This window comes from Geodermatophilus sp. SYSU D00698 (genome assembly GCF_054050335.1).
Genome location: NZ_JBJGZD010000012.1, coordinates 56144 through 111176 on the forward strand (window position 1 = coordinate 56144; position 55033 = coordinate 111176).

Annotated in this window: 57 protein-coding genes and 3 tRNA genes (2 of these 60 cut by a window edge); 19 read left to right on the forward strand and 41 right to left on the reverse strand. The window is 76.3% G+C overall.

Features of this window, described 5'->3' with window-relative positions; translation table 11 throughout:
- Both ffh and ACI8AB_RS12755 read right to left on the reverse strand, forming a co-directional pair.
- Positions 1-279: the 5' end (the start) of a signal recognition particle protein gene (ffh, locus tag ACI8AB_RS12750; protein WP_456950417.1), read on the reverse strand. The gene continues 1293 nt to the left of window position 1, outside the view; 279 of the gene's 1572 nt are visible here — the first part of the coding sequence; the start codon lies at positions 277-279; the stop codon falls past the left edge of the window.
- Positions 280-427: 148 nt separating this feature from the next.
- Complete coding sequence (locus tag ACI8AB_RS12755; RefSeq protein ID WP_456950418.1) at positions 428-733, reverse strand: helix-turn-helix transcriptional regulator; 306 nt, start codon at positions 731-733, stop codon at positions 428-430.
- A gap of 184 nt (positions 734-917) precedes the next feature.
- On the opposite strand from ACI8AB_RS12755, the gene ACI8AB_RS12760 reads away from it, so the two are divergent.
- A complete protein-coding gene (locus ACI8AB_RS12760) occupies positions 918-1376 on the forward strand; it encodes a hypothetical protein (RefSeq protein WP_456950419.1) in 459 nt (152 codons plus the stop codon).
- Positions 1373-2416: a baeRF3 domain-containing protein gene (locus tag ACI8AB_RS12765; RefSeq protein WP_456950420.1), complete on the forward strand. Its 1044-nt coding sequence runs from the start codon at positions 1373-1375 to the stop codon at positions 2414-2416. Before ACI8AB_RS12760 ends, ACI8AB_RS12765 begins: the two co-directional genes overlap by 4 nt.
- Positions 2417-2488: 72 nt before the next feature.
- On the opposite strand, the gene ACI8AB_RS12770 is transcribed toward ACI8AB_RS12765, so the two are convergent.
- The 4 genes from ACI8AB_RS12770 to ACI8AB_RS12785 form a co-directional block, all read right to left on the reverse strand.
- Complete coding sequence (locus ACI8AB_RS12770; RefSeq protein ID WP_456950421.1) at positions 2489-2695, reverse strand: hypothetical protein; 207 nt, start codon at positions 2693-2695, stop codon at positions 2489-2491.
- An 87-nt stretch (positions 2696-2782) separates the two neighbouring features.
- Entirely contained in the window at positions 2783-5149 is a 2367-nt protein-coding gene (locus ACI8AB_RS12775) for a [protein-PII] uridylyltransferase (RefSeq protein WP_456950422.1), read from the reverse strand.
- Between the two features lie 102 nt (positions 5150-5251).
- Complete coding sequence (locus ACI8AB_RS12780; RefSeq protein ID WP_073421809.1) at positions 5252-5590, reverse strand: P-II family nitrogen regulator; 339 nt, start codon at positions 5588-5590, stop codon at positions 5252-5254.
- Positions 5587-6927, reverse strand: coding sequence for an ammonium transporter (locus ACI8AB_RS12785; protein WP_456950423.1), 1341 nt, complete (start codon positions 6925-6927; stop codon positions 5587-5589). The genes ACI8AB_RS12780 and ACI8AB_RS12785 overlap by 4 nt, the downstream gene beginning before the upstream one ends.
- 338 nt (positions 6928-7265) lie before the next feature.
- Between ACI8AB_RS12785 and ACI8AB_RS12790 the strand changes: the two genes are divergently transcribed.
- From ACI8AB_RS12790 to ACI8AB_RS12805, 4 genes are read left to right on the forward strand one after another with little or no spacing between them, the layout of a single operon-like run.
- Entirely contained in the window at positions 7266-7970 is a 705-nt protein-coding gene (locus tag ACI8AB_RS12790; protein WP_456950424.1) for an energy-coupling factor ABC transporter permease, read from the forward strand.
- On the forward strand, positions 7967-8299 hold the full coding sequence (locus ACI8AB_RS12795; protein ID WP_387993483.1) for a PDGLE domain-containing protein: 333 nt from the start codon (positions 7967-7969) through the stop codon (positions 8297-8299). The genes ACI8AB_RS12790 and ACI8AB_RS12795 overlap by 4 nt, the downstream gene beginning before the upstream one ends.
- A gap of 1 nt (position 8300) precedes the next feature.
- Complete coding sequence (gene cbiQ / locus ACI8AB_RS12800) at positions 8301-9083, forward strand: cobalt ECF transporter T component CbiQ (RefSeq protein WP_456950425.1); 783 nt, start codon at positions 8301-8303, stop codon at positions 9081-9083.
- The gene (locus ACI8AB_RS12805; protein ID WP_456902622.1) at positions 9080-9826 is read left to right on the forward strand and encodes an energy-coupling factor ABC transporter ATP-binding protein; all 747 of its coding nucleotides are present in this window, start codon (positions 9080-9082) and stop codon (positions 9824-9826) included. The genes cbiQ and ACI8AB_RS12805 overlap by 4 nt, the downstream gene beginning before the upstream one ends.
- Positions 9827-9903: 77 nt before the next feature.
- Here ACI8AB_RS12805 and ftsY read toward each other — a convergent pair whose 3' ends face one another.
- On the reverse strand, positions 9904-11142 hold the full coding sequence (gene ftsY, locus ACI8AB_RS12810; protein WP_456950426.1) for a signal recognition particle-docking protein FtsY: 1239 nt from the start codon (positions 11140-11142) through the stop codon (positions 9904-9906).
- 72 nt (positions 11143-11214) lie between these two features.
- On the opposite strand from ftsY, the gene ACI8AB_RS12815 reads away from it, so the two are divergent.
- Together ACI8AB_RS12815 and ACI8AB_RS12820 are read left to right on the forward strand one after the other, a co-directional pair.
- Positions 11215-12930, forward strand: a complete 1716-nt coding sequence (locus ACI8AB_RS12815; protein ID WP_456950427.1) for an alkaline phosphatase D family protein — start codon at positions 11215-11217, stop codon at positions 12928-12930.
- 4 nt (positions 12931-12934) lie between these two features.
- Positions 12935-13750 (forward strand): endonuclease/exonuclease/phosphatase family protein, encoded by an 816-nt coding sequence (locus ACI8AB_RS12820; RefSeq protein WP_387993498.1) that lies wholly within the window; start codon positions 12935-12937, stop codon positions 13748-13750.
- A gap of 7 nt (positions 13751-13757) precedes the next feature.
- On the opposite strand, the gene smc is transcribed toward ACI8AB_RS12820, so the two are convergent.
- The 12 genes from smc to ACI8AB_RS12880 form a co-directional block, all read right to left on the reverse strand.
- The gene (smc, locus tag ACI8AB_RS12825) at positions 13758-17330 is read right to left on the reverse strand and encodes a chromosome segregation protein SMC (protein ID WP_456950428.1); all 3573 of its coding nucleotides are present in this window, start codon (positions 17328-17330) and stop codon (positions 13758-13760) included.
- A gap of 76 nt (positions 17331-17406) precedes the next feature.
- Positions 17407-17598 (reverse strand): hypothetical protein, encoded by a 192-nt coding sequence (locus ACI8AB_RS12830; RefSeq protein ID WP_456929224.1) that lies wholly within the window; start codon positions 17596-17598, stop codon positions 17407-17409.
- A 151-nt stretch (positions 17599-17749) separates the two neighbouring features.
- Positions 17750-18025, reverse strand: a complete 276-nt coding sequence (locus tag ACI8AB_RS12835; protein ID WP_456950429.1) for an acylphosphatase — start codon at positions 18023-18025, stop codon at positions 17750-17752.
- Positions 18022-18897 (reverse strand): bifunctional DNA-formamidopyrimidine glycosylase/DNA-(apurinic or apyrimidinic site) lyase, encoded by an 876-nt coding sequence (gene mutM, locus ACI8AB_RS12840; protein ID WP_456950430.1) that lies wholly within the window; start codon positions 18895-18897, stop codon positions 18022-18024. Before mutM ends, ACI8AB_RS12835 begins: the two co-directional genes overlap by 4 nt.
- Before the next feature lie 3 nt (positions 18898-18900).
- Complete coding sequence (gene rnc, locus ACI8AB_RS12845) at positions 18901-19677, reverse strand: ribonuclease III (protein WP_456950431.1); 777 nt, start codon at positions 19675-19677, stop codon at positions 18901-18903.
- 11 nt (positions 19678-19688) lie between these two features.
- Positions 19689-19868 (reverse strand): 50S ribosomal protein L32, encoded by a 180-nt coding sequence (rpmF, locus tag ACI8AB_RS12850; protein ID WP_089402499.1) that lies wholly within the window; start codon positions 19866-19868, stop codon positions 19689-19691.
- Positions 19869-19870: 2 nt separating this feature from the next.
- A complete protein-coding gene (locus tag ACI8AB_RS12855) occupies positions 19871-20419 on the reverse strand; it encodes a YceD family protein (protein WP_456950432.1) in 549 nt (182 codons plus the stop codon).
- A 259-nt stretch (positions 20420-20678) separates the two neighbouring features.
- The gene (locus tag ACI8AB_RS12860) at positions 20679-21368 is read right to left on the reverse strand and encodes a hypothetical protein (RefSeq protein WP_387993226.1); all 690 of its coding nucleotides are present in this window, start codon (positions 21366-21368) and stop codon (positions 20679-20681) included.
- Positions 21365-21853: a pantetheine-phosphate adenylyltransferase gene (gene coaD, locus ACI8AB_RS12865; RefSeq protein WP_387993229.1), complete on the reverse strand. Its 489-nt coding sequence runs from the start codon at positions 21851-21853 to the stop codon at positions 21365-21367. The genes ACI8AB_RS12860 and coaD overlap by 4 nt, the downstream gene beginning before the upstream one ends.
- The gene (gene rsmD / locus ACI8AB_RS12870) at positions 21850-22404 is read right to left on the reverse strand and encodes a 16S rRNA (guanine(966)-N(2))-methyltransferase RsmD (RefSeq protein ID WP_387993232.1); all 555 of its coding nucleotides are present in this window, start codon (positions 22402-22404) and stop codon (positions 21850-21852) included. The genes coaD and rsmD overlap by 4 nt, the downstream gene beginning before the upstream one ends.
- Positions 22401-24587 (reverse strand): ATP-dependent DNA helicase RecG, encoded by a 2187-nt coding sequence (recG, locus tag ACI8AB_RS12875; protein WP_456950433.1) that lies wholly within the window; start codon positions 24585-24587, stop codon positions 22401-22403. The genes rsmD and recG overlap by 4 nt, the downstream gene beginning before the upstream one ends.
- Before the next feature lie 4 nt (positions 24588-24591).
- Positions 24592-26187: a DAK2 domain-containing protein gene (locus ACI8AB_RS12880; protein ID WP_456902615.1), complete on the reverse strand. Its 1596-nt coding sequence runs from the start codon at positions 26185-26187 to the stop codon at positions 24592-24594.
- A 182-nt stretch (positions 26188-26369) separates the two neighbouring features.
- Here ACI8AB_RS12880 and rpmB point away from each other — a divergent pair, with 182 nt between their 5' ends.
- Entirely contained in the window at positions 26370-26552 is a 183-nt protein-coding gene (rpmB, locus tag ACI8AB_RS12885; RefSeq protein WP_436277817.1) for a 50S ribosomal protein L28, read from the forward strand.
- A gap of 84 nt (positions 26553-26636) precedes the next feature.
- Here the strand turns inward: rpmB and ACI8AB_RS12890 are convergent, their stop codons facing one another.
- From ACI8AB_RS12890 to ACI8AB_RS12900, 3 genes are read right to left on the reverse strand one after another with little or no spacing between them, the layout of a single operon-like run.
- Complete coding sequence (locus ACI8AB_RS12890) at positions 26637-27266, reverse strand: cytidylate kinase-like family protein (RefSeq protein ID WP_456950434.1); 630 nt, start codon at positions 27264-27266, stop codon at positions 26637-26639.
- On the reverse strand, positions 27254-27784 hold the full coding sequence (locus ACI8AB_RS12895) for a GNAT family N-acetyltransferase (RefSeq protein WP_456950435.1): 531 nt from the start codon (positions 27782-27784) through the stop codon (positions 27254-27256). Before ACI8AB_RS12895 ends, ACI8AB_RS12890 begins: the two co-directional genes overlap by 13 nt.
- Positions 27768-28802, reverse strand: coding sequence for a thiamine-phosphate kinase (locus tag ACI8AB_RS12900; protein WP_456950436.1), 1035 nt, complete (start codon positions 28800-28802; stop codon positions 27768-27770). Before ACI8AB_RS12900 ends, ACI8AB_RS12895 begins: the two co-directional genes overlap by 17 nt.
- 92 nt (positions 28803-28894) lie before the next feature.
- Between ACI8AB_RS12900 and ACI8AB_RS12905 the strand changes: the two genes are divergently transcribed.
- Positions 28895-29128: an Lrp/AsnC ligand binding domain-containing protein gene (locus ACI8AB_RS12905; RefSeq protein ID WP_091212468.1), complete on the forward strand. Its 234-nt coding sequence runs from the start codon at positions 28895-28897 to the stop codon at positions 29126-29128.
- Between the two features lie 88 nt (positions 29129-29216).
- A complete protein-coding gene (locus ACI8AB_RS12910; protein ID WP_456950437.1) occupies positions 29217-29720 on the forward strand; it encodes a DUF3515 domain-containing protein in 504 nt (167 codons plus the stop codon).
- 6 nt (positions 29721-29726) lie between these two features.
- On the opposite strand, the gene ACI8AB_RS12915 is transcribed toward ACI8AB_RS12910, so the two are convergent.
- A complete protein-coding gene (locus ACI8AB_RS12915) occupies positions 29727-30365 on the reverse strand; it encodes a hypothetical protein (RefSeq protein WP_387993254.1) in 639 nt (212 codons plus the stop codon).
- Positions 30362-31510, reverse strand: a complete 1149-nt coding sequence (locus ACI8AB_RS12920) for a D-alanine--D-alanine ligase family protein (RefSeq protein ID WP_456950438.1) — start codon at positions 31508-31510, stop codon at positions 30362-30364. Before ACI8AB_RS12920 ends, ACI8AB_RS12915 begins: the two co-directional genes overlap by 4 nt.
- A 109-nt stretch (positions 31511-31619) precedes the next feature.
- Between ACI8AB_RS12920 and ACI8AB_RS12925 the strand changes: the two genes are divergently transcribed.
- A complete protein-coding gene (locus tag ACI8AB_RS12925; RefSeq protein ID WP_456950439.1) occupies positions 31620-32405 on the forward strand; it encodes a CDP-alcohol phosphatidyltransferase family protein in 786 nt (261 codons plus the stop codon).
- A gap of 61 nt (positions 32406-32466) precedes the next feature.
- On the opposite strand, the gene ACI8AB_RS12930 is transcribed toward ACI8AB_RS12925, so the two are convergent.
- Genes ACI8AB_RS12930 through ACI8AB_RS12945 form a run of 4 tightly spaced genes read right to left on the reverse strand, consistent with a single transcriptional unit; the run spans position 32467 to position 37096 of the window.
- A complete protein-coding gene (locus tag ACI8AB_RS12930) occupies positions 32467-34107 on the reverse strand; it encodes a TIGR03767 family metallophosphoesterase (protein ID WP_456950440.1) in 1641 nt (546 codons plus the stop codon).
- Positions 34108-34111: 4 nt separating this feature from the next.
- Positions 34112-35251 carry a cystathionine gamma-lyase gene (locus tag ACI8AB_RS12935; protein WP_387993265.1) on the reverse strand — a complete coding sequence of 380 codons (1140 nt, stop codon included), beginning with the start codon at positions 35249-35251 and terminating at the stop codon, positions 34112-34114.
- Between the two features lie 25 nt (positions 35252-35276).
- Complete coding sequence (locus ACI8AB_RS12940) at positions 35277-36299, reverse strand: NAD(P)H-dependent glycerol-3-phosphate dehydrogenase (RefSeq protein WP_387993268.1); 1023 nt, start codon at positions 36297-36299, stop codon at positions 35277-35279.
- Positions 36296-37096 carry a lysophospholipid acyltransferase family protein gene (locus tag ACI8AB_RS12945; RefSeq protein WP_456950441.1) on the reverse strand — a complete coding sequence of 267 codons (801 nt, stop codon included), beginning with the start codon at positions 37094-37096 and terminating at the stop codon, positions 36296-36298. Before ACI8AB_RS12945 ends, ACI8AB_RS12940 begins: the two co-directional genes overlap by 4 nt.
- A 111-nt stretch (positions 37097-37207) precedes the next feature.
- On the opposite strand from ACI8AB_RS12945, the gene cofC reads away from it, so the two are divergent.
- The 3 genes from cofC to ACI8AB_RS12960 are packed head-to-tail and all read left to right on the forward strand — an operon-like array spanning position 37208 to position 40928.
- Positions 37208-37843 (forward strand): 2-phospho-L-lactate guanylyltransferase, encoded by a 636-nt coding sequence (gene cofC, locus ACI8AB_RS12950; RefSeq protein ID WP_456950442.1) that lies wholly within the window; start codon positions 37208-37210, stop codon positions 37841-37843.
- Positions 37844-37897: 54 nt separating this feature from the next.
- Positions 37898-40003, forward strand: a complete 2106-nt coding sequence (locus ACI8AB_RS12955) for an RNA degradosome polyphosphate kinase (RefSeq protein WP_456950443.1) — start codon at positions 37898-37900, stop codon at positions 40001-40003.
- Positions 39993-40928 carry an NUDIX hydrolase gene (locus ACI8AB_RS12960; RefSeq protein ID WP_456950444.1) on the forward strand — a complete coding sequence of 312 codons (936 nt, stop codon included), beginning with the start codon at positions 39993-39995 and terminating at the stop codon, positions 40926-40928. Before ACI8AB_RS12955 ends, ACI8AB_RS12960 begins: the two co-directional genes overlap by 11 nt.
- Before the next feature lie 86 nt (positions 40929-41014).
- Here the strand turns inward: ACI8AB_RS12960 and leuD are convergent, their stop codons facing one another.
- Both leuD and leuC read right to left on the reverse strand, forming a co-directional pair.
- Positions 41015-41614 (reverse strand): 3-isopropylmalate dehydratase small subunit, encoded by a 600-nt coding sequence (leuD, locus tag ACI8AB_RS12965; protein WP_456950445.1) that lies wholly within the window; start codon positions 41612-41614, stop codon positions 41015-41017.
- Between the two features lie 33 nt (positions 41615-41647).
- Entirely contained in the window at positions 41648-43066 is a 1419-nt protein-coding gene (gene leuC, locus ACI8AB_RS12970) for a 3-isopropylmalate dehydratase large subunit (RefSeq protein WP_456950446.1), read from the reverse strand.
- Positions 43067-43170: 104 nt separating this feature from the next.
- Here leuC and ACI8AB_RS12975 point away from each other — a divergent pair, with 104 nt between their 5' ends.
- The 3 genes from ACI8AB_RS12975 to ACI8AB_RS12985 all read left to right on the forward strand — a co-directional run bounded on the left by ACI8AB_RS12975 (position 43171) and on the right by ACI8AB_RS12985 (position 45357).
- Complete coding sequence (locus ACI8AB_RS12975; RefSeq protein WP_456902607.1) at positions 43171-43833, forward strand: IclR family transcriptional regulator; 663 nt, start codon at positions 43171-43173, stop codon at positions 43831-43833.
- Positions 43834-43873: 40 nt separating this feature from the next.
- Entirely contained in the window at positions 43874-44983 is a 1110-nt protein-coding gene (locus ACI8AB_RS12980) for a molybdopterin-dependent oxidoreductase (protein WP_456950447.1), read from the forward strand.
- A gap of 146 nt (positions 44984-45129) precedes the next feature.
- A complete protein-coding gene (locus ACI8AB_RS12985; RefSeq protein ID WP_456950448.1) occupies positions 45130-45357 on the forward strand; it encodes a hypothetical protein in 228 nt (75 codons plus the stop codon).
- Between the two features lie 30 nt (positions 45358-45387).
- Here ACI8AB_RS12985 and ACI8AB_RS12990 read toward each other — a convergent pair whose 3' ends face one another.
- Positions 45388-46164, reverse strand: a complete 777-nt coding sequence (locus ACI8AB_RS12990; RefSeq protein ID WP_456950449.1) for a helix-turn-helix domain-containing protein — start codon at positions 46162-46164, stop codon at positions 45388-45390.
- Between the two features lie 177 nt (positions 46165-46341).
- Between ACI8AB_RS12990 and ACI8AB_RS12995 the strand changes: the two genes are divergently transcribed.
- Positions 46342-46593: a hypothetical protein gene (locus ACI8AB_RS12995; protein ID WP_456950450.1), complete on the forward strand. Its 252-nt coding sequence runs from the start codon at positions 46342-46344 to the stop codon at positions 46591-46593.
- A gap of 44 nt (positions 46594-46637) precedes the next feature.
- On the opposite strand, the gene ACI8AB_RS13000 is transcribed toward ACI8AB_RS12995, so the two are convergent.
- The 10 genes from ACI8AB_RS13000 to ACI8AB_RS13045 all read right to left on the reverse strand — a co-directional run.
- The gene (locus tag ACI8AB_RS13000; protein WP_456950451.1) at positions 46638-46943 is read right to left on the reverse strand and encodes a hypothetical protein; all 306 of its coding nucleotides are present in this window, start codon (positions 46941-46943) and stop codon (positions 46638-46640) included.
- 16 nt (positions 46944-46959) lie between these two features.
- The gene (locus tag ACI8AB_RS13005) at positions 46960-48642 is read right to left on the reverse strand and encodes a sodium:solute symporter family protein (RefSeq protein WP_456950452.1); all 1683 of its coding nucleotides are present in this window, start codon (positions 48640-48642) and stop codon (positions 46960-46962) included.
- Between the two features lie 20 nt (positions 48643-48662).
- Entirely contained in the window at positions 48663-49826 is a 1164-nt protein-coding gene (gene galK / locus ACI8AB_RS13010; RefSeq protein WP_456950453.1) for a galactokinase, read from the reverse strand.
- Positions 49823-50911 (reverse strand): galactose-1-phosphate uridylyltransferase, encoded by a 1089-nt coding sequence (gene galT / locus ACI8AB_RS13015; RefSeq protein WP_456950454.1) that lies wholly within the window; start codon positions 50909-50911, stop codon positions 49823-49825. Before galT ends, galK begins: the two co-directional genes overlap by 4 nt.
- A 131-nt stretch (positions 50912-51042) precedes the next feature.
- Positions 51043-51115, reverse strand: a tRNA-Glu gene (locus ACI8AB_RS13020).
- 113 nt (positions 51116-51228) lie between these two features.
- A tRNA-Glu gene (locus ACI8AB_RS13025) sits at positions 51229-51301 on the reverse strand.
- A 44-nt stretch (positions 51302-51345) separates the two neighbouring features.
- Positions 51346-51417: transfer RNA gene (locus ACI8AB_RS13030), tRNA-Gln, on the reverse strand.
- A gap of 61 nt (positions 51418-51478) precedes the next feature.
- On the reverse strand, positions 51479-52579 hold the full coding sequence (locus ACI8AB_RS13035; RefSeq protein ID WP_456950455.1) for a CPBP family intramembrane glutamic endopeptidase: 1101 nt from the start codon (positions 52577-52579) through the stop codon (positions 51479-51481).
- Positions 52580-52752: 173 nt separating this feature from the next.
- Entirely contained in the window at positions 52753-54306 is a 1554-nt protein-coding gene (gene gltX / locus ACI8AB_RS13040) for a glutamate--tRNA ligase (RefSeq protein ID WP_456950456.1), read from the reverse strand.
- Positions 54303-55033: the 3' portion of a fumarylacetoacetate hydrolase family protein gene (locus tag ACI8AB_RS13045; RefSeq protein ID WP_456950457.1), read on the reverse strand. 82 nt of this gene lie beyond the right edge of the window; 731 of the gene's 813 nt are visible here — the last part of the coding sequence; its start codon lies beyond the right edge, outside the window; its stop codon occupies positions 54303-54305. Before ACI8AB_RS13045 ends, gltX begins: the two co-directional genes overlap by 4 nt.

The following is a 55033-nucleotide window of genomic DNA, read 5'->3' on the forward strand; positions in this document are numbered from 1 at the left end:
CAGCCGCCGGGTCTCGCCGCCGAGGATCTCGATGAGCTCCTCGTTGACGATCTTGATGACCTGCTGCGCCGGGTTGAGCGCCTGCGACACCGCGGCGCCGCGCGCCCGCTCCTTGACCGCGGCGATGAAGGCGCGCACGACCGGCAGCGCGACGTCGGCCTCGAGCAGCGCGATGCGGATCTCGCGCGCGGTGGCGTCGATGTCGGCGTCGGTCAGCCGGCCCTTGCCCCGCAGGCCGGTGAAGACCTTGTCGAGGCGGTCGGAGAGGGTCTCGAACACAGCACGTCCTCGTCGGGTGTCGCGGGCACGGCCCGCCGGTCAGAGCGACCGGCGACACGGCACGGACCCGGACGGGTCCTCGCGCCTCCTCCCTCCAGCGTATCGACAGCAGCGCACCGACCGGTCCCGCCGCGACCGGTGCCGCCCGTCAGCCCCGGGAGGAGGCGGTGTCCCCGAGCACCAGGGCGAGGAACTCACCCGTGCGGACGTGCTCCTCCAGGGGGTGACGGAAGCGCCCCTCGGTGGACACCGTGTAGCGGTTCCGCCGGCCCACCCGCTCGCGGACGACGTAACCGGCCTCCTCCAGGTCAGCCACGATCATCTGCACCGCGCGCTCCGTGATGCCGACGCGTTCGGCCACGTCGCGGACCCGGGCCTCCGGGTCGGCCGCCAGGCTCACCAGGACGTGACCGTGGTTGGACAGGAAGGTCCACCCGGGCGAGGAGACGGCCACGGCAGCACCGTACGCGCGCCGCACGGGCGGGTTTGTACCTGAAACGGATTACGCGTATTGTGTTTCATGCGAGGGGAGTACCCGACCGCATCCGCGAAGCCGCCGCCCGTCAGTCCCGGCTCCTGCCCGGGCGCGGCCGGTCCTCCGGGACCGGGGGAGACCTCGCCGGACCGTGGGAGTTCCCGTGGCCACCACCCTCGACCTCACCCCGCCGACCGTCACCACCCCGCCCGCCGATCCGACGCCCGCGGCGACCCGGCCGCGGCGGGCGGCCGGGGGCGGCCCGTCCCGGCTGCTGGCCGTCGTCACCGGTCGCGAGGGGGCGCTCGGCGTCCTCGACGAGGCGCACCGCACCGCGCGGGAGACCGGGCTGGAGGTGCACACCGCCCTGCTCCTCCCCCGGGTGCCCGTCACCCTCGACGCCGCGCTCACGGCGCGACTGGTCGAGGAGGCCGACCGGGAGGAGACCGAGCTGGTCACCCTGGTGGTCCGGCGCGCGGCCGCCGCCGGCGTCCCGGTGCGGATCGGCATCCACCGGCTGCCCGGCCTGCGCGGCCGCCGCCGGGAGCGGGTCCTCGACCGCGCCGTCGCCCGCCTGGCCCGGCGGCTGGACGCCGTGGCGCTGGGCTGGCCGTCGCCGTGACGGCCACCCGGGTCCGGATCGAGTGGCCCTCTCCCGAACAGGTGCTCCTCCTGCAGGCGGTCCGCGCCGACCGGTGCGTGTCCCTGCTGATGGCGACGACCCCGGCTCCCCGCATGACCGACGACGACGCCCGCCGCCTGCAGCGCCTGGCCACCGAGGCCGCGGACCGGCTGGCCCGCGACGGCGCGCACCCGTCCCTGGCCGACGCCGTGGCCGGGGCGGTGTCCGACGTGCGGCACGGTCCCACCGGGGCGGGGATCGCGGTCTACGTGAACAGCGTGGTGCGCGAGGTGGTGCGCCTGCCGGTGCCCGTCGCCGACCGCGTCGTCGTGGACCCCACCTTCGCCACCCGCGACCTGGTCCGCGCCCTGCACCGCACGCCGCGGCACGTCGTCCTGCTGCTGTCGAGCCGGGAGGCGCGGCTGCTCGAGGGCGTCGCCGGCGAGCTGCGGCCGCCGCCGCGGTCGGCGTTCCCGCTCACGGGGCGGGACGAGGACGCCGACGTCTTCCTGCGCCGGGTCGACCGGGCGCTGGGGACCCACCTGCGGCTGCACCCGGCGCCGCTGGTCCTGGTGGGCGGCGAGCGCACGGCGGCCCGCTTCCGCCGGCTGTCGCGCAACACCGCCCGGCTGGCCGGGGTGGTGCCCGCCGACCTGACCCGCGCGCCCTTGCCGGTGCTCGCGCCGCGGATCCGCGAGGTGCTCGAGGAGTACCTGCTGTCCCGTCAGGGCGAGGCGCTGGCCCACCTGGAGCGGCGGCGCTCCCGGCACGCGGTCGTCGAGGGCATCGACGCGGCCTGGCTGGCCGCCCGGCGGGAGCGGCCGGAGATGCTCGCCGTCGAGGAGGGGTTCGTCCATCCGGCCCGCCTGAGCCCGGACGGCGACTTCCTCCTGCCCGCGGACGACGTCGAGCACCCCGACGTGGTCGACGACGTGGTGGACGAGCTCATCGAGCTGGTCCTGCTCCGCGGCGGGTGGATCGCCCTCGTGACCGACGGCGCGCTGTCCGCCTCCGGCCGGGTGGCGCTCACCCTCAGGTGAGGCGGTGGAACGGCCACCCTTCAGGGGCCCTCCGCCTGCGCAGGCGAGGCGTGGGGGAAGGGTGGTCCTCTGTCAGGCCGCGCGCCGCACCGCCGCCGCGCCGACGACCCCGGCCCCGCCGACCAGGAGCGCACCACCGCAGCCGGTGCAGATCCACTCCGGGCACCCACCGGCGTCGTCGGTGTGCCCGTCGGCGCACGGCGGCTGCTCGAACACGCGGTCCTCGCCGCAGTCCCGGCACGGCCAGGTCGGCAGGGCTGCGGTCTGCTGGTCGGTCACGCGGATCCCCCTCGGCGTCGGATGCGGGACCGGTCCGTCCCGCCTCGTCCCGACGGTCGCACGGGCCACCGACAGTTCCGGGTCGCCTCAGCCCGGCGTGTCACCACCGGTGCGTGCCGGGTCGGGGACGGCGCCGCGCGCCGCGGCCACCAGCGCCGCCTCGACCCGGGCCCGCTGCCCGGCGTCGATCGGGCAGCCGGCGGGGTTGCAGACGTAGAAGTAGTCGGCGGCGTCGGCCCCGAGGGTCTCGATCCGCGCGGAGGTGACGTCGAGGCCCTCGGCGACGAGCGCGGCGGTGAGCCGGTACAGCAGGCCCGCCCGGTCGCCGGCGCGCACCTCGACGATGCTGGTCCCCTCCCCGCTGACCTCCGAGTCGTGCCAGGAGATCCGCGGCGGCACGGAGCGGGCGGCGTCCTGCCGGTAGTCGGCCTCGCGCTGGCGCAGCCGGTCGGCCAGCGGCAGCGTCCCCTCCAGGGCGGCGCGGACGGCGTCGGCCAGGATCGTCGGCTGCGGCGCGCGGCCGAACCGCGGGCGGACGGCGAACACCGCGGTCGCCCGGCCCTCGACGACGTTCACCTTCGCCGCCCGGACGTCGAGCTGGTTGAGCGCGAGCACCCCCGCGAGCCGGCTGAACAGGCCGTGCGAGTCGGGCGCCCCGATGGTCACCTGCTGCCCGTCGGCGACGTCCTCGACCCCCACGGTGACCGCGCCGTCGCCGCCGGCCTGGGTGACCGTCGGCTCGGTGGGGTGCAGCACGGGGTCGGCCCCGTCGACCACGGTGCCGCCGAGGTGCGCCTGCACGCGGGCCACCAGGTGCGCGACCAGGTGCGCCTTCCACGGCGACCACGCCGAGGTGCTGGTGGCCGCGCCGTCGGCCTGCGCCAGGGCGTGCAGCAGGTGCAGCACCTGCGCGTCCCGGCCGATCGTGTCGGCGACCCGCTCGATGGTGGCCGGGTCGTCGATGTCGCGGCGGGTGGCGGTGTCGGGCAGCAGCAGGTGGTGGCGGACCAGCGTGCCCACGGTGGCGACGTCGGCCGGCGTGAAGCCCATGCGCTCGGCGACGCCGGCGGCGACCGGCTCCCCGACGACGCTGTGGTCGCCGGGCCAGCCCTTGCCGACGTCGTGCAGCAGCGCCGCGACCAGCAGCAGGTCGGGCCGGTCGACGTCGTGGGTGAGCTCGGCGGCGGCGGCGGCGGCCTCGACCAGGTGCCGGTCGACGGTGAACCGGTGCCACGGGTGGCGCTGCGGCAGTGAGCGCACCCGGTCCCACTCCGGCAGCAGCCGCGCCAGCAGGCCCTCCTGGTCCAGCTGCTCGAGGACCGGCACCGCCGCGCGGCCGCTGGCCAGCAGCCTCAGGAAGGACCAGCGCACCTCGGCCGGCCACGGCTCGGGCACCGGCGGCGAGTGCACGGCGAGCACCTTGAGCGTGTAGGGCGACAGCAGCAGGTCGGCCCGGGCCGCGGCCGCGGCGCCGCGCAGCACCAGCCCGGGGTCGGCGGCCGGGCGCGCGTCGCGGGCGAGCACCACCTCGTCGCCCTGGCGCACCACGCCCTCGGCCAGCGGCTCGCGGCGCACCCGGCGGTAGCGGGCGCGCGGCCGCCGGACCAGCGCGGCCTCCACCCGCCGCCAGGTGTCGTCGGCGACGAAGGCCAGCCGGCGCCCGGCCAGGCTCACCTCGCGCAGCAGCACGTCCTCGTCGGCGAGACCGAGCGCCGCGGCGACCGGGCGCTGCTCCTGGCGCACGAGGACGTCGGTGGGCCGGCCCGAGCGGCGGCGCAGCTCGTCGCGGACGTCGAGCAGGAAGGAGTAGGCCGCCTCGGCCTCGGCGGAGGGCTCGTCGCCGAGCTGGGCGGCGGCGACCGCGCGCAGCACCTGGCCCTCGCGCAGGCCGCCGTAGGCCTCCTTGAGGTCGGGCTCGAGGAGGAAGGCCAGCTCGCCGACCTGGCGGGCGCGGCCGCGGCGCAGGTCGCGCAGCTGCGGCAGCAGTCTCGACGCCGACTGCCGCCAGCTGGCCAGCGTGGCGGTGCGCAGCGCCGCGGCGAGGGCCGCGTCGCCGGCGACCAGCCGCGCGTCGAGCAGGCCGAGGCCGGCCTTCACGTCGGTGGAGGCCACCGACACGGCCTCGGCCACCGAGCGCACCGAGTGGTCCAGCCGGACGCCGGCGTCCCAGATCGGGTACCAGACGGCGTCGGCGAGGGCGGCGACCTCCGGCCGGCCGTCGTGGACCAGCACGAGGTCCAGGTCGCCGTGCGGGGGCGGCTCGCGCCGGCCGAGGCTGCCCACGGCCACGAGCGCGACGCCGTCGGTGCCGGTGCGCGGGGGCGGGCCTCCCCGGCCCTGTCGCGGCGGCGGCGTGCCGGCCACGGCGTCGGCCAGCAGGCCGCCCAGCCAGGCGTCGAGCACCCGCACCCGCTCGGCGCGCGGCAGGTCGGGCAGCCCCTTCAGGTCCGGCACGGTCCCCCCTGGTCGGTTCGGTCGACGGGCTGCACCGGCGTCGGCCGGGGCGGTGGTCGCCCCACCACCCCGGCCGACGGACGGGCTCCGGTCGGGACCCGGCTAGAGCGCGTCCTCGCCGCGCTCGCCGGTCCGGACCCGCACGATCTCGTCGATCGTGGTGACCCAGACCTTGCCGTCGCCGATCTGGCCGGTGGAGGCCGACTCGACGACGGCGTCCACCACGCGGGCGGCCTCGATCTCGCCGACGACGACCTCGATGCGGACCTTCGGGACGAAGTCCACCTGGTACTCGGCGCCGCGGTAGACCTCGGTGTGGCCGCGCTGGCGGCCGAAGCCCTGGACCTCGCTGACGGTGAGCCCGGTGATCCCGATCAGCTCGAGGGCGTTCTTCACGTCGTCGAGCTTGAACGGCTTGATGATGGCGGTGACGAGCTTCATGCCCGGACCCCTTCCGTGGTCTTGGGGGTGGTGGCCTGGTGCAGCGCGGAGCCGCTGCCGCCACCGAGACTGGTGAAGTCGTACCCGGACTCCGCGTGGACGACCGTGTCGATGCCGGCGACCTCGTCCTCCTCGCTGACCCGGAAGCCCATGACGGCCTTGACGACCGCGGCGATCACCAGCGTCAGGACGAAGGAGAACACGAGCACCGCGCCGGCCCCGACGGCCTGCCGCCAGAGCTGGTCGACGCTGCCGCCGAAGAAGAGGCTCTCCACGCCGGCCGGGGCGTCGGGGTCGGCCAGGAAGCCGATGGCCAGGGTGCCCCAGAGGCCGCCGACGAGGTGCACGCCGACGACGTCGAGGGAGTCGTCGTAGCCGAGGCGGTACTTCAGGCCGACGGCGAGGGCGCACAGCGCGCCGGCGACGACGCCCACGATGATCGCGCCGACCGGCGAGACCGCGGAGCAGGCCGGGGTGATGGCGACCAGGCCCGCGACGGCGCCGGAGGCGGCGCCCAGGGAGGTGGCGTGGCCGTCGCGCAGCTTCTCGGTGACCAGCCAGCCGAGGACGGCGGCGCCGGTGGCGGCGAGGGTGTTGACCCAGACGACGGCGGCGGTGTTGTTGGCCGCGAGCGCGGAGCCGGCGTTGAAGCCGAACCAGCCGAACCACAGCAGGCCGGCGCCGAGCATGACCAGCGGCAGGTTGTGCGGGCGCATGGCCTCGCGGCCGAAGCCGCGCCGCTTGCCGAGCACCAGGGCCAGGGCGAGGCCCGCGGCACCGGCGTTGATGTGCACCGCGGTACCGCCGGCGAAGTCGATCGCCGCCAGGTCGTTGGCGATCCAGCCGCCGGTGTGGGTGACCACGCCGTCGTCGTCGGTGAGGGTGAAGTCGAAGACCCAGTGGGCGACCGGGAAGTAGACGACGGTGGCCCAGATGCCGGCGAAGACCATCCAGGAGCCGAACCTGGCGCGGTCGGCGATGGCGCCGGAGATCAGGGCGACGGTGATGATCGCGAAGACCGCCTGGAAGCCGACGAAGGCCATCGACGGCAGGCCGCCGGCCTCGCTCGTGGTGTCCTCCATCAGGCCCTTGAGGCCGAAGAACTCACCGGGGTCGCCGAGCAGGCCCAGGCCGACGTCGTCCCCGAAGGCGAACGAGTAGCCGTAGAGCACCCAGAGCACCGTGATCAGCGCGAGGGCTCCGAAGCTCATCATCATCATGTTGAGGACGCTCTTCGCGCGGACCATGCCGCCGTAGAAGAGCGCGAGGCCCGGCGTCATCAACAGCACGAGAGCCGCGCTGGTGAGGATCCAGGCGGTGTCGCCGGTGTTGACCACGGCAACCTCCTGAGGTGGGTCGTGGGCCGTCGGCCGCAACGAGGGAACGGGCCCCGGCGGGCCGGGGACGGTCGGGGTCGCGGTCGCCCCCTTCCCTGGCGGCGACGCGGCGTTCACGGTGCCGGGGCGTTGTTTCCGGGGGCGTCGTCGCCGCGTTTCCGGACCGTGAACTCCGCGCCGCGTGTCCCGGGGTCGTGTGACGGCCGTGTTGCCGGGGCCCGCGGGCGTGGCCGCGGCCACACGGGAGTCCGTCTGCGAGGGATGTGCAGTTGCAAACGGTGTGCAATAAGGTTCCCGCGGGTGGTACCCGGCCGCCCGCGAGTCCCGTGGAGGTCCGCGTGCACGTCCCCGACGGCTTCCTGGACGCGCCGACGTCCGTGGCCACCGGCGCGGCGGCCGCCGGCGCGGTCGCCCTCGCGCTGCGCGGCGCCCGCCGTGAGCTCGACGAGCGCACCGCTCCCCTGGCCGGCCTCACCGCCGCCTTCGTCTTCGCCGTCCAGATGGTCAACTTCCCGGTCGGCGCCGGCACCAGCGGCCACCTGATCGGCGGCGCGCTCACCGCGGTCCTGGTCGGGCCCTGGACGGCGGTGCTCTGCACGACCGTCGTCCTCGTCGTCCAGGCGGTGCTCTTCGCCGACGGCGGGCTCACCGCGCTGGGCACCAACGTGACGCTCATGGGCGTGGTCGCCGTCGGCGTCGGCTACGGCCTGTTCCGCCTGCTGCTGCGGGTCCTGCCGCGCACCCGCGGCGGGCTGCTCGCCGCGGCCGGTGCCGGGGCGTTCGCGTCGGTGCCGGCGGCCGCGCTCGCCTTCGTCGCGCTGTTCGCCGCCGGCGGGGTCGCCGACGTGCCCCTGGGCACGGTGGCCGCGGCGATGGGCGGCATCCACGTGCTCATCGGCATCGGCGAGGCGGTCATCACCGTCGCGGTGCTGGGCGCGGTGCTGTCGGTGCGGCCGGACCTCGTGCACGGCGCCGCGCACCTGCGCCGCCCCGCCGACCTCGCCACCCGCCCGGGCCTGCGGACCGAGGAGGTCGTGCGATGAGCCGCCGTCGCGGCCTGTGGCTCGTGGGCCTGCTCGTCACGCTCGTCGTCGCCGGCTTCGTCAGCCACTACGCCAGCTCGCACCCCGACGGCCTGGAGTGGGCCGCGGGCGAGACCGGCTTCGCCGACACCGCCCGCGACAGCGCCACCGCCGGGTCACCGCTGGCCGACTACGCCGTGGAGGGCGTGGACGACGGCCGGCTGTCGGGCGGGCTGGCCGGGATCGCCGGCGTCGCGGTCACCCTGGTGCTCGCCGGCGGCCTGACCCTCCTGCTGCGCCGGCGGAGCGGCCGGCCGGCCGAGGTGGGCAGCACCTCCGCGGAGGACTGACGTGGGCGCCGGGCACGGCGGCCCGCTGGGCGCGGCCTACATCGGCGGCACCAGCGTGGTGCACCGCCTCGAGCCGCACGTGAAGCTGGTCGCGGTGCTGGCGTTCGCGCTGGTCGTCGTCGCCACCCCGGTGCACGCGGGGTGGGCACCGGCCGCCTACGGCGGGTACGCCGCCCTGGTGCTCGCCGCGGCCGCCGTCGCGCGGGTGCCGGCCGGGCGGCTGGCCCGCGGGCTGGTCGTCGAGGTGCCGTTCCTGGTCTTCGCGCTGCTGCTGCCGGTCGTGTCGCGCGGCCCGCGGGTCGAGGTGCTCGGCCTGTCCCTGTCGGAGAGCGGGCTGGCCGTCGGCCTCGGGCTGCTGGCCAAGGCGACGCTGTCGGTGCTCGCCGCCACCGTGCTCGCGGCCACCACCGAGCCGCGGGAGCTGGTGCACGGGCTGCAGCGGCTGCGGCTGCCGGCGGTCCTCGTGCAGATCCTCGCGTTCATGGTCCGCTACGCCGACGTCGTCGGCGGCGAGCTGCGCCGGATGCGGGTGGCCCGGGAGTCCCGCGGCTTCCGGAGCCGCGGGCCCGGGGCGCTGCGCGTGGTGGCCGCCGGCGCCGGGGCGCTGTTCGTGCGGTCCTACGAACGCGGCGAGCGCGTGCACCTCGCGATGCTGTCGCGCGGGTACACCGGCGTGCTGCCCACCGGGCCGGTCGCCGCGGTGCCCGCCCGGGCGTGGCTGGTGGCGCTGAGCCTGCCCCTGTCCGCCGCCGCGGTGCTCGCGGCGGGGATGCTGCTGGGGTGAGCACTCCCCCGTCCGCGCTCCTCGTGGAGGACCTCGCCTTCGCCTACCCCGACGGCCACCAGGCGCTGTTCGGCGTGGACCTGCGGCTCGAGCCCGGCGAGCGGGTGGCGCTGCTCGGGCCCAACGGCGCGGGCAAGACGACGCTCGTGCTGCACCTCAACGGGATCCTCGCCGGCGGGCGCGGCCGGGTGACCGTCGGCGGGCTGCCGGTGGAGAAGCGGAACCTCGCGGAGGTGCGCCGGCGGGTCGGCATCGTCTTCCAGGACCCCGACGACCAGCTGTTCATGCCGACCGTCGGTGAGGACGTCGCCTTCGGCCCGCGCAACCTCGGCCTGCCCGAGCCCGAGGTCGCCGCCCGGGTGGCCGCGGCGCTGGAGCAGGTCGGCATGGCCGGCGCCGCCGACCGCCCGCCGCACCACCTGTCCTTCGGCCAGCGCCGCCGGGTCGCCGTCGCCACGGTGCTGTCGATGCACCCGGAGGTGCTGGTGCTCGACGAGCCGTCGTCGAACCTGGACCCGGCCGGCCGGCGCGAGCTGGCCGAGGTCCTCACGGCCCTGCCGGTGACCATGCTGATGGTCACCCACGACCTGCCCTACGCCCTGCAGCTGTGCCCGCGCTCGGTGGTGCTCGACGGCGGCGTCGTGGTCGCCGACGGGCCGACCCGCGAGCTGCTCTCCGACGCCGACCTGCTGGCCGCGCACCGGCTCGAGCTGCCCTTCGGGTTCGACCCGACCCGCGTCTGAGCCTCCGTCGACGTCGTCCGGCCCCTCCCGGGCACCGCCCCGAGCGTGCGAGGGGTGGGGAGGAGGGGGTCCTCCCGCTAGTCCGCGGCGCCGACCAGGCCCTCGGCGAAGGCCTCCGGCTCGAACGGCGCGAGGTCGTCGGCGCCCTCGCCCAGGCCGATCAGCTTGACCGGGATGCCGAGCTCGCGCTGCACCGAGACGACGATGCCGCCCTTGGCGGTGCCGTCGAGCTTGGTGAGCACCACGCCGGTGACGTCGACGGCCTGGGTGAACACCCGCGCCTGCACGATGCCGTTCTGCCCGGTGGTGGCGTCGAGGACCAGCAGCGTCTCGGTGACCGGGCTCTGCTTCTCCACGACCCGCTTGATCTTGCCCAGCTCGTCCATGAGGCCAGACTTGGTGTGCAGCCGCCCGGCGGTGTCGACGACGACGGTGTCGACCTCGGCCTCGACGCCCGTGCGCACCGCCTCGAACGCCACCGACGCGGGGTCGGCGCCCTCCCGCCCGCGGACGGTGAGCACGCCCACCCGCTCGCCCCAGGTCTCGAGCTGGTCGGCGGCGGCGGCGCGGAAGGTGTCGGCGGCACCGAGGACGACGCTCTTGCCGTCCCCGACGAGCACACGGGCGATCTTGCCGACCGTCGTCGTCTTGCCGGCGCCGTTGACCCCGACGACGAGGAGCACGCCGGGCCGCCCCCCGTGCCGGTCGGTGGCCAGGCTCCGGTCGAGGTCGGGCCCGAGGACGGCCGTCAGCTCGCGGACGAGCAGCGCGCGCAGGTCGGCGGGCGTGGCGGTGGCCAGCACCATCGACTGGGTGCGCAGCCGCTCGACGATCTGGGTGGTCGCGGCGACGCCGACGTCGGCGGCCAGCAGGGTCTCCTCGACCTCCTCCCAGTCGTCCTCGGTGAGCCGCTCACGGGCGAGCACGGTCAGCAGGCCGCGGCCCAGCGAGGACTGCGAGCGGGCCAGCCGCGAGCGCAGCCGGACCAGCCGGCCGGCCGACGGCGGCGGCGTCTCGAAGACGACGCCCGGCTCCGCCTCGGCCGGCGGCAGGTCGACGGCGGGCGGCGGCTCGGGCGAGACGGTGTCCGGCTCGGCCGGCGCGAGACCCTGACCGGAGGCGGTGGCACCCGACGGCCGGTCCTCCCGCGGCGGCGCGGGCGGTGGCGCCGTGGGCGGCCGCGGGCGGGTGAGCGTGGTGCCGGCGGCGGCGTCCTCGTCCAGCCGGGTGGTACGGCGACCGCGGCCCACCAGGAGGCCCACCCCGGCGACCAGGGCCACGAGGACGATCGCGATCGCGATCAGCACGAACTCCATGCCGGTCAGTCTCCCAGTTCGCGCTCAGCGGGTTCTGGGCGGAACCCGGGTCGGTGGGCGAGGCTGGCGGCCATGCCGCCGCCCGCCGGGGATCCCCCGGCCCTCCTGCTCGGCCCGCTCCTGCGGCACGTCGACCCCGTGTCGGCGACCGTGTGGGTGGAGACCGACCGCCCGTGCACCGTCGACGTCCTCGGGCGCAGCGCGCGCACCTTCCGCGTGGGCGGGCACCACTACGCGCTCGTCGTCGTCGAGGGGCTGGCGCCGGGCAGCACCACGCCCTACGAGGTGCACCTGTCGACCGGCGGCACCGACCGCGTCCGGGTGTGGCCCGAGGAGGGCTCGCCGTTCCCGCCGAGCCGGATCCGCACGCCCGGGCGGCCCGGGCCCTTCCGGCTGGCCTTCGGCTCCTGCCGCTACGCCTCACCGGGCACCGTCGACGTCGCCGAGGGCATCCCGCCCGACGCGCTGGACGCCTACGCCGAGCGGGTCGCGGCGCTGCCCGAGGACGAGTGGCCGGACGCGCTGGTGCTGCTCGGCGACCAGGTCTACGCCGACGAGCTGACCCCGGCGACGCGCAGCTGGCTGGGCCTGCGCCGGGGCGGGCCGGTGCGCCACGACGCCCAGGTGCACGACCTGGAGGAGTACACGCGGCTCTACGCCGAGTCCTGGAGCGACCCGCAGGTGCGGTGGCTGCTGGCCACCGTCCCGTCGTCCATGGTCTTCGACGACCACGAGATGATCGACGACTGGAACACCTCGGCCGCCTGGCGGCGCCGGGTGACCACGACGGACTGGTGGGCCGACCGCATCGCCGGCGGCATGGTCAGCTACTGGGTCTACCAGCACCTGGGCAACCTCTCCCCCGCCGAGCTGGCGGCCAGCGGGACGTGGCAGGCGGTGTGCGCGCTGCCCGAGGGGGCCGACGCCGAGCCGGTGCTGCGCGAGATGGCCGAGGTCGCCGACCGGGACCCGCGGTCGGTGCGCTGGAGCTACGTGCGCCACTGGGGCGACGCGCGGCTGCTCGTGGTGGACAGCCGGGCCGGGCGGGTGCTCGACGAGCAGTCCCGTCGGATGGTCGACGACGACGAGTTCGCCTGGATCGAGGAGCAGATGCGGGCCGCGGTCGCGGACGGCGTCGAGCACCTGCTGGTCGGCACGTCGCTGCCCTGGCTGCTCCCCCACGCGATCGACGCGATCGAGCGCTGGGACGAGGCGCTGGCGGTCCGGCACGAGGGGCGGCCGCTGGGCCGGCTGGCCGAGGCGCTCCGGCAGGCCGCCGACCTCGAGCACTGGGCCGCGTTCGGGCACTCCTTCGACCGGCTGGCCGCCGCGCTGCTGGCCGCGGCCCGCGGCGAGCACGGCCGGGCACCGGCGACGGCGGTGGTGCTCTCCGGCGACGTCCACCACGCCTACGCCGCCGAGGTGGTCTCCCCCGGCGGCCTGTCCGGGCGGGTGCACCAGCTCACCGTCTCGCCGCTGCACAACCAGGCGCCGCACCCGATCCGGGTCGGGTTCCGCATCGGCTGGAGCCGCTGGGCGCGGTGGCTGACCGGGGCGATCGCGCGGGCGGCCCGCGTCCGTCCCGCGTCGGTGGAGTGGGTCAAGGCGGCCGGGCCGTTCTTCGGCAACCAGGTGGGCGAGCTGGTGCTCGAGGGCCGGCGGGCGCGGTTCGTGCTGCACGTGAGCGACCACCGGGCCGACGGCGAGGAGTGCCTGCAGCAGGTGCTCGACCTGCCGCTGGCCGGTCCGGTGCCCGCTGCGGCCCCGGCGGCGGAGGTGACAGGCTGACGGGGTGACCGATCCCCGTGGTGTCAAGCCGGCCCCCGGGCCCGACCAGCCGCCCATCCCCGTCCGGCTGGTCACCTTCAACACGCACCACGGCGTGGGCGACGACCGGCGGCACGACCTGCCGCGGCTGGCGAAGGTGCTCGCCGCCGCCGACGCCGACGTCATCTGCCTGCAGGAGGTGGACCGGCACTTCGGCGAGCGCAGCGAGGACGTCGACCAGGCGCTGCTGCTGTCCCGGGCGCTGGACGTGCAGCTGGCGTGGGGCCCGGCGATCGACGAGGCCCGCCCCGGGGACGCGCCGCGGCGTCAGTACGGCAACGCGCTGCTGTCCCGGCTGCCGATCCTGGTCAGCGACGTCCACCCGCTGCCGGGCAGCGGCGAGCCGCGCAGCGCGCTGCGCACCCTGGTCGAGCTCGACGGCGGCGCGCTGTGGGTGACCACCACCCACCTGACGACGCGGTCGGCGGCCGAGCGCGCCGAGCAGGTGGAGCTGCTCGCGGCGCTGACCACCGAGTCCATGGCCACCGGCGTGCTGGTCGGCGACCTCAACGCCGCCCCCGACGCCCCCGAGCTCGCCGGCCTGCGCGAGCGGTTCACCGACGCCTGGGAGGTCGCCGGCGAGCGCGAGGACCAGGCGCGGTGGCGCTTCTGGCAGCGCGAGGAGGGACTCACCCACCCCGCCCGCGCCCCGCACGCGCGCATCGACCAGGTGTGGGTGACCCCGGGCATCCAGGTCGCCGGGGCGCGGGTCCTCGACGGCGCCGGCGCCTCGGACCACCTGCCGCTCGTCGTCGACCTGCTGGTCCCCTCCGGGGTCTGAGGACGCCTCAGGCGGACGCGGCGTCGGCCTCGCGCAGGCGCTGGCTGATGACGCCGGTGATGCCGTCGCCGCGCATGCTCACGCCGTAGAGGGCGTCGGCGATCTCCATCGTCCGCTTCTGGTGGGTGATGACGATCAGCTGCGACGTCGCCCGCAGCTGCTCGACGAGGGTGAGCAGCCGGCCCAGGTTGACGTCGTCGAGGGCGGCCTCGACCTCGTCGAGCACGTAGAACGGCGAGGGCCGCGCCCGGAAGATCGACACCAGCAGCGCGACGGCGGTCAGCGACCGCTCGCCGCCGGACAGCAGCGACAGCCGCTTGACCTTCTTGCCCGGCGGGCGGGCCTCGATCTCCACGCCGGTGGTGAGCATGTCCTCGGGGTCGGTGAGCACCAGCCGGCCCTGCCCGCCGGGGAACAGGGTGGCGAAGACGCCCTCGAACTCGCGGGCGACGTCGGCGAACGCGGACGCGAACACGTCGTGGATGCGCCCGTCGACCTCGCGGACGACGGTCAGCAGGTCCCGGCGGGTGGCCCTGAGGTCCTCGAGCTGGGTGGCCAGGAAGGTGTGCCGCTCCTCGAGCGCGGCGAACTCCTCCAGCGCCAGCGGGTTGACCTTGCCGAGGGTGGTGAGGTCCCGCTCGGCGCGGGCGGCCCGGCGCTCCTGGGTGGCGCGGTCGTAGGGCACCGCGGCGGGCTCGGGCTCGCCTGCGGCCTCGGCGGCGGCGACCTGCGCCGGGTTCGGCGGCACCGGAGCGGCCGGCCCGTACTCGGCGACCAGCGTGGGCAGGTCGACGCCGAACTCCTCGGCGGCGCGCTCCTCCAGCGCCTCGATGCGCAGCCGCTGCTCGGCGCGGGCGACCTCGTCGCGGTGCACCTCGTCGGTGAGCCGCTCCAGCTCCGCGGTCGCCGCGCGGACCCGGGTGCGGACCTCGAGCAGCTCGGCCTCGCGGGCGGTGCGCTGCCGGGCCAGCTCGTCGCGCTCGGCCGCGGCGCGGGTCAGCGAGCCGGTCAGCGCGGCGAGGGCCTCCTCGGCGCCGGCGCGCACCCGGGCGGCGACCTCCGCGCCGCGGCGGCGGGCCAGCCGGGCGGCCGCCGCGCGCTCGCGGGCGGCCCGCTCCTGCCGGGCCTGGCGGCGCAGCGCGTCGGCGCGCCCGGACAGCGCGCGGGCCCGCTCCTCCGCCGTCCGCACGGCCAGCCGGGCCTCGGTCTCGGCCTGCCGGGCCGCGGCCACCTCCAGCCGCAGCCGGTCGCGCTGCTCGGCCGACGGCTCCTCCTCGACCGGCGCCGCCTCCGCCTCGGCGAGCCGGGCCTCGAGCTCGGCGAGCCCGGCCCGCGACTCCTCCAGCGCCCGCTCGGCGCGCCGCCGGGCGGCGTCCGAGCGCTCGGCCTCCGCGGCGGCCGACCGGGCCGCCGCACCCAGCTCGGCGAGCTGCGCGGCGAGCGCCGAGCGGCTGCGGTCGGCGGCCTGGCGGGCGGCCAGGGCGGCGTCGACGTCGGCCGAGCGGGCGCGGGCGGTCTCGCGGGCGGCGGCCAGCCGGTCGGCGAGGTCGGCGGCGCGGTCGCTGGCGGCGGCGAGCTCGCGCTCGGCCTCGTCGACGCGGGCGCGCACCTCCAGGCCCGAGGGGGCGTTCGTCGCGCCGCCGGTGGCGGAGTCGGCGCCCACGAGGTCGCCGTCGGCGGTGACCGCGCGCACCCGCGGGTGCGTGGCCACCAGCGCGCGGGCGGCGTCGAGGGTGGGGACGACGGCGACCCGGTCGAGCGCGCGGGCCAGCGCCGGGTGCAGCTCCGCGGGCGCCTCGACGAGGTCCAGCGCCCAGGACAGGCCCTCGGGCAGCGCCGGCCAGCCCTCGCGCGGCAGCGGGGGCGGGCCGCCGGTGACCAGCAGCCCGGCGCGGCCGGCGTCGGTGTCGCGCAGCCGCGCGAGCACGGCGGTGGCCTCGGCGACCCCGGTGACGACGACGGCCTCGGCCAGCCCGCCGAGGGCGGCGGCCAGCGGCACCTCCGCGCCGGGCGCGACGGTGATCCGGTCGGTGACCGGCCCGACGACGCCGGGCAGGCCCGAGGCGAGGACGGCGGCCGCGCCGTCGGCGGGGGCCAGGCCCAGGGCGAGCGCGTCGCGGCGGGCGGCCCAGGAGGCGCGGTCGCGCTCGGCGGCGCGCTCGGCGTCGGCGAGCTCGGTGACCGCCCGCGCGGCGGCCGTGTGCGCGGCGACGGCGTCGGTGTGCGCGGTGACCAGCGCGACGTCCTCGTCGTCGGCGTCGGCGACGCCGGCCCGCCGCTCGGCCAGCCGCGCCCCGGCGGCCTCGGCGCGCGCGGCCGCCTCGGCGGCGGCCTGCGCCAGCCGCTCCACCTCGGCCTGCCCGGCGGCGGCGCGGGAGCGCCCGGCGGCGACCTTCCCCGACAGCCGGGCCAGGCCCTCGCGGCGGTCGGCGAGCGCACGGGTGGCGGCCACCCAGGCGCGCTCCTCCGCGGCCAGCGCCTCCTCCAGCCCGGTGCGGGCGGCGACGGCGGTGGCGAGCCGGCCGCGCTCGGCCTCGAGCCCGGCGGCGAGCTCGGCCTCGGTCGCGGCGACCCGGTCGGCCTCGGCCTCCAGCTGCTCGGGGTCGCGGCCGCCCGTGGGGGCGGGCCCGGCGGCGGACAGGTGGCGGTGCCGCTCGGCGGCCAGCTGGGCGACGCCGCGGAACCGCTCGCCGAGCGCGGACAGCCGGTACCAGGTGTCCTGCGCGGCACCCAGGCGCGGCGCGTCCGCGGCCAGCGCCGCCTCCAGCGCGCTCTCCCGCGTCGACACCTGCACCAGCTCGGCCTCGACGACGGCGCGCCGCTCGCGGGCCGCGGTCTCGTCGGCGACGTCCTTGGCCAGGGCGTCGCGCAGGCCGACCAGGTCGTCGGCGAGCAGCCGGAGGCGGGCGTCGCGCAGCTCGGCCTGCACGCCGGCGGCGCGGCGGGCGACCTCGGCCTGGCGGCCCAGCGGCTTGAGCTGGCGGCGCAGCTCGGCGGTCAGGTCGGCCAGCCGGTCGAGGTTGGCCTGCATCGCGTCGAGCTTGCGGAGCGCCTTCTCCTTGCGCTTGCGGTGCTTGAGGACGCCGGCGGCCTCCTCGACGAACGCGCGCCGGTCCTCGGGGCGACCGGACAGCACGGCGTCGAGCTGGCCCTGGCCGACGATGACGTGCATCTCGCGGCCGATGCCGGCGTCGCTGAGCAGCTCCTGCACGTCGAGCAGGCGGACCTTGTCGCCGTTGATCTCGTACTCGCTCTCGCCGGAGCGGTACATCCGGCGGGTGACCGAGACCTCGGTGTAGTCGATCGGCAGCGCGCCGTCGGCGTTGTCGATGGTGAGGGTCACCTCGGCCCGGCCCAGCGCCGGGCGGCCGGCGGTGCCGGCGAAGATGACGTCCTCCATCTTGCCGCCGCGCAGCGACTTGGCGCCCTGCTCGCCCAGGACCCAGGCGATGGCGTCGACGACGTTGGACTTGCCCGAGCCGTTGGGGCCGACGACGGCGGTGATGCCCGGCTCGAGCCGGAGCGTCGTCGGGGACGCGAAGGACTTGAAGCCCTTGAGCGTCAGGCTGGACAGGTGCACGGACTCGGCAGCCTAGTCCTCCCGGGGTGGTGCGCCGGGGCGGGCGAGGCGGGTGGTGCTGAGGAGGAGGACGCGGTTACGCGAGGGCCGGCTCGGCGTTGTCGCCGGTCAGGCTCAGCAGCTCGTGGGCGATGGCCGCCTCCCGCTGGGCCCGCAGCTCGGTCAGCTCCTGCTCCAGGCGGCGCACCTTGGCACGCAGGACCGCGTTCTCCTCGAGTACGCGGAGCTCCGCGGGGGACACGACGGAACCGAACAGGGCCTTGGCCATGGCGGAAACGGCCTTTCCGACAGCGAGAGGGGGTGCCCGCCGCCCCGGGAGGTCGGTCGGCGCGGGCTTCGTGCCCCCAGGGTGACAGCCCCCGACACGCAGGTCAACGCCAAGACCGGAGCGTCATCGTGTCGGGGGGATGTCGCCTTCGTCACGCGGTGGTGAAGCCGCGGACCCCCTGCACCACGCGGTCCTCCTGCGCCGTCCCGGTCACCCGGCCGGGGGCGGCCGGGCCGCTCAGCGCGGCGACGACGGCGCGGACGTCGTCGGCCGGTCCCTCCAGCTCGACCTCGACGCGGCCGTCGGGCAGGTTGCGCGCCCAGCCCGACAGGCCGGCGGCCTCGGCCAGGCCGCGGACGAACCAGCGGTAGCCGACGCCCTGCACGCGGCCGGAGACCAGCACGCGCACGCGGACGGCGTCGCTCACGACCGCCTCGCGCGCGGGCGCGGCTGGCACTGCGGGCAGCTGTAGCTCGACCGGTTCGTGAAGGACTCCCGGACGATCGGCGTCCCGCACCGCGGGCAGGGCCGGTCGGCCTGGCCGTAGACGGCGAGGAAGCGGGAGAAGTAGCCGCTCTGCCCGTTGACGTCGACGTAGAGGGAGTCGAACGAGGTGCCGCCCTGCGCCAGCGCCTCGCCGAGCACGCTGCGCACGCCGTCGAGCAGGTCCGCGACCTGGGTGCGGGTCAGCCGGTCGGTGGGCCGCGTGCCGTGCAGGCGGGCCCGCCACAGCGCCTCGTCGGCGTAGATGTTGCCGACGCCGCCGATCAGCGTCTGGTCGAGCAGCGCCCGCTTGACCTCGGTGCGCCGGCGGCGCAGCGCGGCGCTGAAGCCGGCCTCGTCGAACGAGGTGTCGAGCGGGTCGATGGCGATGTGCGCCAGCCGCGGCGGGATCCGCTCGCCGTCCGCGTCCTCGACCGCGAGCCCGCCGAACGTGCGCTGGTCGACGAAGCGCAGCTCGCGGCCGCCGTCGGTGAAGGTGAACCGGGCGCGCAGGTGGGTCTCGTCGGGCTGGGACCGCTTCTCCACGAGGAGCTGCCCGCTCATGCCGAGGTGGGCGACCAACGCCCGGCCGGCGGGTGTGCCGTCGGCCTCGGTCAGCGGCAGCCACAGGTACTTGCCGCGGCGGTGCGCGGCGCTGAACGTGCGGCCGGTCAGCGACTGCACGAAGGAGTCGGCGCCCTCGAGGTGCCGGCGCACCGCGCGCGGGTGGTGCACCTCGACGGCGGCCACGGTGCGCCCGGCGACCCAGCGCTCCAGGCCGCGCCGGACCACCTCGACCTCGGGCAGCTCGGGCACGGGTCAGTCCCCGGCGGGCGCGGGGGCGTCGGCGGAGACGGCGCGCCAGGCGGCCTCGGCGGCCTCCTGCTCGGCGGCCTTCTTGGTGCGCCCGGTGCCCTTGCCCCGGACGACGCCGGCCAGCGAGACCGCGGCGGTGAAGGTCTTGGCGTGCGGCGGGCCCTCGTCGGTGACGTCGTAGACGGGGGCGCCCAGGCCGCGGGCGGCGCCGAGCTCCTGGAGGCTGGTCTTCCAGTCCAGGCCGGCACCGCGGGTGGCGGACTCGACCAGCAGCGGGTCGAACAGGCGGTGCACGACGGCCGCCGCGGTCTCCAGGCCCACGCCCAGGTGCACGGCGCCGATCAGCGCCTCGAGCGCGTCGGCGAGGATCGAGTCCTTCTCCCGGCCGCCGGTGGTCTCCTCGCCGCGGCCGAGCAGCAGGTGCGGCCCCAGGCCGCCGTCGCCGAGCCGCCGGGCGACCCCGGCCAGCGAGGTCATGTTGACCACCGAGGCGCGCAGCTTGGCCAGCCGGCCCTCCGGCAGGTCCGGCTGGCTGCGGTAGAGCTCGTCGGTGACGACGAGGCCGAGCACCGCGTCGCCGAGGAACTCCAGCCGCTCGTTGGTGGGCAGGCCGCCGTGCTCGTAGGCGTAGGAGCGGTGGGTCAGCGCCAACGCCAGCAGGCCGCCGGGCAGCTCGATGCCGAGGGCGTCGAGCAGCCAGGCGGCCGCGGAGTCGGCGTGCGCCGGACCCGCCGGCGAGCCGCCGTCGGGGACGACCGGCGGGCGGGCGGCGCTGCCCACGTCGTACCGGGTCAGACCGAGAGGACCTGGCGGCCGGCGTGCTGGCCGCAGTTCGGGCAGGCCTGGTGCGGCGGCTTGAGCTGGCCGCAGGCGCGGTTCGGGCAGGGGGCCAGCGTGGGGGCGCTCGCCTTCCACTGCGACCGGCGGGCGCGGGTGTTGGCGCGGGACATCTTCCGCTTCGGGACGGCCACGGTCAGTTCTCCTCAGGGTCGCCCGGACGGTCGGTGACCGCTCCGGTGGTGAAACGGCCGGCGAGGCCGGCCCAGCGGGGGTCGACCAGCTCGTGCGAGTGGTCGTCCGGCAGGTCGTCGAGGCGCTGGCCGCAGCCGGAGCACAGGCCGGCGCAGTCCTCGGTGCAGGTGGGGGAGAGCGGCAGGGCGAGGACGACGGCGTCGCGCACCATCGGCTGGAGGTCGATGCGCTCGCCCTCGACGAGGCGGACCTCGTCCTCCTCGCTGGTGGCCTCGGTGGTGCTGCCCGGGTAGGCGAACAGCTCCTGGACGTCGAGGTCGTAGGTGTCCTCGACCGGGTCCAGGCAGCGGGCGCACTGGCCCTCGACCGGCACCTCGACGTCGCCGGAGACCAGCACGCCCTCCATCACCGACTCCAGGCGCAGCCGCAGGTGGACCGGCGCGCCCTCGGGGACGCCGATCATCTCCAGCCGCCAGCCCTCGGGGGCCGGGACGGTGCGGTCGAGCTCCTGCATCGAGCCCGGACGGCGGCCGAGCTCGCGCAGTTCCACGGCCCAGGGGTCGGCGGCGGGGCGCCGGGCGTCGGGGGACGCGGCGCCGGGGCGGCGGTCAGCAGGTGCGGCAGGCATGTCGGTACTCGCGGTCGTCAGGTGGGAGGGGATCCGGCCGGGCACGGACACCGGTGGTCGGACCAGCAACCGAGACTACCCGATCCCGCGCCGACGCCGTCCGGCCGTGGTGGGGTGCTGGAACGGCCACCCTCCACGGGCCCGCGCCTGCGCGTGCGAGGCGTGGGGGAAGGGTGGGCCTTCAGGGCTCCCGCAGCGTCTCGCGGGCCTTCTCCACCGAGCGCAGCATCCGCTCGAGGGTGGTGCCGAAGTCGGCCAGCCGGGTGTCGACGTACTCGTCGACCTCGGCGCGCATCCGGTTGACCTCGGCGACGGTCTGCGCGCCGAGCTCGTCGGAGCGGGCGACCGCGCCGCGGTAGACCTCGGTCTCGCTGACCAGCCGCTCGTGCTCGGCCTGCGCGGCGGCGAGCACCTCGGCGTGCTGGGCCTGTGCGTCGGCGAGCACCGCCTCGTGGTGCGCCTGCGCCTCGGCGATCAGCCGGTCGGCCTCCGCCTCGGCCCGGGTGAGCAGGTCCTCGGCCTCGGCCTGGGCGCGGGCGAGCAGCTCGTCGCGCTGCCGCCGGGCGGTCCCGAGGACCTCCTCGCGCTGGCGGCGGGCCGAGGCGACCAGCCGGTCGGCCTCCTCGCGGGTACGGCCGGTGAGCTGCTCGGCCTCGGCCTGCGCCTGCTCGAGGATCTCGGTGCGCTGCTCGACGATCGCGCCGGCCGCGTGCACCTCCTCGGGCAGGTTCTCCCGCAGGTCGTCGAGCAGGTCGAGCACCTGGTCGCGCGGCACCATGCACGAGCCGGACATGGGCACGCTGCGGGCGCTCTCGATGAGCCGGCTGAGCTCGTCGACGGTCTCGTAGAGCCGGTACACGACCTCGGTCACGGCTGCGCCCCGTCGTCGCGCTTGGCCAGCAGCCGCTCGAGGACCGCCTTGGGCACCAGCCGGGAGACGTCGCCGCCGAAGGTGGCGATCTGCTTGACCAGGCTGGAGGACAGGTGGCCGACCTGCGGCGCGGTGGGCACGAACAGCGTCTCGACGCCGGCCAGCTCGCGGTTCATCTGCGCCATCTGCAGCTCGTACTCGAAGTCGCCGACCGCGCGCAGGCCCTTCACCACCACCGGGACGTCGTGGCTGCGGCAGTAGTCGACGAGCAGGCCGCTGAAGCTGTCGACGACGACGTTGGGCAGCTCGGCGACCGCCTCGCGCAGCAGCTCCATGCGCTCGTCGACGGAGAACAGCCCGGCCTTGCCGGGGTTGACCAGGACGGCGACCACGAGCTCGTCGTACAGCGCCGCGGCCCGGGTGATGACGTCGACGTGGCCGTTGGTGACCGGGTCGAACGACCCGGGACAGACCGCTCGCCTCACGGGAGGCGACCGTACCGGAGCACGGCCTCCCCGTAGCGGCGGTCGCGGATCCCGGTGAGGGGTGTCGGCCACTCCCAGGGCTCCTCGCGGGAGGAGCGCTCGACGACGACGACCGCGTCCGGGGCGAGCCACTCCCCCGTGACCAGCGCGCTCAGCACGCCGCGCACCTCGTCGGCCGGGACGGCGTAGGGCGGGTCGGCGAGCACGAGGTCGAAGCGGGCCGGCGGCGCGCCGCCGACGACGGTGGGCACCGACCCCGCGACCACCCGCGCGCCGGGCAGGCCGACGGCGGCGACGTTGGCGCGCAGCACCGGCAGCACGCGCGGGCCGTTCTCGACGAGCACCACCTGCGCGGCCCCGCGGGACAGCGCCTCCAGCCCGAGCGCGCCGGAGCCGGCGTAGAGGTCGAGGACGGCGGCGCCGTCGAGGTCGAGCAGGGTGCCGAGGCTGTTGAACAGCCCCTCGCGGGCGCGGTCGCCGGTGGGGCGCACCCCGCTGGGCGGCACCTTCAGCCGCCGCCCTCCGGCCGCCCCGGAGATCAGCCGCGTCATGCCTTCTCGAGGTAGCCCGCGCGCTCGTCGGTGGCCAGGGCGGCGACCTCGGCGGCGAGGCCGGGGTGGTCGGCCAGCCCGCGCTCGGTGGCCAGCAGCGCGGTGGCCTCGGCGCGGGCGGTGGCGATGAGCTCCTCGTCCTCGAGCAGGGACAGCAGCTTGACGGTGGAGCGCCGCCCGGACTGCGCGGCGCCGAGGACGTCGCCCTCGCGGCGGGTCTCGAGGTCCACGCGGGCGAGCTCGAAGCCGTCGGAGGTGCCGGCGACGGCGGCCAGCCGCTGCCCGGTCGCCGTCGTCTCGCGGGCCTCGGTGACCAGCAGGCACAGGCCGCGGTGCTTCCCGCGGGCCACCCGGCCGCGCAGCTGGTGCAGCTGGCTGACGCCGAACCGGTCGGCGTCCATGACCACCATCACGGTCGCGTTGGGCACGTCGACGCCGACCTCGACGACGGTGGTGGCGACGAGGACGTCGACCTCGCGGGCGGCGAAGGCCCGCATGGTCGCCTCCTTCGCCTCGGGCGTCATGCGGCCGTGCAGCACCGCCAGCCGCAGCCCGGCGAGCGGCCCCTCGCTCAGCGCCTCGGCGACGTCGAGGACCGCCAGCGGCGGGCGTCGGTCGTCGCCGCCGCCGCTCTCCCGCGGGGCGTCGGCCTCGTCGGGCTCGTCCTCGCTGCCGGTGTCCTCGTCGCCGATCCGCGGGCAGACGACGTAGGCCTGCCGCCCGGCGGCGACCTCCTCGCGCAGCCGCTCCCAGGCGCGGTCGAGCCAGGTGGGCTTGTCGCTGACGGGGACCACCGAGCTGGCCACCCCGCCGCGGCCGCTGGGCAGCTGCCGCAGCACGGAGGTCTCCAGGTCGCCGTAGACGGTCATCGCGACGGTGCGCGGGATCGGCGTGGCGGTCATGACCAGCACGTGCGGCGGCCGGTTGCCCTTGGCGCGCAGCGCGTCGCGCTGCTCCACGCCGAAGCGGTGCTGCTCGTCGACGACGACCAGGCCGAGGTCGGCGAACTCGACGCCCTCCTGCAGCAGCGCGTGGGTGCCGACGACGATCCCGGCGCTGCCGTCGGCCACCGCGGCGCGGGCGGCGCGGCGGGGCGCGGCCTTCAGCGAGCCGGTGAGCAGCACGACCTTCGTGCCCGCGGGGTCGCCGTCCAGCTCTCCGGCGCGGGCCAGCGGGCCGAGCATGCCTGCGATGCTCCGGGCGTGCTGCGCGGCGAGGACCTCGGTGGGCGCCAGCAGCGCGGCCTGCCCGCCGGCGTCGACCACCTGCGCCATGGCCCGCAGCGCGACGACGGTCTTGCCGGAGCCGACCTCGCCCTGCAGCAGCCGGTGCATGGGGTGGTCGCGGGCGAGCTCGGCGGCGAGCTCCTCCCCCACCTGCCGCTGCCCCTCGGTCAGCTCGAAGGGCAGCGCGGCGTCGACGGCGTCGAGGAGTCCGCCGTCGCGGCGGGGGCGGGCGGTGCCCGGCTCCAGCGCCGCGGCCCGCCGGCGGGCGCCGAGGACCAGCTGCAGGACCAGCGCCTCGTCCCACTTGAGGCGCTCCTCGGCGCGCTCGACGTCCTCGTCGCTGGTGGGGCGGTGCACGTCGAGCAGGGCGGCGGGGAGGCTGAGCAACCCGTGGCGGCGGCGCAGGTCCTCCGGCAGCGGGTCCTCGACGAACCCGAAGCCGCCGGAGGCGTCGAGCAGCAGCCGCACCGACTTCTGGATGACCCAGCTGGAGACGTCCTTGCTCGCCGGGTAGATCGGGATGAGCGCGCGGGCCCAGTCCTCGTCGTCGTCACCGGTGATCAGGTGGAAGTCCGGGTGGGCGAACTGCTTGGTCCGGCGGTACTCGCCGACCGTGCCGGCGAACAGCCCCCAGGCGCCCTCCTCGAGCTTCCCGAACCTGCGGTTGAAGAAGACCAGCTGCATCTCGCCGGCGCCGTCGCCGACGGTGACCTCGGTGAGCGTGCCGGGCCGGTTGCGCATCCGCCGGCTGGTCACCCGCCGGACCTGGGCGAGCACGGTCACGCGGTCGCCGACCTGCAGGTCGTCGAGCCGGGTCATCTCACCGCGGCGGGCGTAGCGGCGCGGGTAGTGGCGCAGCAGGTCGCGGACGGTGCGCAGCCCCAGCGACTCGGCCATCGCCTTGGCCGTCTTGGCGCCGAGCACGCGCGCGAGGTCGGTGTCGAGGGTCACCGCCATCGGGCTACTCCACCCCCACCTGCAGGGGCAGCACCGCGCCGGCGTCGTAGCGGACGACCTCGACGGTCGGGTGGACGGCGGCCAGGTGCGCGCAGACGGCGTCACCGAGCGCGGCGTCCGGCCCGACGACGAGGGTGGCCATCTCGCCGCCGGCCGACAGCAGCCGGTCGAGCAGGTCGCAGGCCACCGCGGCGAGGTCGCGCCCGACCACCACGACGTCGCCCTCCGCCGAGCCCAGCGCGTCGCCGGGCCGGCAGAACCCCGCGCTGGTGAGCGCCTCCTGCTCGGCGACGGTGACCTCGGCCCAGCGGGTGGCCGCGGCGGCCTCGGCCATGGCGATGACGTCGTCGCCGAAGCGGCGGGCGGGATCGGCCACGGCGATGGCCGCCAGGCCCTGCACCGGCGAGCGGGTGGGGACGACGGCGACGTCGCGGCCGGCCTGGCGGGCCCGTTCGGCCGCGCGGGCGGCGACCGGGGTCAGCGCGGGGTCGTTGGGCAGGACGACGACGTCGCCGGCGGCGGAGACGAGCAGCTCGTCGAGCAGCTCGTCCTCGTCGACGCCGTCGGGCCCGCAGGCGACCACGCGGACGCCCTCCCCGGAGAACAGCTGCGCCAGGCCCTCCCCCGGCACGACCGCGACGACGGCCCGGCGGCCGGGCACCGGGGCGGCGGGGCGGACGGGCGCCAGCGGGGTGACGGTGATCCGGTGCGGCCGGCCGGCCTCGATGCCGGCCTCGATGGCGCCGCCGACGTCGCTGGTGTGCACGTGCACGTTCCACTGCCGGCCGGTGGGGGTGTCGACGCCGACGACGACGAGGCTGTCGCCGAGGGCGGCCAGCCGGGTCTGCAGGACGGTGACGGCGGCCTCGTCGGTGTCGGCGAGCAGGTACTGCACCTCGCTGCCGGGGCCCGGCGGCGGCTGGTGCGGCACATCGGCGGGGTCGGCGGGGTGCGCCGGGCGGGGCACCAGCGGCGGTCGGGCGGGCTCGACGCCGGTGACGGTGGCGACCAGGGCGTCGAGGACGAGGCACAGGCCGGCGCCGCCGGCGTCGACCACGCCGGCGTCGCGCAGCGCGTCGAGCTGGCCGGGGGTGGCCTCCAGGGCCGTGCGGGCGCCGTCGGCCGCGGCGGTGACGACGTCGGCCAGGGCGGTGCGGCCCTCGGCGACGCAGGCCACGGCGCACTCGGCTCCGGCGCGGGCCACGGTGAGGAAGGTGCCCTCCTCCGGGTCGGCGACCGCGGAGTAGGCGGTGTCGGCGGCCTTCTGCAGCGCCGCGGCCAGCGCGGGCCCGTCGGCGGGCTCCTGGCCGGCGAGCTGGTCGGACAGGCCGCGCACCAGCTGGGCGAGGATCGTGCCGCTGTTGCCGCGGGCGCCGAGGACCGCGCCGCGGGTGAGCGCGGTCCAGGCCGGCTCGCGCCCCCCGGCGGCGTCGAGCTCGGCGACCGCCGCCTGCGCGGTGAGGAGCAGGTTGGTGCCGGTGTCGCCGTCGGGCACCGGGAAGACGTTGAGGTCGTCGAGGCTGCGCCGTCCCGCGGACAGCGCGGCGACCGCGGCCCGGCACCAGCGACCGACCGCGGCGTCGTCCAGCGCCTGCAGCACGGCCGGAGGGTACCCGCGGGAACGGACGGACCCGGTCCCGTGGCGGAGCCGCTCCCCGTCCTCCTCCGACCTCGGCGACGGTTCCGCGGAGGAGCGGTTATGCTGGACGACGGTCTCGCGGTCGCCTCCTGTGCGCCGCCGTCTGAAAATCGATTCTCTGGGAGTGATCCACCGTGGCTGCCGTGTGCGATGTCTGTGGCAAGGGGCCCGGTTTCGGTATGTCGGTGTCGCACTCGCACCGCCGCACGCCGCGCCGTTGGAACCCGAACATCCAGTCGGTGCGGGCGCTCGTCGCCCCCGGCAACCGCAAGCGGATCAACGCCTGCACCTCGTGCATCCGCGCGGGCAAGGTCGTCCGCGCCTGATCGCCGGGCCTCCTGACCGGAGGCCGCCGCTCGCGAAGGACCCCGGAGGTCGCCGACCTCCGGGGTCCTTCGCGTGCGCGAGGGTCAGCGGGCGCCGATCCCGCGGGCGCGCGCCGCGGTGACCACCAGGTCCACCACCGTCCCCAGCGGCAGGGCCGTCCCGTCGACGACGAGGTGGTAGTGCCGGGCCGCCGCGGGGTCGCACCGGTAGAAGTGCCGGACGTAGGCCTCGCGGGTGGTGTCGTTGGCCTCGAGCTCCCGCCGGAGCTCCTCCTCGGGGCGGCCGTAGCGCGCCACCGCCGCCCGGAGGCGGGCCTCCGGCGGGCCGTCGAGCCGCACGTGCAGGGCGTCGGGCCGGTCGCGCAGCACCAGCGCCCCGCCGCGGCCGAGCACCACCCCGCCGGCGCCGTCGGCGACCTCGCGCAGCACCCGCTCGGTGTGCTCGCGGTAGGCCCGCTCGTCGGGCTGCGTGCTCGACGGCATGACGCCCCCGACCGGGTCGGGCATGGCCCCCAGCGAGGCCACCAGCCGCCACAGGCCGCGCACGACGCGCTCGTCGTTGGCCTCGGCGTCGTCCTGGGAGACGCCGAGCCGGCCGGCCACCCGCGCCGGGATCGCCCGGTCGTGGAAGGCCAGGCCGAGCCGCTCGGCGACGGCGGGGCCGACCTCGGGCCCGCCCGCGCCGTAGGACGCGGAGATCGTCACGACGCCCACGGCCGCTCCTCCTCGTCGATCCGCCGGCCGAGGAACACCGCCCCGGCCTCGCCGGCGTAGATGCCGTACCCCGGGACGGGCGTGTACCCCATCGCCGAGTACAGCGCGAGCGCCTCGGGCTGCCGGTCGCCGGAGTTGAGCACGACCGAGCGGTGGCCCGACTCGCGAGCGGAGCCCTCGAGCGCGGTCACGAGCACCTGGGCCAGGCCGCGCCGGCGGAAGCGCGGCACGACGTACACGCGCTTGACCTCGGCGACGGTGGGGTCGTCGCCTCCGGTGTGCCGGCGCCAGGCGCCGCAGCCGGCCGGCTCGCCGTCGACCTCGGCGACGAGGAACAGCCCGGCCGGCGGGACGAACTCGGCAGGGTCGACGACGGCGTCGTCCGGGCCGCCGTAGCGCTCCACGTACTCCTGCTGCACCCGGCCGACGAGCTCGCGGGCCAGCGGGTCGTCGTAGGGCACCGCGCGCAGCCGCGCGACCGACCCGTCGCGCAGCCGCACCTCAGCCGAAGTGGACATGCCCGGTCCCCTCCGCACCGACCGCTCCCGCGACCGCGGCCGCGGGCTCCCCGCTGACGGACACGCCCGGTTCCCCCTCCTCGACCCGCCCGATCGGCACCCACCCCTCCGGCAGCGCCGCGGACGGCGGGAAGGTCGCCAGCAGGGCGTGGTCCTCCCCGCCGGTGAGCACCCAGGCCAGCGGATCGGCGCCGAGGGCCGCCGCCACCTGCTGCAGCGGACCGGGCGGCTCCAGGGTCGCACGCACCAGCGCGGCCCGGTCGACGTCCAGGACGACGCCGCTGTCGGCGGCCAGGTGCCCGGCGTCGGCGAGCAGGCCGTCGCTGACGTCGCACATGGCGGTCGCCCCGGCGTCGGCCGCGGCCGGCCCGGCGAGGTAGGGCGGGGTGGGACGGCGGTGCGCGGTCACGGCGGCCAGCGGGCTGCTGAAGCCGCGGCGCAGCACGGCCAGCCCGCACGCCGACCAGCCCAGCCGCCCGGCGACGGCGAGCACGTCCCCGGGCCGCGCCCCCGAGCGCAGCACCGGCGCCCGGCCGCCGAGGTCGCCCAGCGCGGTGACCGACAGGACGACGGCGGCGCTGTCAGGGGCCGAGGCCACGGTGTCCCCGCCGACGACGGCGGCGCCCAGCGGCGCGCACTCGGCGGCCATCCCGGCGGCCACGCCCTCCAGCCACGAGGTGGCCGTGTCCGCGGGGCAGGCCAGCCCGACCAGCAGCGCGGTGGCCACCCCGCCCATCGCAGCGACGTCGGCGAGGTTCGCGGCGGCGGCCTTGTGCCCGACGTCCTCGGCCGAGGACCAGTCCCGGCGGAAGTGGCGGCCCTCGACGAGCACGTCGGTGGTGGCGACCACCCGGCCGTCGGGCACCCGCAGCACCGCGGCGTCGTCCCCGGGGCCGACCTGCGCGACCCGCGCTGCGCCGGCGCGGGCGACCACCCGGGCGATGACGCCGAACTCCCCCACGACCCGCACGCTGTCGGCGGGGTCCTCGCGCGGCACCAGCGGACGGGGCCGTGTCACAGGCCACCCCGGGTCGCTGGGGTACGTTGCGCTCCGGTCCGTCTGCCGGTGGCAGGCAGCCACCCGCAGAGCCGTCCGAGGAAGGTCGTCCCGTGGTCCACGCCTACATCCTGATCCAGACCGAGGTCGGCAAGGCCGCCCAGGTGGCGTCCACGATCAGCGAGATCGCCGGCGTGACCAAGGCCGAGGACGTCACCGGCCCCTACGACGTCATCGTCCGCGCCGAGGCCGAGACCGTCGACGAGCTGGGTCGCCTGGTGGTCGCCCGCGTCCAGTCGGTCGACGGCATCACGCGCACGCTGACCTGCCCCGTCGTCAACATCTGAGCCGCTGAGCGAGGACACCCCCGCCCCGGACCCGGCGCCCGCGCGCGACCCGCTGCGCCGGCTGGCGCTGATCGCGACCGCCGTCGTCGTGCCGGTGCTCGTGGCGCTGCTGGTCCTGGTCCGGGTGGTCGGCGGCGACGACGAGGGCGACGAGGGCGACGAGCCGGTCGCCGACGTCAGCGGCGCCCCGACGCAGCAGCGCGCCGAGGACCTCCCGGTGCTGCCGGTCGAGGTCCCGCCGCCGACGCCGGAGGCCGACGCGCACTGCCCCGCGCTGATGTCCGGCCTCCCCCTCGACCTGACCGGGGAGCCGCAGCGGCTGGTCGACTCCGACACCCCCTACGCCGCCGCCTGGGGCGACCCGCCGATCGTGCTGGTGTGCGGCGTGCCGCAGCCCGCGGGCCTGGTCCCCGGCGAGGGGCTGCTGCAGATCGACCAGGTCACCTGGTTCGTCGAGCAGACCGAGGAGGCCACGACCTGGACCGCGGTCGACCGCGCCGCCTACGTGCAGGTGACCCTGCCGCCCGACGTCGACAGCGCCCCGGTCACCGTGCTCAGCGGCGTCATCGCCGACACGCTGCCGCTGCGCTGAGGCCGCTCAGGCGGCCGGGAGCCGCTCCAGCTGGGCCCGGACGGCGTCGTGCACCTCGTCGCCCGCGGCCTGCTCCGTGGCCGCCACGGCGGTCACCCCGACGCTGAACACCCCGTGCGCGCACCAGGCGAACGCCGCCGGGCCCGACAGCCCGGTCGCGGGGTCGACCTCGGCCACGGTGAGCAGGCTGCAGCCCTCGGGCAGCGACGACGGGTCGTGCTGCAGCACGCCCTCGTAGAGCTCGGCGTCGTTGCCGGCGAGGTCGCGCGCGTAGGCGGCGGCGCCGGCGGGGTCGGCGAACTGGTCGAGGAAGACGCTGGTGAGCGGGCCGGTCGTGGCGCCCCAGAAGCGCTCCCAGCCGTGCCGGTAGCCGTACTCGCGCAGCACCGCGCGCTCGCGGGCGGGGTCGTCGGAGTAGGTGGCCACGTCGTCGACGGTCTTGGCGCCGGCGGGGGGCTGCAGGTCGGCGTCGGCGATCCGCGGGAGGCCGGAGGGCACCTCGTCGAGCAGCAGCTCCCCGAGCTCCTCGACGCTCTCCGGCGTGGCCGGGGCGGGCGCGGGGGTGGCGCTGGTCGGCGTGCAGCCGATGGCCGGCACGAGCGACACCAGCCCGGCGAGGACGGCCGCGAGCCGGCCCGGGGTCACCGGGGTGTCCGCTGGTCCCCCGGCCGGCCCGCACGGGTCAGTGCGGAGGCGACCAGCCGGTCCACCAGCTCGGGGTAGGACACCCCGCTGGCCGCCCACATCCGCGGGAACATCGAGATGGGCGTGAAGCCCGGCATGGTGTTGACCTCGTTGACCACCAGCCGCTCGCGGCCGTCGGGGCCGGTGCCGAGGAAGAAGTCCACCCGCGCCAGGCCCTCGCAGTCCAGGGCGAGGTAGGCGCGGCGGGAGGCCTCCTGCACCTTCCGCGTCTGCTCGGGCGTGAGGTCGGCCGGGACGTCGAACTCGACGGCGTCCTCGAGGTACTTGGCGTCGAAGTCGTACCAGTCGGTGCCCGGCTTGAGCCGGATCTCGGCCGGCAGGCTGGCCTCCGGCGGCCCGCCGGCGCGGCCGGCGAGCACGCCGCACTCGATCTCCCGGCCGGGCACGGCGGCCTCGACGACGACCTTGGGGTCGACGGCGGCCGCGGTGGCCACCGCCTCGGGGAACCGCGCCCAGTCGGTGACCCGGGTGATGCCGATGCTGGACCCGGCCCGCGAGGGCTTGACGAACACCGGCAGGCCCAGCCGCTCGCGGTCGGCGGCGGTGAGCAGGCCGGGGTCGGCCGACAGGGCGCCCTCGGCGTCGCGGAGCACCACGTGGTCGCCCTGCGGCAGCCCGGCGGCGGCCAGGAGCTTCTTGGTGAACTCCTTGTCCATCGACGCGGCGCTGGCGAACACGCCCGACCCCACGTAGGGCAGCCCGCTCATCTCCAGCAGCCCCTGGACGGTGCCGTCCTCGCCGTAGGCGCCGTGCAGCACCGGGAAGACGACGTCGACCTCGGTGAGCGCCGGGCCGATCGCGGCGGCCGGCTCCAGCACGGCCAGCCCGCGCCCGGCGGGGTCGCCGACCAGCGACACCGCCGTCCCGCCGGTGACCTCGGGCAGCCGGCCGCCGTCGATGGCCAGCTGCTGGCCCTCGTCGGGGAGCACCCAGCGGCCGTCGCGGGCGATGCCGACGGGGACCACCTCGTAGCGCTCCCGGTCCAGCGCCGCCATCACGCTGCCGGCGCTGACGCAGGAGATGGCGTGCTCGGCGCTGCGCCCCCCGAACACGACCGCGACGCGCACCTTGCCCGTTCCGCTCATCGCGGCCGACCCTAGTCGACGGTCCCCGCGCGTCCTCCGGCTCCCGCGGGGCCGGCGTCCGCGTCGTGTGGGAACCTCGTCGGCGATGCGGGAGAACGCGGCCCCTCCGGTGGACCCCCGACCTCCGGCGACGACGGCGCACCAGGGGGACGCCGCTGCGCGCAGGCACCCGCTCCCGCTGCGGCTGGCCGGCGCGGCGGTGCACGCCTACACGGCGCTGGGCTCGGTGCTGGCGCTGCTGTTCGTGCTGGCCGCGATCGAGGGCGAGGTCGAGGCCGCGCTGTGGATCGGGCTGGCCGCGCTGGTGGTCGACGGCACCGACGGGATGCTGGCCCGCCGCGCGCGGGTCAAGGAGACGATCCCCTGGTTCGACGGCGCGCTGCTGGACAACATCGTCGACTACCTGACCTACGTCTTCGCCCCCGTCGTCCTGCTGTGGACCACCGGCGCGCTGCCGCACGGCCCGGCCGGCTGGGTGCTGGCCGCGCTGCCGCTGCTGGCGTCGAGCTACCAGTTCTGCCGGGTCGACGCGAAGACCGACGACCACACGTTCCTGGGCTTCCCCAGCTACTGGAACGTCGTCGCGTTCTACGCGGTCGTGCTGGACCTGTCGCAGGTGGCCGTGGCCGTGGTGCTCGTCGTCTGCTCGGTGCTGGTGTTCGTGCCGGTGCGCTACCTCTACCCGTCGCGGACCGAGGCGTTCTGGCAGGTGAGCATGGCGCTGACCGCCGTCTGGTTCGTGTCCTACGCCGTGCTGGTGGCGCAGCTGCCCGACCCGAACCCGTTCGTCGTCGCGCTGTCGTTCGTCTACGTCGTCTACTACCTGGCCTTCAGCGGCTGGCTCACCGCCCGCGCCGCCCACCGCCGCCGCCGGGACGCCCGCACCGCCCGGTGACGTGCGGGAACGGCCCTCCTGCACGGGCCCGCGCCGAGCGGAGCGGGGCCTGGGGGTCCTCCTAGAAGGGGGCTCGGAGGACCAGCTCGACGTTGCGGTCGGCGGGCGTGCCGGCCAGCGGCGAGCCCAGGCCCGCGTACGGCACGTTGGCGGCCAGCTCGCGGTGCAGCGCCGCCAGCGCGGCGGGGTCCCCGGCGGCCGGGTCGTCGGCGGCCGGCGGCCGGGCGGGGCTGTCGTGGTCGACCATCGTGCAGACCAGCGAGAGGGTGCCGTCGCCGTTGTCGAGCAGCTCGACCAGCCGGGCCTGCCCGGGCCAGTCGACGACGGCGCACGTGGTCACCTCCCACAGCCCGCGCCCGGGCTCGTGCGGGTGCGCCCACGGCCGCACCTCGCTGACGTGCGTGTGCCCGTTGAGCCACAGCACGACGTTCGGGTACCGGTGCAGCAGCGCGAGCAGCTCGGGCGCGCCCAGCGCGGTGTCGCCCGTGGCCGGCTGCCCGCCGAGGGCGTCGGAGCGGGTGAGCGTGCCCGACCCGTGGTGCGAGAGCAGGACCACCAGCCGGTCGGCGTTGCCGGTGGCCACCCGCCCGCCGTCGGGACCGGGCGCCGACGACGACACCTCGCGCAGCCGCTCCTCCAGCCACCGCGCCTGCGCCGCGTCGACCGAGCCCGCGGCGCCGCCGGTGACCCGGGTGGTGTCCAGGCAGACGACGCGCACGCCGGGCACCCCGTCCCAGGCGTAGTAGGCGGTGCCGTCGCCCAGGTTCTCCTCGGTGAACCCGTGGCCGGTCGGCGCCCCGCCGTCGGAGAGGTGCGCGGCGACGAAGGACCGGCGGTCGATGAAGCGGCGGTCGGCCACCGGCGTCACCGGGCGGGAGGTGGCGGTGGTGAAGACCTCGGAGCGGTGCGTGAACAGGTGCAGCGCGTCGTCCAGCGGCAGGGCGGGGTCGACGTCGACCGGCTTGCGCCCGGCGCCGAGGACGGCGGCCAGCGCGGGCGTGGGGACGCCGACGCCCTGGATGAGCGCCTCGTGGTTGCCGTGGCAGCCCAGCCACGGCAGCCGCAGCCCCTCGGCGGCGAAGGCGGCGAACGCCGCCTCCAGCAGCCCGGGGCGGGCGGGGAAGCCGAACCGCTCGTGGTGGACGCCGCCGTCGTCGTCGGGCCGCCAGAACAGGTCGTGCGGCCACCCGGAGGCCTGCACGCCGTCGTAGGCGGTCAGCCCGGCGCCGGGTGAGACCACTCCCCCGCGGAGGACGGCCAGGAACAGCTCCAGCTCGTTCCACTGCGCGTTGTCGATGGCGTCGCCGGTGGTGACCACCACCTGCAGCGGCTGCCCGGTCCGCGGCGCGCCGGCCAGGCCGTTGAGGGTGCGCACCAGCGCGTCGACGGCGTGCGCGGTCAGCGCCTCCTGCGGCCGGTGCATGGGCACGAGGGCGCGCATCCGCGGGTCGGCCTCGAAGCGGTGGAAGAACTCAAAGCGGGCCGGCGAGCAGACGTCGGCCAGCTGCAGGTCGGTGACGTGGGCGAGGCAGGCGACCGCCCGCACGCCCCGGCGCGGCGGCTCCCACGACGGCCCCACCAGCTCGCGGCGCACCCGGTGCGGCTCCCCGGCCGCCCACGCGAGCGCCCGGTAGTCGCCGTCCCGGCCGGCGTGCAGCACGGGGCCGGCGGCGAGGACGCGGTCGAGGGTGGTGCGGCTCATCCCGTCAGACGGCGTCGAGCGCGGTGGTGAGGTCGGCGACGACGTCATCGGTGTCCTCGATGCCGCAGGAGAAGCGCAGGAAGCCCGCCGGGACCGCGTCCCCGCCCCACTGCGCCCGCCGGTCGACGGTGCTGTGCACGCCCCCGAAGCTGGTCGCCGCCGTCCACAGCCGGCTCGCGGCGAGGAAGCGCGACACCGCGGCCTCGTCGGCGAGCTCGGCCGAGACGACGCCGACCGGCCGCAGCATCTGCCGGGTGGCGAGCTCGTGCGAGGGGTCCGAGGCCAGCCAGGGCCACCGGACGCCGGTCACCGCCGGGTGGCCGGCGAGGACCTCGGCCACCGCCGCGGCGGTCTCCGCCTGGCGGGCCAGCCGCAGGTCCAGCGTGCTCATCGACCGGTGCCCGAGCCACGCGTCGAACGCGCCGGGCGTGCTGCCGGTGTGGTCGCGCCAGCCCTTGAGCCGGTCGAACACCTCGCCGGAGGTGGTGCTCACGTGGCCGAGCAGCAGGTCGCTGTGCCCGGTGAGCGCCTTGGTGTCGGCGCCCACGGTGAGGTCGGCGCCGAGCGCCAGCGGCCGCTGGCCGAGCGGGGTGGCGGTGGTGTTGTCGACGGCGAGCAGCGCGCCGGCCGCCCGCGTCGCGCGGGCCACCGCGGCGACGTCGCAGACGTCGAGGTGCGGGTTGCTCGGCGTCTCGAGGAGGACCATCCGGGCGCCGTCGAGATCCCCGCGGGCGGCGACGTCGCCGATCCCGGTGGTGGGCACGTACTCCACCCGGACGCCGAGCCGCTCGAGCTCGTCGCGGGCGAGCAGCCGGGTCGCGTAGTAGCCGTCGGCGGGCAGCACGAGGCGGTCGCCGGCCGACACCAGCGCGGTCACCGCGGCGGTGACCGCGGCCATGCCGGTGGAGAACGCGAGGCACCGGCCGCCGTCGAGCTCGCCGACGGCGTCCTCGAAGGCGCGGAACGTGGGGTGCTCGGTGCGGGCGTAGGCGTCGGCGCCGTCGGCGCGCGGTGGGCGGTCGCCGAGGTGGAAGGGGGCGGCGAACACGGGCGAGGGGCGCAGCGGGGTGCCCGGCACCGGCGGGGCGTCGCCCGCCCGGACCGAGCGGGTGCCGTCGCCCCACCCGGCAGGGAGCGTCGTCACTCCGGCTCGGCCCGGGGGTGCGTCGTCACTCCGGCTTCGCTTCCCGACTCATGATCTCCTTCACCATCTGCGCGGCCGGCACGCCCTCGTGGCAGACCCGCACGACCGCCTCGGTCACCGGCACGTCCACGCCGTGCGCGCGGGCCAGGTCCAGCACGGGGCGGCAGCTCTTGACCCCCTCGGCGGTCTGCCGGGTGGTGGCCTGCACCTCCTCCAGCGACAGGCCCCGCCCCAGCTTCTCCCCGAACGTGCGGTTGCGCGACAGCGGCGAGCTGCAGGTGGCCACGAGGTCACCCAGCCCCGCCAGCCCGGCGAAGGTCGAGGGCTCCGCGCCCAGGGCCACGCCCAGGCGGGTGGTCTCGGCCAGGCCGCGGGTGATCAGGGAGGCCCGGGTGTTGTCGCCGAAGCCCATCCCCTCGGCGATGCCGCACGCCAGCGCGATGACGTTCTTCACCGCGCCCCCGAGCTCGCAGCCGACGAGGTCGGAGTTGGTGTACGGCCGGAAGTAGACGGTGTGGCAGGCGGCCTGCAGCGCCGCGGCGCGGTCGGCGTCGGTGCAGGCGATGACGGTGGCGGCCGGCTGCTCCTCGGCGATCTCCCGCGCCAGGTTCGGCCCCGACAGCGCCGCCACCCGGTCCGGGCCGGCGCCGGTGACCTCGCAGATGACCTCGCTCATCCGCTTGGTCGTGCCGAGCTCGACGCCCTTCATCAGCGACAGCAGCGTCGCGTCCGCAGGGAGCAGCGGCGTCCACTCGAGCAGGTTGGCGCGCAGCGACTGCGAGGGGACGGCGAGCACCACGACGTCGGCGCCGTCGAGGGCCTCGGCGGCGTCGGGGGTCGCCGTCAGCGCGCGGGGCAGCGGCACGCCGGGCAGGTACTCGGCGTTCTCCCCCGTCTCGGCGATCGCCCGGGCCAGCTCCGGCCGGCGGGCGTGCAGGGACACCGTGCAGCCGGCGTCGGCGAGCACCTTGGCGAAGGTGGTGCCCCAGGAGCCGGCGCCCAGGACGGCGGCGCGGGTGCCCCGCCCGAGGCGGTCCAGCTCGCTCACGCAGCGCTCCCCGGGAGGTCGCCGGGCAGCGACCGCCCCGGCCGGGGGGCGAACGAGGCGGGGGCCGGCTCACCCCGGAGACCGGACAGGAGGTCGCGCACCCGGCCCATGATGAGGTCGGTGGTCTCCCGGAGCAGGTCCGGGGTCAGCGGGCGGCCGGCGCGGACCTCCGCCCGCAGCGCGGACAGGTCGACCGGCTCCCCGACGGCGTAGTCGGCAGGCGCCCGGAAGCGCAGGTGCAGCTCCTTCGTGTGGTAGTCGTGCACCCGGTGCGGGCCCCACTGGGCCACCGGCAGCACCACCGCGTCGGTGGTCAGCGCCAGGCGCGCGACGCCGGTGCGCGCCTGCATCGGCCACCAGTCGGGGTCGCGGGTCACCGAGCCCTCGGGGTAGATCACGACGACGTTGCCCGCCTCCAGGTCGGCCGCCGCGGCGGCCAGGGAGCCGCGGGCGTCGGCGGAGCCGCGCGCCACGGGGATCTGTCCGGCGTGCCGGAGGATCTTCCCGACCACGCCCTTGAACACCGCCTGCTTGGCCAGGAAGTGCGGTACGCGCCCGTTGTCGTAGACCAGCCGCGCGCAGGCCAGCGGGTCGAGCACCGACACGTGGTTGGCCACCAGCAGCACCGGGCCGGTGCGCGGCAGCCGGTCGCCGTCCCGGTAGCGCAGCCGGAACAGCAGCGAGGTGAGCGGGTAGATCAGCAGGACCGCCAGCTTCAGCGACCACGGCAGCCGGCCGCGCTCGTGCAGCGCGCGCCGCTGTACCGCAGTGGTCCGGGAGGACTGCTCCTCGGTCACCGGCACCCCTCCGCTCGGTCGTGACGACCGGCACATGATCGACCCTCCGGCCGGTCCGGGTGCGCACCGGGGTCCTCCGGCGTCCGCGGCGGGCCGTGGTGGTGTGCTCACATGGTGCCCGTGCGGTGGTCCCTGGTCGTCCCGGCGAAGCGGCTGTCCGCGGCCAAGACCCGCCTGGTGCCGCTGACCGGCGGCGGTCCCGGGCTGCACGCGGACCTCGTGCTGGCGCTGCTGGCCGACACGGTCGCCGCGGCCCGCGCCTGCCCCGCGGTGGCCGACGTCGTCGTCGTGACCGACGAGGACCGCGCGGCCGCCACCGTCCGGGCGCTGGGCGCGCGCACGGTGCCCGACGAGCCCGACCGCGGGCTCAACCCGGCGCTCGCCCACGGGGCCCGGGCCGGCGGCGGGCACGCCGTCGCCGCCCTGTCGTCGGACCTGCCGGCGCTGCGGCCGGCGGAGCTGGCCGCCGCCCTGGCCGCGGCCGAGGCGGCGCCGCGCTGCTTCGTCGCCGACGCGGCGGGCACCGGCACCACCCTGCTCACGGCGGCCGGAGTGCCCCTGGACCCGCGGTTCGGCCGGGACTCCGCCGCCGCGCACGCCGCCGCCGGTGCGGTGCCGCTGGACGGCGACTGGCCGGGCCTGCGCCGCGACGTCGACACGCCCGCCGACCTGGCCGCGGCCGCGGGCCTCGGCGTCGGGACGGTGACGGCGGCGCTGCTGCCGCGGCTCCCGCGCCCGGCCGCCTGACGGGGACCGCGCAGGGGCGGCGGCCGTTCACGTGCGTGGGGCACGATGAGCGCCGTGGCAGCCGAGACGACGTCGCCGATCACCGGTCCCGAGACGCCCGCCCCCGCGGATCAGCCCTCGCTGCCCGCGGACCGCTTCCTCAACCGGGAGCTGTCCTGGCTGGACTTCAACGCGCGGGTGCTCGAGCTGGCCGAGGACGCGTCCATGCCGCTGCTCGAGCGGGTCAAGTTCCTGGCGATCTTCGCGGGCAACCTCGACGAGTTCTACATGGTGCGCATCGCCGGGCTGAAGCGGCGGCTGAGCACCGGGCTGACCGTGCGCTCGCCCGACGGGCTAACCATCCGCGAGCAGCTGGCCCGGGTCACCGAGCGCACCCAGGAGCTGGTGCACCGGCACGCCGAGTGCTTCGAGCGGGACGTCACGCCGCGGCTGGAGGCCGAGGGCATCCGGATCGTGCACTGGGACGACCTCGCCGAAACCGAGACCCGGCGGCTGCGCGAGTACTTCCGCGACCAGGTGTTCCCGGTGCTCACCCCGCTGGCCGTCGACCCGGCGCACCCGTTCCCCTACATCAGCGGCCTGTCGCTCAACCTCGCCGTCGTGGTGCGCGACCCGGAGACCGGCGCGCCGCGGTTCGCCCGGCTCAAGGTGCCCAACAACGTGCCGCGGTTCGTGCCGGTGGGGCCGGTCGACTCCCAGGCGACGTTCCTGCCCCTCGAGGACCTCATCGCCGCGCACCTGTCGCTGCTGTTCCCCGGCCTCGACGTGATCGACCACCACCTGTTCCGGGTCACCCGCAACGCCGACCTCGAGGTGGAGGAGGACCGCGACGAGGACCTGCTGCAGGCCCTCGAGCGGGAGCTCGCCCGCCGCCGGTTCGGCCCCGCGGTCCGGCTCGAGGTCACCGAGACGATGGACCCGCAGATCCTCGACGTCCTCGTCTCCGAGCTCGAGGTCAGCCCGCAGGACGTCGTCACCGTGCCCGGGCTGCTGGACCTGGCCTCGCTGTGGGCGCTGTACGACATCGACCGCCCCGAGCTCAAGGACGAGCCGTTCGTGCCGGCCACCCACCCGCGGCTGTCCGAGGGCGAGACGCCCAAGAGCGTGTTCGCCACGCTGCGGGAGGGCGACGTGCTGGTCCACCACCCGTACCACTCGTTCGCCACGAGCGTGCAGCGCTTCATCGAGCAGGCCGCCGAGGACCCGCACGTGCTGGCGATCAAGCAGACGCTGTACCGCACCTCCGGGGACTCCCCGATCGTCAACGCGCTGATCACCGCCGCGGAGCTCGGCAAGCAGGTGGTCGTCCTCGTCGAGATCAAGGCGCGCTTCGACGAGGAGGCCAACATCACCTGGGCCCGGTCGCTGGAGCGGGCCGGCTGCCACGTCGTCTACGGCCTGGTGGGCCTGAAGACGCACTGCAAGACGGCGCTGGTGGTGCGCCGCGAGAACGGCGTCATCCGCCGCTACGTGCACATCGGCACCGGCAACTACAACCCGAAGACGGCGCGGCAGTACGAGGACCTCGGCATCCTCACCGCCGACCCGCGGGTGGGCGCCGACCTCACCGACCTGTTCAACGTGCTCACCGGCTACTCCCGGCAGACCACCTACCGGCAGCTGATGGTGGCGCCGCACGGGGTCCGCGCCGGGCTGGTGGAGAAGATCCGCCGGGAGGCGCGGCACGCCGCCGAGGGCCGTTCGGCGGGCATCCGGTTCAAGGTGAACTCGCTGGTCGACGAGCGGGTCATCGACGCCCTCTACGAGGCCTCCCGCGCCGGGGTCCCGGTCGAGCTGTTCATCCGCGGCATCTGCGCGCTGCGCCCGGGTGTGCCCGGGCTGAGCGAGACGATACGGGTGCGCTCGATCGTCGGCCGCTTCCTCGAGCACTCGCGGGTCATGGCGTTCGACAACGCGGGCGAGCCGGAGTGGTGGCTCGGCAGCGCCGACCTCATGCACCGCAACCTCGACCGCCGGGTCGAGGTGCTGCTGCGCGTGTGCGACGACACCGCCCAGCGGGAGCTGCAGGCGGTGTTCGACGCCGCCATGGCCCCCGGTGTGCGCTGCTGGGAGCTCGGCTCCGAGGGCCAGTGGACCCGCACCGGGACCCGGGACTACCAGGCCGCCCTCATGCACCGGGTGATCGAGCATGCCGGCTGAGCGGACGGCGGTCGTCGCGGCCGCGGGCGGGGTGGTGTGGCGGCCGGCCGCCGACGGCGGGGTCGAGACCGTCCTCGTGCACCGGCCGCGGTACGACGACTGGTCGCTGCCCAAGGGCAAGCTCGACGCCGGGGAGAACGCCCTCTCCGCCGCGGTACGGGAGGTCGTCGAGGAGACCGGGCTGCAGGTGGCGCTCGGCCGCCGCAGCCTGCGCACCCGCTACGAGGTCGCCGCCGGGCCCAAGCACGTGAACTACTGGCTCATGCGGGCGGTCGGCACCGAGCAGCCGTTCGAGCCCAACGACGAGGTCGACGAGCTGCGCTGGCTGCCGCTGGACGACGCCGCCGCGCTGGTCACCCACGAGCACGACCGGCGGGTGCTGGCCGACCTCGCCCGCGACGACGTCCCGCGGGCGCCGTCGCTGCTGCTGGTGCGCCACGCCAAGGCCGGCAGCCGCAGCGACTGGGACGGCCCCGACGACGAGCGGCCGCTGGAGTCCAAGGGGTGGCGGCAGGCACGGCAGCTGGCCGACGTCCTGCCGGCGTTCAGGCCGGTCGAGCTGCTCAGCGCCGCCCGCGTGCGCTGCCGGCAGACCCTGGAGCCGCTGGCCGAGCGGACCGGCCTGGCCGTGCGCGACCTGCCGGAGCTCGGCGAGGAGGAGTTCACCGCCGACCCGCAGGCCGGCCTGGCCGTCGTCGAGCGGCTGCTAGAGCCGCGGGAGGGCGCCGGGGTCACGGTGGTGTGCAGCCAGGGCGGGGCGATCCCGTCGGTGCTGATGAGCCTCGGCGTCCGCTGGGAGGGCGTCGCCGGGCGGCTGCACCCGCCGGCGGCCAAGGGCAGCGTGTGGGCGCTGGGCGGCCGGCCCGGGGCGCTGCTGGCCGACTACTACCGCGATCTCGGCCCGGACCCCGACGCCCCCGAGTAGGGGGCGCCGGGGCCGACGGAGGACCACCCTCCCCCCACGCCTCGCGAGCTCGGCGCGGGCCCCTGGAGGGTGGCCGTTCCCTCACGTCACCTGGCGGGCAGCGCCTTCGGCAGCCAGGACGGGCGCTGCGCCTCGTAGGCCTCGATGTCGGCCAGGTGCCGCTCGGTGAGGCCGACGTCGTCGAGCCCCTCCAGCAGCCGCCAGCGGATGTAGTCGTCGACCTCGAACGGCACCGTCGTGTCGCCGTAGGTGACCGTCTTCGCCTGCAGGTCGACCGTCACCGGCAGCGCCGGGTCCGCCTCGACCGCCTGCCACAGCGCCTCGACGTCGGCCTGCGGCAGGACGACGGTGAGCAGGCCGGACTTGGTCGAGTTGTTCCGGAAGATGTCGGCGAACCGCGAGCTGATCACGACGCGGAAGCCGCCGTCGAGCAGCGCCCAGCAGGCGTGCTCGCGCGACGAGCCGGTGCCGAAGTCGGGGCCGGCGACCAGGATCGAGGCGTCGGCGTGGTGCGGCTGGTTGAGCACGAAGTCCGGCTCGTTGGTGCGCCAGGCGACGAACAGGCCGTCCTCGAACCCGGTGCGGGTGATCCGCTTGAGGTACTCGGCCGGGATGATCTGGTCGGTGTCGACGGCGCTGCGCCGCAGCGGGGCCGCGGTGCCGGTGTGCGTGGTGAACGGCTGCATCTCAGACTCCTGCTGGGGTGGCGGGGCGGGTGGTCACACCGTCGCGGGGACGTCGGCCAGGTCGGCGGGGGCGGTCAGCCGGCCGGTGAGCGCGGTGGCGGCGGCCACGGACGGCGACACGAGGTGCGTGCGCCCGCCCTTGCCCTGCCGGCCCTGGAAGTTGCGGTTGCTGGTCGACGCCGACCGCTCCCCCGGCTCGAGCTGGTCGGGGTTCATGCCCAGGCACATCGAGCACCCGGCGCCGCGCCACTCGGCGCCGGCCTCGGTGAACACCCGGTCCAGGCCCTCGGCCTCGGCCTGCTGCTTGACCCCGATCGACCCGGGGACGACGAGCATCCGGGTGTTGGCGTCGATCCGCTTCCCGCGCAGCAGCTCGGCGGCGGTGCGCAGGTCCTCGATCCGGCCGTTGGTGCAGGAGCCGAGGAACACCGTGTCCACCTCGATCTCGCGCAGCGGCGTGCCCGGGGTGAGGCCCATGTAGGCCAGCGCCTGCTCGGCGGCGCGGCGCTCGTTGTCGTCGGCGAAGTCGGCCGGGTCGGGCACCCGCCCGGTCAGCGGCAGGCCCTGGCCGGGGTTGGTGCCCCAGGTGACGAACGGCGAGAGCTCCGCGGCGTCGAGGACGACCTCGGTGTCGAAGACCGCGCCCTCGTCGGTGTGCAGCGTCCGCCAGTGCGCGACGGCGGCGTCCCAGTCGGCGCCCTGCGGGGCGTGCGGGCGGCCCTGCAGGTAGGCGAACGTCGTCTCGTCGGGGGCGATCATCCCGGCGCGGGCGCCGGCCTCGATCGACATGTTGCAGATCGTCATCCGGGCCTCCATCGACAGCGCCTCGATGGCGCTGCCGCGGTACTCGATGACGTGGCCCGCGGCGCCGTTGGTGCCGATCCGCGCGATGACGGCGAGGATGACGTCCTTGCTCGACACGCCCTCGGGCAGCTCGCCGTTCACCGTGACGGCCATCTGCCTCGGCCGGTACTGCGGCAGCGTCTGGGTGGCCAGCACGTGCTCGACCTCGCTGGTGCCGATGCCGAACGCGAGCGCGCCGAACGCCCCGTGGGTGGACGTGTGGCTGTCGCCGCAGACGATCGTCATCCCCGGCTGGGTCAGCCCGAGTTGCGGGCCGATGACGTGCACGATGCCCTGGTCGCGGTCGCCCATCGGGGCCAGCCGGATGCCGAACTCCGCGGCGTTCCTCCGCAGCGCCTCGACCTGCGCCCGGCTGACCGGGTCGGCGATCGGCGCGAGCACGTCGAGCGTCGGGACGTTGTGGTCCTCGGTGGCCATGGTGAGCTCGGGGTGCCGCACGCGGCGGCCGGCGGCCCGGAGGCCGTCGAACGCCTGCGGGCTGGTGACCTCGTGCACGAGGTGCAGGTCGATGTAGAGCAGGTCCGGCTCGCCCGCGGCACTGCGCACGACGTGGGCGTCGTAGACCTTCTCCGCCAGGGTCTTCGGCACGGGGTCCCTCCCGATCGGGCCATCCCACGGTGGCGTCTCACTGTGTGGGATGGGAGTATCGCTGTGTGGGACAGCCTAACCCCGTCGCCGTTCTGGACAAAGCAGTGGCCATCCTCCGCGCCGTCGCGCAGGAGCCGGCGTCGCTCGCCGACCTCGTGACGCGCACCGACCTGCCGCGGGCGACCGCCCACCGGCTGGCCGTCGCGCTCGAGGGCCACCGGCTGCTGCGGCGCACGCCGGCGGGCACCTGGGCGCCCGGTCCCGCCCTGGCGGAGCTCAGCCACGGAAGCGCCGACCTCGCCCGGGTCGCCGGCCGGCACCTCGCGGCGCTGCGCGACGCCAGCGGCGAGAGCGCGCAGTTCTACGTGCGCGAGGGCGGGTCGCGGGTGTGCGTCGCCGCCGCCGAGCGGGCGCACGGACTGCGCGACACGGTGCCGGTGGGCGCGCGGCTGCCCATGACGGCGGGGTCGGCGGCGCACGCGCTGCTGGCCTTCGCGCCGCCGGAGGAGGTCACGCCGCTGCTGCCGCAGGCGAGCTTCACCGCCCGCACGCTGCTCGACGTCCGCCGGCGCGGGTGGGCGCACAGCGTGGCCGAGCGCGAGGCCGGCGTCGCCTCGCTGTCGGCACCGGTGCGCGACCCGGCGGGCGCCGTGCTCGGCGCGGTGTCGATCTCCGGCCCGGTCGAGCGGCTGGGCCGCCGGCCGAGCCCCGAGGTGGTCGGCGCGGTCCTGGAGACGGCGGCGGCGATCGCCCGCGCCGCCTCCTAGGAGGGTTCTCCCCGGCGCCCGCGGGGCGGAGACTCCTCGCATGACCGCCACGGAGCCCCGGCAGCGCGGGCGGGCCCGGATCGCCGGGCCGGGCGAGGGCATCGGCCTGGACGAGCTGGCGCTGGCCACCCGCAACCACGGCCTGCCGCTCGAGGCGCTGCGCTACGACGTCACGCCGCCGGGCCTGCACTACGTGCTCACCCACTACGACATCCCCGCCGTCGACCCCGCCACCTGGCGGCTGGAGGTCACCGGCGCGGTCGAGCGGCCGCTGCGGCTGGACCTCGACGACCTGCGCCGGCGGCCGGCGGTCACCGCGCGGGTGCTGCTCGAGTGCGCCGGCAACGGCCGGGCCCGGCTCGAACCGCGCCCGGTCAGCCAGCCGTGGCTGCTCGAAGCCGTCGGCAACGCCGAGTGGACCGGCACGCCGCTGGCGCCGCTGCTCGAGGAGGCCGGCGTCTCCCCCGCCGCGGTCGACGTCGCCTTCACCGGCGCCGACCACGGGGTCGAGCGCGGCGTCGAGCAGGACTACGCCCGCGGCCTGCCGCTGGCCGAGGCGCTGCGGCCCGACGTGCTGCTGGTGTGGGCGGTGAACGGCGCTCCGCTGCCGCCGCAGCACGGGGCGCCGCTGCGGCTGCTGGTGCCCGGCTGGTACGGCATGGCGCACGTCAAGTGGCTGACCCGGGTCGAGGTGCTCGAGCACCCCTTCCGCGGGTTCCAGAACGCGACGGCCTACCGGCTGAAGACCGAGGCGCACGAGGCCGGCGTGCCGGTCACCCGGATCGCCCCGCGGGCGCTAATGGCCCCACCCGGCTTCCCCGACTTCATGACCCGCGAGCGGTTCGTGCGGCCCGGCCCGGTGACGCTCACCGGCCGGGCGTGGTCCGGCCGCGCCCCGCTGACCGGCGTCGAGGTGAGCACCGACGGCGGGGGCACCTGGACCGCCGCCGGCCTCGCGCCGGCCGACCCGGCGCACCCGCACGCGTGGCGGGCGTGGACCTGCGCCTGGGACGCGGAGCCCGGGGGGTACGAGCTGGTCGTGCGCGCCACCGACGCCGAGGGCCCGCAGCCGGTCGAGCAGCCCTGGAACCGCCAGGGCATGGCCAACAACCTCGTGCAGCGGGTGCCGGTCACCGTCCTCGACGACTGAGCCGGTGGGCCGCCGGCGGCCGGGATACGCACCGTCGCGTATTCCGCCGGGGCCGGCGCGCGCGGAGCGTCGGGGTCCCCGGCCAGGCACCGCCGGGCCGGCACATCCCAGGGACGGCCTCGTGCCGCACCCGGAGGGGCCTCCCGATGACCACCGCCACGCACGGCCCGGCCGCCGCCTGGGCCGCCGCCCACCGCTCGCTGCTCGTCCTCCTCGCCGTCGTCGCCACGCTCGCCGTCGCCGCGGCCGTCACCCTGACGGTCCTGCTGGCCACCGACGACGCGGTCCCGGTCGCGCCGTCGCCGGCGCCGGTCGACGAGGCCTGCGTCCTGCCCGGCGCGATGACGGTCGCCCTCGCCAAGCCGTTCTGCTGACGGCCCGCGACCGGGCCGGCGCGGACCGGGTCAGCCGCCCCACCGCACCACCGGCTGACCCGGTCCCGGCCCGTACGGCAGGCACCGCGCGGCCGCCTCGGCGACGGTGTGCGTGCCGCACTTCTCCCGGATGTGCTCGGTGTGCTTGCGCACGGTGCCGACCGCGATGCGCAGCGCCGCGGCGATCTCCTCGGCGTACAGGCCCGCGCCGGCCAGGCCGAGCACCTCCCACTCGCGCGCGGTCAGCCGCGGCACGTCCGCGCGACGGTGCTCGGCGTCCAGCCACAGCTCCAGCAGGTGCGGCCGGGCCAGCTCCAGCAGCCGCCGGTCCCGCTCGCCGAACGGGGTGCGGCCGGAGCGGAGGAACAGCAGCACGGGGGCCTGCCCGAGCGGCGCGCGCAGCGGCACCACGAGCTCGCCGGGCACGTCGGTGGTCACCTCGGGGTGCAGCGGACCGGTGCCGTCGCCCGGGTGGAGGTCGGCGGCGGACAGCACGCGGCGGAGGACGCGCTGGGACTGCGGCCCGACCAGCGGGGAGCGCAGCCGGCCGGAGGGGCCGGTCAGCGCGGCCTCGCCGGCGCGCTCGACGCCGCGCGTCCCGTCGGCCAGCACGCCCTGGACGACGACGGCCCGGAGGTCCCGGTGGTCGACCAGCCGGGCGGTCAGGTCGAGGTCGGCGGGAACCAGGCGCAGCAGCCCCTCGAGCAGCTCCCAGGGCAGCACCGGCCCGGGGTCGCGGGACCGCGTCGCCCGGAGCAGGGCGAGCAGCTCCTCGGCGTCCCCCGCCCGCAGGTGCCCCGTGGCCATGTCGGACCCCCCGTCGGCCGTGCCGGTCACGCTAGGCCGCCCGGCGGCGCCCGCGGGATACGCACTCTGACGTATTCCGCCCGCCACGGCGGAGGCGCAGCGTCGTCCTCCCGGGTGTGCCGAGCCCGGGTCCGGCGCCTCAGGGGCGGCACGGCCGCACCCGGAGAGGGGCTCCCGATGACCGTGCCCGTCCACCACCCGGCCGGCGCGTGGGCAGCCACGCACCGCATGCTCATCGCCGTCGTCGCCGTCGTGACGGCGGCCGTCGTCACCGTCGGCATCGTCCTGCTCGTGCAGCTGAGCGGCGACGAGCCCGTGACCGGGACGACGCCGCCGGCCGTCCCCGCCGTCGAGGACTCCGGCGGTGTCCCGCCCTCCGTGGAGATCTGCGGCCAGATGCAGTCCGTGGCCGCCGCCCTCCTCTGCTGAGCGGCACCCGGGCCCGCCGTCCCGGGGACGGCGGGCCCGGCGGGTCAGTGCCCGGGGACGGTGCGGCCGCTGCCGTCGTCCTCGGGGTCCTGCCGGTCCGGCGGGGCCTCGACGACGATCGGCCGCAGCCGCGACCACAGCGCGAACGCGGCCGCGAACACGAGCATGGCCAGGCCCGCCCACAGGTTGGCGTTGACGTCGCCGGTCTTCTCCCCCTCCGGGTCGGCGAACAGGCCCCAGAGGACCAGCACGAGGCCGTAGAAGCCGATGAGTGCGGCGATGACGTTGCGGACGTCGAACGCGCCCGCCTGGTGCGCCGGAGCGCCGGAGCGCGAGGTGCTGCTGCTCATGACCGGACTCCTGCCGTCAGCGGAAGATGACATTGAGGATGACGACCATCACCAGCGCGATGCCGGCGAGCTTGGTCGGCGACTGGTACCAGGGCAGCCGGTGCGCGTCGGGGTCGGTCCGCTGCTCCTTCGGCGTCTCGGAGTAGACCAGCCCGGCGAGCTGGGCCACCGGCTTGGGCGCGGTGACCTGGCTGACCACGACGCTGACCACGATGTCGACGAGGAACGCGGCGCTCGCGGCGACGAAGCTCGCGCCCTGGCCGCTGAGCGGGAGCACGCCCAGCGACGCCGTCCCGAACGCGTCCTCGCTGAGGAACGCGACGGCGACCGCGGCCAGGGTCCCGGACACCAGGCCCGCCCAGCCCGCGGTCGGCGTCATCCGCTTCCAGAACATGCCGAGGATGAACGTGGCGAACAGCGGGGCGTTGAAGAAGCCGAACAGCGTCTGCAGGTAGTCCATCAGGTTCGTGTAGCCGGACGCGATGATCGCCGTCCCGATGGCGGCCACGGTGGCGCCGACGGTCGCCCACCGGCCGACGGTGAGGTAGTAGTGGTCGGGCCGGTCCTTCTTCACGTACTGCTGCCACAGGTCGTAGCTGAAGACCGTGTTGAAGGCGGAGATGTTGGCGGCCATGCCGGCCATGAACGCGGCCAGCAGGCCGGCGAGCGCGACGCCGAGCAGGCCGTTGGGCAGGGTGTCGCGGATGAGCAGCAGGATCGAGTTGTTGTAGTCGAAGTCCGTGGCCGACGCCGCTCGGGCCTCGATGACCTCCGGCACCAGGACCGTGGCAATGATGCCCGGGACCACGACGATGAACGGGACGAACATCTTCGGGAAGGCGCCGATGATCGGGGTGCTGCGCGCCGCCGACATCGACTTGGTGGCCATGGCGCGCTGGACCTCGACGAAGTTGGTCGTCCAGTAGCCGAACGACAGCACGAACCCGAGGCCGAAGACGATCCCGATCACCGACAGGACCGGGTTGTCGATCCCGGACAGCTCCGTGGCCGGCCACGAGGTGAGCTCCTCGCCGCGGCCGGCGCCGCGGACCTCGTCGACGAGCCCGCCGACCCCGCCGACGCGGTGCAGGCCGATGAGCGTCAGCGGCAGCAGCGCGGCGACGATGACGAAGAACTGCAGGACCTCGTTGTAGATGGCCGCCGACAGCCCGCCGAGGGTGATGTAGCTGAGCACGACCGCCGCGGCGACGATGAGCGACAGCCACAGCGGCCAGCCCAGCAGCGCCTCGACGATCGTGGCCAGCAGGTAGAGGTTGATGCCGGCGATGAGGATCTGCGCGACGGCGAAGCTGAGCGCGTTGACCAGGTGGGCGCCGGTGCCGAACCGGCGGCGCATGAACTCCGGGACGCTGCGGACCTTCGACCCGTAGTAGAAGGGCATCATCACCACGCCCAGGAACAGCATGGCCGGGACCGCGCCGATCCAGAAGTAGTGCATGGTGCTCATGCCGTACTGCGCGCCGTTGGCCGACATGCCGACGATCTCGACCGCGCCGAGGTTGGCCGAGATGAACGCCAGGCCGGTGACCCACGCGGGCAGCGAGCGGCCCGAGAGGAAGAAGTCCAGGCTGTCGGACACCCGCCTGCGGGCGGCGGCGCCGATGAGCAGCACCACGGCGAAGTAGGCGGCCACCAGCAGGTAGTCGACGAACCCCGCGTCCAGTCTCAGATCGTCCACTCGGGCCTCCTCGATGTCATTCAGGACAGGCGCCGGGCCCCCGCGGAGGGGACCACGACGTAGGAGCGGGGGGCGCCGGCGCGCCCGGCGACGGCGGCGGCGACGTCGTCGACGGCCGCGGCGTCGACGAGCGCGACCGCGCTCCCGCCGAAGCCGCCGCCGACCATGCGCGCGCCGTGTGCCCCGGCGGCCAGCGCCGTCTCGACGATCGCGTCGAGCTCGGGCACCGACACCTCGAAGTCGTCGCGCAGCGAGGCGTGCCCGGCGGTGAGCACCGCGCCGACCTCCCGCGGGTCGCCGCCGGCGCGCAGCAGGCCGACGACCTCCTCGACGCGGGCGTCCTCGGTGACCACGTGGCGGGCCCGGCGCAGCAGCAGCGCGCCGCCCTCCGTGCCGTCGTCCAGCGGTGCGAGCGCGTCGACGCCGGTCACCTCGCAGAGCAGGCCGACGCCGAGCCGCCGGGCGGCCTCCTCGCACTCGCGGCGCCGGTCGCCGTAGCCGCTGTCCGCGTGGCTGTGGGTGGTGCCCGAGTCGACGACCAGCAGCGCCAGGCCGGCCGCCTCGAGGTCGAGGGGGACCTGCTCGCTGCCGCGGTCGCGGGTGTCCAGGTGCAGCGCGTGCCCGGCGGTGCACAGCACCGACGCGGACTGGTCGAGGATCCCGGTGGGCGCGCCGACGAAGTCGTTCTCGGCCCGCCGGGCGACGTCGACCAGCTCGTCCGGGCCGAGGTCGAGGTCCAGCAGGTCGCGCAGGGCCACGGCGACGGCGCACTCCAGCGCCGCCGACGACGACAGCCCCGCGCCGGCCGGGACGTCGCCGTCGACCAGCAGGCTCAGGCCCCCCGGCACGGCCTCGCGGAGCTGGTGGACGACGCCGGCCGGGTAGCCGGCCCAGCCGCCGGGGGTGCCGGGCTCGAGCTCGGCGACGGCGACGTCGGCGTCGGCGCCGGGGTGCTGGGCGGAGACGAGGACCAGACGGCCGTCGTCGCGGCGGGCGACCGCGGCCCGGGTGGTGTGCGGCAGCGCGACCGGCAGCACGTGCCCGCCGTTGTAGTCGGTGTGCTCGCCGATCACGTTGACCCGCCCGGGCGCGGCCCAGACGCCCTCGGGCGCGGCGCCGAACCGCTCGGTGAACGCGGCGGCGGCGCGGGCCGCGGCCTCCTCGTCGGTGGGCAGCTCGCTCACGGGACCACCACGTTCCGCAGCTGCTCGGCGACGTCCTCGGGGTTGGTGTCGGTGACGAACGCGCCCATCCCCGACTCGGAGCCCGCCAGGTACTTGAGCTTGCCCGGCGCGCGGCGCAGCGAGAACAGCTGCAGGTGCAGCCACCAGTCCTCCCGGCCGGTGCGCACCGGCGCCTGGTTCCACGCGGCGATGTAGGGCATCGGGGTGTCCATGCGGTGCGCGAAGCGGCCCAGGACGTCGAGGTAGACCTCGGCCAGCGCGTCCCGCTGCGCGTCGTCGAGGGCGGGCAGGTCGGGCACCCGGCGGGTGGGGAACAGCTGCACCTCGTAGGGCCAGCGCGCCGCGGCCGGGACGAAGGCCACCCAGTGCTCGTTCGCCGCCACCACCCGGGGGCCGGTGCGCTCGGACTCCACGACCTCGGCGAACAGGTCCCCGCCGGTCTCCTCGCGGTGCCGGCGCACCGAGGCGAGCACCTTCTCCACCCGCGGGGTCACGAACGGGTAGGCGTAGATCTGCCCGTGGGGGTGGGACAGCGTCACCCCGATCTCCTCGCCGGAGTTCTCGAAGCAGAAGACCTGTTCGACGCCGTCGATGCCGCCGAGCTCCGCGGTGCGGTCGGCCCAGACGTCGACGACCAGCCGCACGCGGTCGCGGCCCAGCCCGGCGAAGTGCTGGTCGTGGTCGCTGGTGAACAGCACCACCTCGCAGCGGCCGAACCCGGGCCGCAGCTCGGCCAGCGGGGCGCCGGGCGCGGTGGGCGGCACGTCGCGGTCGACGGCGGTGGACAGCGAGGGGAAGCGGTTCTCGAAGACGGCGACCTGGTAGTCGGCCTCGGGCACCTCGGTGGGCCGGCCGGGCCGCGACGGGCACAGCGGGCACTGGTCGGCCGGCGGCAGGAAGGTGCGCGTCTGCCGGTGGGCGGCGATCACCACCCACTCGCCGAGCAGCGCGTCCCGGCGCAGTTGCGAGTGGGTGCCGACGGGTGGCAGGTCGCGGGTGTCCTCGGCGACGCGGGCGGGCGTGCCGTCGGCGTCGAAGTAGACGATCTCGCGGCCGTCGGCCAGCCGTCGACTGGTCCGGATCACCGTGTCCGCCTCCGTTCCCGGCCCGGGATGGGGCCCTGGGAACGCTACGTCCGCTCGCGATCATGGGCCACTCGGGGGGTCCCGGAACGGCGCAGGGCCCCCGGCCGGGTGGCCGGGGGCCCTGCGTGCTGTAGCCCCGAAGGGATTCGAACCCTCGCTACCGCCGTGAGAGGGCGGCGTCCTGGACCGCTAGACGACGGGGCCGGACGGCGACCATCCTGCCACGCCCCGCGCCGGCACCTCCGACCGGGTCCGCCCGGCGGGCCCCCGGAACGGCGAGAGCCCCCGGTCGGTGACCGGGGGCTCTCGCTGCGCTGTAGCCCCGAAGGGATTCGAACCCTCGCTACCGCCGTGAGAGGGCGGCGTCCTGGGCCGCTAGACGACGGGGCCGTGCGGTGGTGCTGGTCGTGCTGTGAGGAGGTGGTGCTCCCTCGCTGGGGTACCAGGACTCGAACCTAGACTAACGGAGCCAGAATCCGTCGGGCTGCCAATTACCCCATACCCCAAGGTTTGGCGGGCACCTCGCGGCGCCGGGGAAGACGATACCCGACGTTCCCGGAGGCCGTGTCACCACCCCCCGGTCCGCGGGTCGCCCGCCGGGACGCGCAGGTCCTGCGCCCCGGTCAGGGTCTCGAACCGCAGCCGGCGGCGGGAGGCGGCCACGACCGCGACGTAGGCGCCCATCGACACGAGCGTGACCAGCAGGTACAGCAGCCCGACGCCGGCCGGGACCTCCTCCGTGGCGACGTCCTCGCCGAGCGTCCCGGCCAGGAGGAACACCAGCACGTTGTTGACCGCGTGCAGCACGATCGCCGCCTCGAGGCCGCCCGTGAGGAAGACCACTGCCGAGGCGGCCAGCCCGAAGGCGAACCGGTCGAGGAAGGTGACGACGTCGCCCGGCGCGTGGGCCAGCGAGAACAGCGCGGCGGTGACCACCGCGGCCACCACCGCGCCGGCACGCGGGTCGCGGATCCAGCCGGCGATCGCCTGGCTCAGGTAGCCGCGGAAGACGTACTCCTCGGCCGCCGACTGCAGCGGTGTGGTGAGGACCACGACCAGCAGCAGCCAGCCCAGGTCGTCGACCGGCCCGGTGACCTCGCCGTCGTCGAGCAGGTAGCCGAGGGTGACCGAGAGCGCGATGCCGACGCCGAGGGTGGCCAGTGCGCGCAGCGTGAGCGGCGCGAACAGCCGCCAGCGCAGCCGGGCGAGCACCGACGACGACCACCCCGGCGACATGCCGTGGGCGGCGACCCAGGCCAGCCAGACGATGGGGATCGCCACGATCAGCGAGAGGTTGGTGAGCAGCAGCACGCCGGGGTCGACCAGGTCGAGCAGCTGCAGGTCCGGGGTGACGCCGGTGAGGAGCACGGCGAGGACCACGACGAACGCGGCGACCCCGTAGGCGACGGTGAACAGCAGCAGGCCCAGCAGCGGCCGCCACCAGCCCCAGTCCCGCGCGCGCATCGCGAGCAGGTAGGGCTGCGGCTCGTCGTGCGGCGGCGTCCCGGGCGGCGGCGCGAGCGCGACGCCGGGCGGGAACGGCGCGGGCGGGTAGGGGGCGTGCGGGTGAGGGGCGTGCGGGAACGGCCCCGGCGGCGGGAACGGTCCGTGCCCGGCCGGGCCGTGCGGGCCCGGCGGCAGCGGCACCGGCCCCAGCGGCCAGGGCACCGGCCCGGGCCCTCCTCCCCCGGCCGGCGCCCACGGGGCCGCCCCGCCGCCGTACGGCGTGCCCGGGACCTGGGGCGGCGCCCCGTACGGGCCGGTGGGCGGCGGGCCGGTGTAGGGCTCGTCCTCCGGGGCCGGTGGGCGGTCCGGGGGCGGCGGTCCCCAGGGCGGGACGGTCACCCCGCCGTGTCCCCCGCCGTGTCCCCCGCCGTGTCCCCCGCCGTGTCCCCCGTCGTGTCCCCCGTCGTCGCCCGGGCCGCCGCCAGCCGGGCCAGGGTGCGCTCGCGGCCGAGCAGCTCGATCGACTCGTAGAGCGGCGGGGAGACCGTGCGGCCGCTCACCGCCACCCGCACCGGCCCGAACGCCTGCCGCGGCTTGCGGCCCAGGCCCTCGACGAGTGCGGCCTTGAGCGCCTGCTCGATGCCGGCGGGGCTCCAGTCGGCCAGGTCGCGCAGCGCGTCGGCGGCCGCGTCGAGCACCGCGGCGTCGTCGGGCCGCAGGTTCTTGGCCGCCGCGGCCGGGTCGATGGCCACCTCCTCGGTGAAGAGGAACCCGAGCAGGCCGACGGCGTCGGAGAGGACGACCGTCCGCTCCTGCGCCATCGGGGCGATCGCGCGCAGCACCCGGTCCTGCTCGGCCGTCGGCGGGTCGGCGACCAGTCCGGCGCCGGCGAGGAAGGGCACCACGCGGGCCACGTACTCCTCCACCGGCAGCTCGCGGACGTGCGAGGCGTTGATCGCCTCGGCCTTCTTCACGTCGAAGCGGGCCGGGTTGGCGCTGACCCGGGTGACGTCGAAGGCCTCGACCATCTCGGCGGTGGAGAACACGTCGCGGTCCTCGGCGATCGACCAGCCGAGCAGCGCCAGGTAGTTGGCGAAGCCCTCGGGCAGGAAACCGCGCTCGCGGTAGACGTCGACGTTGGACTGCGGGTCGCGCTTGGACAGCTTCTTGTTGCCCTCGCCGGTCACGTAGGGCAGGTGACCGAAGCGCGGGGTGCCACTGGCCACGCCGACGTCCTGCAGCGCGGCGTAGAGGGCGAGCTGGCGGGGGGTCGAGGGCAGCAGGTCCTCGCCGCGCAGCACGTCGGTGATGCCCATCAGGGCGTCGTCGACGGGGTTGACGAAGGGGTACAGCGGCACGCCGTTGCCGCGCACGAGGACGAAGTCGGGCACCGAGCCGGCGGCGAAGCGGACCTCGCCGCGGACCAGGTCGGTCCACACCAGGTCCTCGTCGGGCATCCGCAGCCGCAGCACCGGGTCGCGACCCTCGGCGCGGAAGGCGGCCTTCTGCGCGTCGGTGAGGAAGCGGTCGGCGTTGTCGTAGCCGAGCTTGGGGTCCTGTCCGGCGGCCAGCCGCCGCGCCTCGACCTCCTCGTTGGTGGAGAAGGACTCGTAGGCGTGCCCGGCCGCGAGCAGCTTCGCCGCGACCTCGCGGTAGACCTCGTGCCGCTCCGACTGCCGGTAGGGGCCGTGGGGGCCGCCGACCTCGGGGCCCTCGTCCCAGTCCAGGCCCAGCCAGCGCAGGCAGTCCAGCAGGTGCCGGTAGGACTCCTCGGAGTCGCGGGCGGCGTCGGTGTCCTCGATGCGGAAGACGAACGTGCCGCCGGTGTGCCGGGCGTGCGCCCAGTTGAACAGCGCGGTGCGCAGCAGGCCGACGTGCACCGTGCCGGTCGGCGACGGGCAGAACCGGGTGCGCACGGTGCTCGCCGGGGTGCTCGCCGGGGTGCTCATCGCGCGCCGCCCGCGGTGGAGGCGGTGTCGGCGCCGCTGACGGCGTTGGTCAGCGTGCCCAGGCCCTCGATCGAGCACTCGACCCGCTGGCCGGGCCGGATCGGCCCGACCCCGGCCGGGGTGCCGGTGAGGACGACGTCGCCGGGCAGCAGCGTCATGACCTGCGAGATGTGGCTGACCAGGGTGGGCACGTCGAACAGCAGCTGGCTGGTGCGCCCGGCCTGCCGCGGCTCGCCGTCGACGGTGCAGGTGATCTCCAGGTCGGCCGGGTCCTTGCCCAGGCCGCGCAGGTCGGTCTCGATCCACGGGCCGAGCGGGCAGAACGAGTCGAAGCCCTTGGCGCGGGTCCACTGCCCGTCGGCCTTCTGCATGTCCCGCTCGGTGACGTCGTTGCCGATCGTGTAGCCGAAGACGCTGCCCGGGACCTGCTCGGGCGTCAGGTTGCGCGCGCCGCGGGCGCCGATGACGACGGCGAGCTCGACCTCGTGGTGCACGTTGGTGCTGCCGGCCGGGATGCGGATGGCGTCGCCGGGACCGATGACCGACGTCGAGGGCTTGAGGAACAGCAGCGGCCGCTCCGGGGCGTCGCCGGTGTTCATCTCCTTGACGTGGTCGGCGTAGTTCTTGCCGACGCAGACCACCTTGCTCGGCAGGATCGGCGACAGCAGCCGGACGTCGGCCTGCGCGTGGCGCTGGCCGGTGAAGGAGATGGTCCCGAACGGGTGGC

Coding starts and splice junctions, on each gene's coding strand:
- ACI8AB_RS12780 (WP_073421809.1), bottom strand. CDS start 5,590: ATGAAGCTCGTCACCGCCATCATCAAGCCGTTCAAGCTCGACGACGTG.
- ACI8AB_RS12795 (WP_387993483.1), top strand. CDS start 7,967: ATGAGCCGCCGTCGCGGCCTGTGGCTCGTGGGCCTGCTCGTCACGCTC.
- ftsY (WP_456950426.1), bottom strand. CDS start 11,142: ATGGAGTTCGTGCTGATCGCGATCGCGATCGTCCTCGTGGCCCTGGTC.
- ACI8AB_RS12815 (WP_456950427.1), top strand. CDS start 11,215: ATGCCGCCGCCCGCCGGGGATCCCCCGGCCCTCCTGCTCGGCCCGCTC.
- ACI8AB_RS12830 (WP_456929224.1), bottom strand. CDS start 17,598: ATGGCCAAGGCCCTGTTCGGTTCCGTCGTGTCCCCCGCGGAGCTCCGC.
- rsmD (WP_387993232.1), bottom strand. CDS start 22,404: ATGACGCGGCTGATCTCCGGGGCGGCCGGAGGGCGGCGGCTGAAGGTG.
- recG (WP_456950433.1), bottom strand. CDS start 24,587: ATGGCGGTGACCCTCGACACCGACCTCGCGCGCGTGCTCGGCGCCAAG.
- ACI8AB_RS12895 (WP_456950435.1), bottom strand. CDS start 27,784: ATGTCCACTTCGGCTGAGGTGCGGCTGCGCGACGGGTCGGTCGCGCGG.
- ACI8AB_RS12920 (WP_456950438.1), bottom strand. CDS start 31,510: ATGAGCGGAACGGGCAAGGTGCGCGTCGCGGTCGTGTTCGGGGGGCGC.
- ACI8AB_RS12930 (WP_456950440.1), bottom strand. CDS start 34,107: ATGAGCCGCACCACCCTCGACCGCGTCCTCGCCGCCGGCCCCGTGCTG.
- cofC (WP_456950442.1), top strand. CDS start 37,208: ATGGTGCCCGTGCGGTGGTCCCTGGTCGTCCCGGCGAAGCGGCTGTCC.
- ACI8AB_RS12960 (WP_456950444.1), top strand. CDS start 39,993: ATGCCGGCTGAGCGGACGGCGGTCGTCGCGGCCGCGGGCGGGGTGGTG.
- leuD (WP_456950445.1), bottom strand. CDS start 41,614: ATGCAGCCGTTCACCACGCACACCGGCACCGCGGCCCCGCTGCGGCGC.
- ACI8AB_RS12980 (WP_456950447.1), top strand. CDS start 43,874: ATGACCGCCACGGAGCCCCGGCAGCGCGGGCGGGCCCGGATCGCCGGG.
- ACI8AB_RS12985 (WP_456950448.1), top strand. CDS start 45,130: ATGACCACCGCCACGCACGGCCCGGCCGCCGCCTGGGCCGCCGCCCAC.
- ACI8AB_RS12990 (WP_456950449.1), bottom strand. CDS start 46,164: ATGGCCACGGGGCACCTGCGGGCGGGGGACGCCGAGGAGCTGCTCGCC.
- ACI8AB_RS12995 (WP_456950450.1), top strand. CDS start 46,342: ATGACCGTGCCCGTCCACCACCCGGCCGGCGCGTGGGCAGCCACGCAC.
- ACI8AB_RS13000 (WP_456950451.1), bottom strand. CDS start 46,943: ATGAGCAGCAGCACCTCGCGCTCCGGCGCTCCGGCGCACCAGGCGGGC.
- gltX (WP_456950456.1), bottom strand. CDS start 54,306: ATGAGCACCCCGGCGAGCACCCCGGCGAGCACCGTGCGCACCCGGTTC.